Source organism: Sulfuritalea sp. (assembly GCF_017302275.1).
Classification (GTDB): domain Bacteria; phylum Pseudomonadota; class Gammaproteobacteria; order Burkholderiales; family Rhodocyclaceae; genus Sulfuritalea.
The window spans coordinates 1-45577 of sequence record NZ_JAFLDR010000034.1; the positions used below are offsets into that span (position 1 = coordinate 1).

Below are 45577 nucleotides of genomic sequence, written 5' to 3' on the forward strand. Positions count from 1 at the left end.
ATCTGAGCGAACTGCACACGACCGCACGCAACAAACTCAAGAGCGCTCAAAAGCGCCCCTCGATCATCGCCGCTTGCTGGATGCAGGCTACCTTGTGGTGATGTCATGAATTACGGAAGTCTCAATAGGTTCGTTTGCAGCAGCGCCAAACCGGCGCGCCCGGCCACCGCGATGTTCCGGACCGGCAGCGGCGGCCGCCAGGCCGAGGTGGCCAGCACCCGCGCCTGCGCCAGGGCGACGTGCAGAATCTCGTCAGCATGCGGCACGACAATGTCGGCAGCGTCGAGATAGCCGCGCTGTTGTGCGTCGATGGCACTTTTGCCGATGGTCGCCATGAAGACGGTCTGAAAGGCGCTCTGGATGAACGGCAGAATATCCTTGTGCATCGCCGCTTCGGCTTGGCGGCTGGCGCGCACGGCGAACTCCTTGCAACCCCCGCCGGCCGGGATCAGTCCGACGCCGACTTCGACCAAACCCGGTTGGGTTTCCATCGCCGCGACGACACGGGCGCAATGCATCACCAGTTCGCACCCGCCACCCAGTGCCATGCCGCGAATCGCCGCGACGACCGGAACCTGGGCGTACTTGATTGCCTTGGTCAGTTCCTGGAAGCGGCGTAATACAGCATCGAGCGCTGCCCAGTCCTGCGCTTGCAGGGTCGGCTGAAGCGACTTGAGGTCGGCGCCATACGAGAACGGGGCCTTCGGCTGCCAAATGACCAGTCCGCGATGTTCCCGTTCGGCGATGCGAAGCGCCTCCAGCGCGCCATCGACGACCTCGGGACCGAGCGTCCCGCCCTTGCTCTTCAGCGAGAGGATGGGTATATCGCGGGCGTCGTCATGACACCACAGACGCACACCGGCATTCTCGAACAGCGTCGTTCCGGGCGCCTCGGCGGCTTCGCCCAGCAAACGCTGCGGATAAAGCTGCCGCTGGTAGACCCCGAGCTTGCTGGTTGCCAGAGGGGACCCGCTCGCCGCCGAGTAGGAACCACTAGCGCCATGTACCCCCGTACGACCGTCGAATACCCAAGCCGGCAGGGCGACGTCGGACAATGTCCGTCCCGCCGCGATATCTTCGGCGATCGCCCCGGCCACTGCCTGCCAGCCAGCTTCCTGCCAGCTTTCGAACGGACCTTGCTGCCACCCGTAGCCCCAGCGCATCGCCAGATCTATGTCGCGGGCGCTACTCGCAACTTTCTCCAGATGCACAGCGCAATAATGGAAGAGATCGCGCTGGATCGCCCACAGGAAAGCGGCCTGCGGATGCGCGGAAGCTCGCAGCCAAAGCATTCGCTCGGCGGGATCCTTCAGCTTGAGAATGGCTTCGACTTCGGGATCAACACTCGTTGCCGCAACTGATCGATGGCTCTGCGCGGCGAGGTCGAGGACAAGAATCTCCTTGCCTTCCTTGCGGTAAATGCCGCCGCGGCTTTTCTGCCCGAACGCCCCCTTTTCGACCAGAACTTCAAGCCAGGCAGGTACCTTGAAGCAGTTCCGCCACGGATCGTCGGCTAGCAGTTCGGGCAGCTTGCGCAAGACGCTGGCAAAGGTGTCAAGTCCAATCACGTCGAGCAGGCGGTAGGTGGCGCTCTTCGGCCGCCCGATCAGCGGACCGGTCAACGCATCGACCTCGTCAAAACTCAGGCCAAGACGCTCCGTATGCTGCATGACAGCAACAAAAGCAAAGGTACCCACCCGGTTGGCGACAAAGTTTGGCGTATCGAATGCCCGGATGACCGATTTGCCGAGGCCGGTAGTCAAGAAGGCTTCCAGGTCATCGACGAGCGTCGGGCTCGTCGCCTGTGCCGGAATCAGTTCCACCAGGTGCATGTACCGCGGCGGGTTGAAGAAATGTACGCCGCAAAATCGCGAGCGCACCGCTTCCGGCAGTTCGCCAGCGAGCAGATTGATCGACAGACCCGAAGTGTTGCTGGCGAGAATCGCGTCGACACGCAAGTGCGGTGCGATCCGTGCATAGAGTTCGCGTTTCCAGTCGATGCGCTCGGCAATCGCTTCGATGATCAAGTCACATTCGGCTAGGCGAGAAACGTCCGCGTCATAGTTCGCCGGCTCGATCCAGCCGGTAAGGTCACGCGCCGCGAGTGGCGAAGGATCGAGCTTTTTCAGCATGTCCACGGCCTTTTTGGCGGTACTGCTGGGGTCGCCCTGCTTGGCCGCCAGATCAAAAAGAATGACCGGAATGCCGCAGCCAACCAGATGCGCCGCGATCTGCGCCCCCATGACGCCGGCCCCGAGGACTGCGGCCTTGCGGATAAGAAGATTACTCATGCCTGCTCCTGGTGATGAAGGAAGTCGCGCAAGGTTCACTGCGCGGGAATTTCGCGTTTGCAGCCACCGGCATCGATCGCGACGTAGGTCAGCACCGCTTCGGTCACCTTGACCGTGAGGACGTCATGCGCCCGGCGTTGGGCAAAGACCTCGACCGACAGCGTGATCGACGTCCTGCCGACCTTGACGATCTCGGCGTAGAAGCTGACGACATCGCCGACCGAGATCGGCTGCTTGAAAAGAAAGGAATTGACGGCCACAGTCGCTACGGCGCCGCCGGTTCTCAGCTGCGCGGCGATGCTGCCGGCGATATCGACCTGCGACATGACCCAGCCACCGAAGATGTCGCCGTTGGGATTGACGTCAGATGGCATCGGCATGACGCGCAGTTGCGGCTGCCGGCCCGCCGGAAGCTTCGCAGGTTGATTCACCATCAGCGATCGATCCGGCGCGAACGGTATCTGGCCACGGACGATCGCCTTCACGCGTGGATCGGCCTCCCGTCTAGACCACGCGCCGCTTCCATCACCGCCTCTGACAAGGTCGGATGGGCGTGGATCATGGACTGAACGTCTTCGGCCAGCAGTTCGCCATGCTTAGCCAGCAGCAGTTCGTGAATTAGTTCTGTCGCGTCGGCACCGACGATATGGGCGCCAAGCAATTCGCCAGTCTGCGGATCGGCCAAGACCTTCACCAAGCCCTCGGTGCGCCCGACGGCGACGCTCTTGCCGGCGCCGCGATAGGGAAAGACCGATTTCTTGAACTTTATCCCTTCCTTCACGGCGTGCGCCTCGCGCAGCCCGAATCCGGCCAGCTGTGGCTCGCAATAGACCGCCGAGGGCACAAGCTCCGGATCGACCCGTGGCTCGCGCGGCGAGTGACCGGCAATATGCTCGACGGCGATCTCGCCCTCCTTCGACGCGACGTGTGCCAGTTGCGGGCTACGGGTGATATCGCCGATCGCATAGATCGACTTGACGCTGGTTTCACCGTAATCGCCGGTAACGATATAGCCCTGATCGTCGATTTTGACGGTGAGCTTTTCCAGACCCAAATCCCGCGTATTCGGAACGCGTCCGAAGGCAGCCAGCACCTTGTCCGAAACGATTGTTTCCGACTTGCCGTTGGCGCTGACGACGACCGCGACGCCGGCAGCAGTCTTTTTGAGCGAAGCGGCGCGGCTGCCGGTACGGACATCGATTCCCGAGCGTCGGAAAGAGGCCTCGAGAACCTGCGCCGGTTCGTGATCTTCGCTCGGTAAAATATGCGCTGCCATTTCGACCAGCGTCACCTTAACCCCGAACGCATTCATGACGTAGGCAAATTCGCAGCCAATTGCGCCGGCGCCGAGGATTGTCATGCTTTTCGGCAATTCGGTCATCGCCAGCAGGCCCGATGAGGAAACGACCGACTGTTCGTCGAACTCGAAACCGGGAACGACCATCGGCCGTGAGCCGGTGGCGACGATGATGGTTTTCGCACTGAGAATTTTTCCGTCGAACTCACCGCCATGCAGGGCGATGCGGCCCGGGGCACTGATCGACGCCGTCGCCTTGAAAACCGACAACTTGTTCTTCTTCAACAGCCCGGCTACGCCGGAGGTCAAGGTTTTTGCCGCATCCCGTGACTTGGTCTGGACGGCGGCGTAACGAAAGCCAGACCGATCGATGCGGACCCCAACCGCTTCCATGTCCTTCAGCGCAAGAAACTCATTGGCATGGTGAATCAGACTCTTTGACGGAATGCATCCCCAGTTCAGGCAGACGCCGCCGAGTTCAGCTTTCTCGACGACGGCAACCGACAAACCAAGCTGGGCAGCGCGAATGGCCGCGACGTAGCCGCCCGGGCCGCCACCAACGATAACGATGTCGTAGTTTGTGTTCACGATCGGCTCACAGAACCATCAGCTCAGGATGGCTGAGGAGGTCAGCGATCTTGCGGTTGAAGCTGGCCACCGGCACGCCATCCATCGCCCGATGATCAAAGCTCAGCCCGCAAGGAAGCATCGTTCGGATAACTATCGCGCCATCGATCACCACCGGTTTTTCAATCGGTGTTCCCGGCTGGAAATTGAAGACCTGCGGCTGATTGAGCAGCGGTGTTGACACGCACCATTCGCCGCCCATGAAACCGGCCGTGCTCGACAGGGTGACGGTGCCGTCGGCGGTATCCCGGGCGGTCAGGCTACCATCCCTCGCTGCCGCGACCAGCCGCCGGATTTCGCGATCGATCTCAAGCACGCCCTTGCTCCCGACGTCGCGCAGCACCGGCACCACCAGCCCCGATTCATATTCGCTCTTGCCCGGCAGAGCCGTCGCAATGCCTATGTTGACGTTCTCCCAGACGATGATTTCGTCGCCGACCAGCGTCGAGTTGATGATCGGAACCTGGCGACAGGCCAGCGCCATCGCTCGCGCATAGAATGCCGTCATCGAAACGCGGGTGCCAAGTTCCTCTTCGCGGGCCAGGATCGTCTTTCTTGCGGCGACAAGCTTGGTGACGTCGATTTCAAAGAAGACATAGGTATGGGCCGCCGTCGTCTTCGACTTGAGCATCCGCTCGGCAATCGCCTTGCGCATGCCGGCCAGTGGAACCCGGGCTTTTTCCCTCATCCCGGCCGCTTTGGCAGGCGTCCTCGGTGCCGCAACGCTCGCCGGACTGGCCAACGCTGCCAGCACGTCGCGCTTGACGATTCTGCCGCCCGGACCGGACCCGGCCAGAGAGGCCAACTCAAGTCCGTTCTGCGCCGCGATCTTCTTCGCTAATCCCGAGACCGGCTGGCGCCGGCCCGGAGCCGAAACTGCAGGCGCCGCCACCGCTGCCGGCGCCGTCACCGCCGGCGCCATCCCGGCCACCGGGGAACCCGACGCCGCGAGGGCTTTCGCCGACGCCAGCAGCTGACGGTATTCCTCCTCGGTTTCAGCAATCTGTGCGATTGGCTGCTCGACCGGAACGGTCGTCCCCACGACTGCGCAAATGTGGAGATAGCCACGATAAGGAGACGGCAGGTCCGTCACCACCTTCTCGGTCTCGATCGACAGCAGAATAACGTCTTTCTCGACGCGCCCACCTTCCGCCACCGCCCATTCGGCGATGGTCCCTTCTGACATACCCATGGCCAGCTGGGGCATTACCATTTCGCGGATCATCGTGGCTCCTCAGCGGCAGACTTCGCGGATCGCGGCTTCGATCCGATCGGGCGTTGGCATTGAATAGGCGTCGATGTAGCCCCCGGGAATCGGCATGTTCGGATGGCATACCCGCTTGACCGGCGCGTCGAGCAGGTCGTAGCCCTTTTCCATCATCAGGGCGCAGACTTCGGCGGCGAATCCGGCGCGCTCGTAGTCTTCGTCCACGATCACCAGGCGCGAGGTCTTTTCGACCGACCTGAGCAGACAATCGAGATCGAAGGGCTCGAAACTGCGCGGATCGATGACTTCAACACTGATCTCGTCCTTCAGCGCCTCCGCCGCCTTCAGGCTGTGATGAAGTTGCAGGCCGCTGGCCAGAACCGTCACGTCGGAGCCCGCGCGCTTGACGTCGGCAACGCCGAGCGGCACGACATAGTCCTCCAAGGGAACATGTCCTTTGGTCGCCATCAGGCTGGTATGCCAGAGGAAGAACACCGGGTTGTTGTCGCGGATGGCGGACTTGAGCAGGCCCTTCGCGTCGTACGGTGTCGACGGCAAGCACACCTTGAGGCCGGGGTGATGGATCAGCGCCCCGTAGGGCAAGGTCGCATGCTCGTTGCCGACTCGCCGGCCTACCCCGCATGTACCGATCATCGTCAGCGGCAAGGGGTGCTGACTGCCGTGGAGGAAGTGGTACTGGCCGGACTGGAGAAAGACCTCCGACCCGGCAAAATAGGAAAATCCTGCGTACATCCAGTCCAGTACCGGCCGCAGTCCTTCCTGCGCGGCGCCGTAGGCGACCCCGAAATTGCCGGGTTCGGCCAACGGCGCATCGATGACGCGTTTGCCGCCGAACTCGTCGACCAAGCCCTTGGTATAAAGGAAAGTGCCGGCACGAATGCTGATGCCAAGGAGAAAGACATCCTCGTCGCGGCGCATTTCCTCGGCGAGCGCCTCTTTCATCGCGTCGCCCAGCGTTATTTCCCGTGTAGTGCTCATCTTGTCCTGTCCCTTCGCGTTCACTGTGCGTAAACGCCGTTCATGAGTTCGTCGATACTCGGGGTCGCCTTCGGGCTGGCCTCGCAGAAGAGTTCGATCTCGTCGGCCTCGCGTTCGGCGTCGGCCTTGATCTGCTCGATCTCGTCGGCCGTGTACAGCCGCTGCTTTATCAGCTTGGCCGCCGCCAGCGCGACCGGATCGAGAGTCTCCCGCCACTCCTGCATGAGCTTCGGATCGCGGGTCACGGCGCCTTCGTTGTTGAGGCCGCCGACGTTGTGTTCCTGGCTGCGATAGGTCTTCAGTTCGACAAAGAACGGGCCTTTGCCGGCGCGGGCATGGGCGATCGCCTTGAGGGCCGCTTCTCCGCACGCGAACAGGTCCTGGCCATCGACGATGAGCGCGGGAATTTCGAAGGTGGCCGCGAGGCGGGAGACGTCTTGGACCGGAAAGGTTTCGCTCGCCGCAGTGCTCTGCGATATTCCATTATTCTCGCACCAGAAAATGTGCGGCAGCTTCCAGTTCGCCGACATCAGCATTGCTTCGTGCGCCCGCCCTTCCTGATAGGAGCCGTCACCCGAGCAGTTCATGACGACCTGATCGGTGCCGCGATAGCGCGCCGCAAACCCGTAGCCGATGCACGGCGGAAAGTTGGCGCCGATGTTTCCCGACCAGCCAAAGATATGGTGGTCAGGAAATGACACATGGAAACTCGAGCGACCCTTGCAGCAGCCGTCGACGCGCCCCATGTGCTCGGCGACATAGGTCCGCAGATCGACGCCCTTGCCGATCATGTGGGCGAGACCGTGCGCCCGGTAGTGCGGATTCATCGCGTCGTCCTGACGCAGGAAGCTCCCGGCGGCAACCCCCGGGGCAAGCGCGATGCCGCCCTCGTGATAGAACCCGACCATCTTTCCCGCCCGGATGATGCGCATCATCATGCGGTCGAGAGCATGCGCACGAACGAGATTCGTGAATAGCAGCTTCTTCTGTTTGCCATTAAGTGCCATTGCTTTCCCCTTTTTCGGTCGCGAGTCAGCTCGCCGTCGTGACCTTGCCTTTTTTCAGATAGATCGACTTCTCTTCCTGGAAGAACTGGATACCGGTACTCCCCGCCTCGGGCAGCCCGAAGCCAGATTCCTTGACGCCGCCAAAGCACTGCTGCGGCTCCTTGTAGGCCGAATGAACGTTGACGTGGGTCAGCCCGACTTCCGTGTGCTCGACGAAGTGCAAGGCCTTGTCGAGATCGCGCGTGTAGATCGACGACGACAGGCCGTAGGGAACGGCATTGGCGAGTTCGAGCGCCGCACGATAATCGACGACACGGAAAACCGACAGGACGGGACCGAATATCTCGGTTCGCGCCGCATCGAGCTGCTCGGTGGCGTGATCGATCAGCGTCGGTTCGATGAAGCAGCCATGGTCCAGCGCTTCGCCGCGACAACGATTGCCGCCGGCGACGATTCGCGCCCCCTGTTCCCTGGCGCGCGCCAGGTGGTTCATAACCGACTCCAACTGCTGAGCACCGGCCACCGGGCCCATCGAGCTCGCCGTGTCATCCCACGGACCGACGCGAAGGAGCCCGATCCGCTCGATGACTCGGGCGACCAGCTCGTCGGCAACGCTCGCCTCGACGATCAGGCGACTGGTTGCCGTGCACCACTGGCCGGCACACGAGTAGGCGCCGATGACGGCGTCCTGGGCTGCGAGCTCGAGGTCGGCATCGGCGAGAACGACCATCGGGTTCTTGCCGCCCATCTCGAGCTGCGTCCGGGTGAAGTTGTCGGCGGCGCGACGGGCAATCCGGCGTCCGACCTCGGTCGAGCCGGTAAAGGTCACGGCGCGAATCCGCTGGTCGGTCACCAGGGCGTCGGAGAGTTCGCTCCCGGAACCGGTGACGAACTGGACGACGCCGTCGGGAATCCCGGCCTCAACCAGCAATTGCACGACCAGCTCGCCGACTCCGGGCGTCTGGCTGGCCGGCTTGAAGATCGCGGTGTTGCCGGCCATCAGCGCGGGGCCGATCTTGCGCCAGGGCACGTTGAAAGGAAAGTTCCACGGCACGATCACCGAAACGACGCCGAGCGGCTCCTTGCGCGAGTAGCCGAGCAGACCATCACGGTAGCAGTCGCTGGCGCGTCCGAACTGCCGCTCGCCTTCGCCGATCTGGTATTCGAGTTCGAGCGCGGCGGCATCGATCTCAGTCAGCGACTCCGCCAGGAGCTTGCCATTCTCCAGCGAAATGCACCGGGCGATTACATCGCGGCGCTCGCGCATCAGTCTCGCGGCAGCACGGAGAATTCGCGTTTTCTCGCCGAGTCCGATCTTGCGCCAGGTAGCGAAGGCCTGCTGCGCCCCGCTGATCGCCCTAGCGACGTCGGAAGCGCTGCTAAGCGGGTAATCATGGCAGCGCCGTCGCAAGTCGGCCGGATCGAAGACGGAATACGTCCGGCCCGATTCCGAATCGCACCACTGTCCGTCAATGTAATTCTTGTACTTGAGTTGCATAGTTACAATTTCCAGGAAATTTCATCGATAAGGCTTGCGCAGATACACTCCGGCAAGCACGTGCTACGAAAATGCTCTGCCAAGACCGATCGCCGTCGTCGCAATTGCTACGAGAAAGCCGACGTCAGCCAGACCCATCATCGGGCGAAACCGCGCCAGCGCCGCGCTTGTCCAGATGACGGTGGACACCATCAGCCCAATCCCCACCGCATTGACGACCATGGGCGCCAGCGCAAGACGGGGCAGGACCACCGAGACGAGCACGCAGACCACGGAAAATAGGAAGCCGTGCGCATGCACCGTCACCGTCCAGCGAAATGCCGTGTGCAGGTGGTGGTACTCGGCCAGTTGGCCGGTGTTGGCCAACGCTTCCAGTCTTTCCGCGACGCCGAGGTGCTTGACTCCGAGATAGAGACCGATCAATGCAGAAACTAACATCCAGGTAAAACCGAATATTTGAAGCAGGTCGCTCATCGCCATTCCTAACCGAGCCCGGATTCGATCCGGGTGATTTCCGAGAAGGCGCTCCAGTCGGCCTGTTCCATTCCGGCGTCGATCGCCCGCAGCATCTTGCGTTCGACAACTCGGCCGATGTCGAAGGTAACGCCGGCGCCTTGCGATGCCGCGAGCATCATGCGGACATCCTTAAGGCCACCTTTCATGCCAAACCCGCCTTCGCTGTCGAATTTACGATCGACGAGCTTGGCGGCGTAGGTTTTGAGTGCAGGGTGAGCAAAGGCGTCGTTGAAGAAGTCATTGATGTGCTGCGCCGCGATTCCGGATTTTTCGGCGAAGGCGTAAATCTCGCTCATCAACTCGATGCATGACACCGCCGTGTAATTGACGCAGAGTTTCATGCAGTAGGCGACGCCCGGTCGATCGCCGAGCGGCACGACCTTGCGCGCGTAGGCGGCACAAAGCTCGGTTACCGCATCCACCGCCGAGGCGTCGCCGGCAAGAAAGGTGATCAGCTTGCCGGCGGCGGCGGTGTCCGGTCGTCCGGCAACCGGGCCGGCGACGAAACGGGTTCCGTGTTGGCGATGAATTTCACCGAGGCGATCAGCGCATTCGGGAGAGATCGTCGTGAGGCAGAGATGAACAGCTCCGGGTTTCATCGCCGTCAGAAAGCCGGCTTCGCCCTGAAGGTTTTCGAGGATAGAGGCATCGTCCATCAAGCTGGTCAGCACGATGTCGGCGTCGGCCACCGCAGTACGCGCAAAATCCGCCCCACTCGCCCCGGCCGCAATCAGCGGCTGCATTTTTGCTGCCGTCCGGTTCCAGACGCTCATTGCAAAACCCGCCCGCAAAATACAGCCGGCGATCGCTGACCCCATGTTACCAAGACCAATGAATGCAACTTTCATTCCTGTTCCTTCCGTGGCGGCCGACGCGTCGACCGTGAATCTTATTGATTGTCCCGGCGTCGCAGCGCCGCTGCGCGAGTCCTACAAATCTGGCTGGCGCTGGCCCGGGTTGGCTCGTTTTGTTGGTTCGAGCTGCAAGCGTCCAAGATAGGTGCTCTTGCTCAGCGTAACGTCCCGGGACTGTCCATCGAAGCCATCCTTGCTGATTTGCAAGGCATACTTCGCGCCGTCCGGCGACAAGCCATCGAACTTGAATTCGCCGAAGAGGTCAGAGGTGGTCCGCGCCTGCTCCTTGCCGCCCTTCGAGAGGACGATCTGCGCTCCGTGCAGGCATTCGACGACACCGGAAACCTCGCCGATGACTGTGCCACCGACAAAATCCTGATCAAAGCGATACAAGTTCTTGTAGTACACGCGGGGCGCAGTTTGCAGTTCAGGAAGCAGGACGCTGAGTTTTTCAGCGTCGGCGATCAGTTTCATGGCCTCGCCGTCAATGTTCAGCGCCCGCATGGCGCGTGTCGGGCAAACCTGGACGCATCGGGGCTCCGTCCAGCCCTGATCGAGAAGATGCGCATCAAAAGTCCAAATCTGAGGTAGCTGCCGCTCCTCGTTCCACCAGATGGCTCCGTAGGGACAGGCCTCAACAAGGTCGCGACGCCCCTTGGCGCGTTCCGGGTCGATGATCACAATGCCGTCTTGGCGCTTGCGCACAACCCCTTCACCTCCAGCCTTGATGCAAGGAGCGTTGTCGCAGTGGTTACAGGACGTCGGTAGATACGCAGCATCAACCATAGGGCCATCACCACGCACACGGCGTGAGATCTTGATCCAATGATGTCCATGCTTCGGCTGTGCCGCAGAATATCCGGGGAAATCGTTCTCGATGTACTCATCGCGTACGGCAAGTGTGCAGTTATTGCAGTTCTCGCACTTGGCAACGTCGACTATCAAGTTCCATCCTTTTGCTCCATGTCTAGTTGTCATTTCGTTTTCCGCCTCGCTCAATGTCGTATCGACCATTACTAGCCACATTTGATCGCCTCGCACTCCACCAACTAAGTGGGCAACAACTGCAACGCTTATCTACAAATCACTGGCAATTTACCTGTTGCCATTAATGTCATTTTGACATTCTAGTATAACTCTACAATCTCATCAACACGGCACCGTGTCACTGAGATACGCACGTATTTTTAGAATTTCAGATTACTCAAGACGCACTACGTCTTCGTATGGCAAACGCGGGCCGCGGGGATAATTGTGGGCATCGTCTCCGTAACCGAGATTGACGAGAAAGTTACTTGCCCATTCACCATCCGGAAAGAACGCCGCATCCACTACACTTCGATCGAATCCGCTCATCGGGCCGCAGTCCAGTCCGAGTGCGCGGGCCGCAAGCATGAGGTAGGCCCCTTGCATTGAACCGTTACGAAGACCAGTCTCCTGAGCGAGATCCGAACTAGCCTCGTAAATCGGCTTCGCGTTGAAGGCGCGGAACTGATCGGGCAATTTGTCAAAAAATCGCCTGTCGATCGCCAAGAGGACAGTCACTGGTGCCAGTTTGGTTTTCTCGACGTTCCCGGCAATCAATGCCGGCATCAACTTCTTCTTACCTTCCTGGGATCGGATAAAGACGTACCTCGCAGGTTGCGAATTCACGGCGGTCGGCCCCCACTTAAGTAGCTCATACAATTCGCGTAACGTATCCTCCGATACTGGGCGATCTGTAAATCTATTGAATGTGCGCGCGTCAATGAACAGTTGTTCGAGCGCACTGATGTCAAGCTTATGTTTCATTGCAAATTCTTCCTTTGATGAATTAAGAGGGACGCGACATTCTCAGAACTGCGACTCGGCCAGTTCCATGACTCGTCCGGCACCCTTGGCAACTGTGTGAGCGAATCCAGGCGCCTGCGCTAGAACGTGATCGGAAAAGAAACGCGCACAGCCAATTTTGGCTTCAAGAAAACTCCTGTCTCCTTCGTCGCGGTCAATGCATTCAGCCGCCGCGAGCGCGCTCCTAGCCAATAGCCAGCCACCCGTAACTATTCCTGTCAGTTTGAGAAAGGGTACAGCCCCGACTGCGGTTGCCCGAATGTCGACTGAGTACATCTCAAGAACGTGCGCGACGGCGCTGTCCAATGCGTCAATGCCTGCGCGCAGCGCGCAGCAAATTGCCTCAAAGTCCTCACCACCCCGAATCGTGAGCGTCGGCAAAAGCAAGCGCATTTCGCGCATCACGCTTCTGATCGTCTTTCCGTCCTCTCGAGCAATCTTGCGGCCAATAAGATCATTCGCCTGTATCCCGGTCGTTCCTTCATAGATCGCGGTAATGCGAACGTCGCGAAGGTATTGAGCTGCTCCCGTTTCCTCGATATAGCCCATCCCGCCGTGAACCTGGATTCCGATCGTGGCTACCTCGATTCCGGTCTCTGTACACCAACCCTTTAAAACAGGAGTCATCAAATCAACGAAAGCCCGGTTATGGGCTTGTACCGCCTTATCCGGATGAGTATCGGCGAGGTCGTAAGCTCCTGCTACCGTGTACGCCAGTGCACGCATTGCCTCGGTTAGCGATTTCATCAACATCAACATGCGCCGCACGTCAGGGTGTGCAATGATTGGCACAGACCTGCTGCCGCCAGCTATATCACGTCCCTGTACACGTTCCTTTGCAAAAGCCGCCGCCTTTTGGTAGGCGCGCTCTGCAACTGCTAGTCCCTGCACACCACTGACCAGACGTGCGTCGTTCATCATGATGAACATGTACTCAAGACCCCGATTCTGCTCGCCGACTAAGTAGCCAATCGCCCCTTCGCTGTCACCAAAGGACATCACACAGGTCGGACTGGCATGGATGCCAAGCTTGTGTTCGATCGACACACAGCGCGCGTCGTTGCGCTCACCAAGACTGCCGTCTGGGTTTACAAGAAACTTCGGCGCGAGAAAAAGCGATATTCCCTTGACCCCTGCAGGCGCATCCGGCAGACGCGCCAGAACCAGATGGACAATGTTTTCCGCCATGTCGTGGTCACCGTAGGTGATGAATATCTTCTGTCCGACGATGCGAAACGTACCATCTGCCTGAGGCGTGGCTCGGGCACGCACGGCCGCAAGATCTGACCCGGCCTGTGGCTCGGTCAAATTCATTGTTCCCGTCCATTTGCCCGAAACCATCTTTTCCAAATAGATATGTTTTAGGGTATCGGTGGCGCTGAGTTCAAGCGCTTCAATCGCTCCAGCGTTCAACGCAGGACAGAGAGCGAACGCCATGTTGGCGCTGTTCCACATTTCACGTGCCGCAGTTGTGACAAGTTTCGGCATGCCATGGCCGCCATAATTCTCATCGCAACCAATACCATTCCAACCATTGGCGACGAAGGCGGCATAGGCTTCCTTGAACCCCCTGGGCATGCTTACTTCGCCATTACGCCAGACCGCACCTTCACGATCGCCGCTCTTGTTGAGCGGCGCAAGAACTTCTGCAGCGAACTTTCCAGCCTCGTCAAGGATGACCGCAACGGTCACCGCGTCAGCCCCTTCGTTGCCGGCCAACCGACCTATTTCATCCATTTGCGCCAGATGCTTCATGACAAAGCGAATGTCATCAAGAGGCGCCGTGTAATGGCCCATCATCATTTCCTTTGTGCGTTAATAGTTGCGCTTCGCCCATCAAGGCACGAGTGCGATTTTTCCGTAGGAGTGACGCTCTTCGATCCAGCGGTGCGCATCCTCCACAGCCTCAAGCGGAAAGCTGCGCGTGCAACTATCAAGCCTTTCGGTGCTTAGCCACTCTTCAAGAAAGGTAGTGGCTTTACGAAACTCCTCGTCGTTCCGAACCGTATAAACGGAAAAGATCGAAAGCGTTAGGGACTTGGGCATGATCGCGTTCGGATCGATGAGACTTCTGCCACCGGCATAACCGTTGATTAGCCAGCGGCCGCGAGGTCGGATTGCCAAAGGATCTGTTTGCAATGTCGCTCCAGCTACGCTGTTCATTGACACGTCAACTCCCTTACCGCCAGTGATCCGTAAAACCTCAGCGACGTAATCGGTGGTCAGAGTGTTAATGCAGTGATCAGCTCCAGCAGCGCGGCAGTACTCAAGCTTCTCGTCGGAGCTGGCGAGGGCGATCACCACGTTATTGGTACCGCGACGCTTGGCTATTTGCGTAACCAGAGTCCCGATCCCACCAGCGGCAGCATGCAAGAGAATGACCTCGCCCGCCTGCACCTTGCCGAACGTGTAGTAGTACAAGTAGGCTATCCGCAGATTGACCAGATAAACGATACCTTGTAAGCAGCTTGCGGAATCCGGCAAACGAACCAGATCGCGAACTGCTGCCTTGGCATATTCTGCGTAGCCACCGGTATGCATGTCGGCCATAACCCTGCAACCTGGCTGGACTGTCGTGACCCCGGGACCAATCTTTTCGACGATGCCGGCAACCTCTCTTCCGGGCGTAAACGGAAGCGCCGGTAGATTGACGTAGTCTCCCCGTCGCATCTGCGTGTCCGCAAAAACAATTCCTGCCGCACCGACCCGAATCAAGACCTCGCCCTCGCCCGGATCCGGTAATGGCAGGTCGACAACATTAAAATTTTCGGTAGAGCCAAATGAATTGATCTGAACGGCTCTCATGTTCATGCTTCCACCATTGCGTTCCAACGATCGATTTCGATTAAGCAGGAATTAGGGGCGCTGCCCTCAGTACCCTGCATCTGCCGCCGATCAGGGGTCAGCCCGTTAACGCATCCACCACGGTCAGCGACTCTTCCTTGCGAATCCTTGACCAGGTCATACTCGGCACTAGCCTGGAACGAGACAACCACGCCTGCAACCACCATCGGTGAAATATCGGCGGCACATAGAACCGCCCCGCGGTCGTTGAATAGCCGCACCAGATCATGTTGGTGGATACCACGTCGTCCTGCATCTTCAGGATTGATGCGCACCAACCAGTAGTAGTGTCCATCTACAGCAATACGATGGTCTTCAATATCATTGGTGACGCTGTCCTTGCCGTCGTTATAGGTGTGGAAGCTGAAACGCGAGTGCGGCGAAATCATCTGCAACGGATATTTTTTCATCAATTCGCCGCTGTGAAGTCCTTCCCATGCCGGTATGTATCGATTGAGTGCTGGACGTTCCGGATTGTCGGGGTCGCAGCGCTTCAGCGTTTCGGACACGAACTCGATTTTCCCAGACGGAGTCTGCAATCCCTTACCGAACTCTTCCGCATATTGCGACGGCAGGGGCATAGGTTCAGGAACGTCCTTACGCCGGTCTTCGGCATACCAGCGAAAGTTAACAGGATCGCGAGTTTTTTCAGGCTCTGCAGGAACAACGTAATACCCCTTCTTCACAAACTCAGCCCATCCGATACGCTCGGGTAAGTCCGACGAGTCGAACACACGCTTACACCAGTCGAGCTCGCTGCCCCCTTCCGAAAACAGCGCGCCGAGTCCGAGTCGGGTGAGAATATCGAGAAAGATCTGGTAATCGGATTTCGACTCGCCAAGTGGTTCAATGCATTTGTGCTGCATGACCGCAACCCGGTGGTTGAGTTGGCCCTGAAGGTGGTGCACATAGCCAGCGCAATTTGACCATTCGCCGATATCCCAGCGCTCCAACGCAGTACAGGCTGGCAAAATTACGTCCGCGAACTTGGCCTCGCCTTCGAACCAGATCGACTGGTTGACTACGCACTCAAGGGATGAATGCCGGTACATCTCTGCAAAACGACCAGAATTGGCCACCGTACCGAAGGATGAACCGCCATAACGGTACATCATATGAATTGGCGAATAACCTGGCATCGGATACTCAAAGGGCGCAAACTGCGCTTCCAGCGAAGATCCGTCCCAAGCGTACCCGGTCGCTCGCCCATTAATGATCGCCTCTGGAAGACGTTGGCGCGGCACCATCTGCTTAACCGGATTCATCGTCAGCACATGCGGCATACGTTGGTAGTTATTGACTGCGCATGCTGAGAACTGAAGCTCCCCCGACATGCCTCCCTCCGCATAACCGGGAAAATAGAACGCAAAATCCAGAGGAGTCCCTATCTGGAGATTGCCGAAGTTCACGCCCGGTTTGCCCCAGCCCTGCATTGCCATCATCAATATCATGCAACGAGCCCACTGCCCTCCCGTTGCGTTTCGGCAAGCACCTCCAAAGCCGGTCCCGCCGCTGCCCGGTGCTAGGTAGGTTTTTTTGTTTCCCCACGCCCGCGCCAACGCACGTACATCAGCCGCCGGAATACCGGTCTCAACCTCCTGCCACTCGGGAGTTTTAGGCACGCCGTCGCTGGTGCCAAGCAGATAATCCTGCCACTCGTCAAAGCCGGTAGTTCGCTTCGACACATAGTCCATGTCGTAAAGCCCTTCCACCGCCCACACATACATTACAGCAATAGCTAGCGCCGGATCGGTTCCGGGTCGTATCGGTAGCCATTTGCCACCGTACACCTGTGCCGTCGCCGTGTAGTTGGGAGTTATATGGACAAATTCGATGCCCAATTCACGCGCCCAGAAGCGGCGTTCGGTTCCTTCAGCACCACCGTATGCCCCAGGCACCGACTGTGGATCGCCAGACCAGAAGACGATCATTTCACATTCCTTGAGGCAATCCTCAACCGTGCCGTACGAGGCGGCAACACCGATGCGCATGCTGTTTCCGAAATGGTGCTGGGCGCCCCAGTACCAGCCCTCCCAACTATCGGGGTTCAAGTGAACCCGCGTGTAACCGATCAGATTGCCGAATCGCTGCATCGCGCTCAAGTAGTAGCCGACGTTGCCCCATTGATGATGCGAACTGTGGTAGAGCGTGATCGCACCAGGACCGTGCTCCCGTTTCATTCGTTTGATCTCTCCGACAACGATATCCAGCGCCTCGTCCCAACTGATGCGCACGTAACCGGAAACTCCGCGATTTTGAGGATTGCGTTCCCCGGCCGGATCAAAGTCAACCCGCTTCATCGGATACAACACTCGCTTTTCCGAGTAAACCAGCGACTTCAGTGACAGCGCATGCGGAGCCACCGTTGCCTGCCGCCGTGGCGAAAATGCTTTGCCCCGCGCAAGGATCGTCCAACTCGGTGCGTCGGTATCTTCAAAATCAATGGGGGTCGTGCGGATGATCCGGCCACCCTTGACCCAAACGAATAGCGGCCCTCCATTGGTAGTGGTCGTAAAACGCGTTGTGCCGTCGGGCATCGCCGTGCCAAATGTAAGGCTTGTCATCTGAATGCGATTCAATAGCTGCATGAACCAAACTGCAAGGTCATCGGGTCCGGCGACAACAACCTTGAAATTTTTCGCCGCATGAACGATATCGAGCGGCTTTTGCATCGGTGGTGGCTTTAGAAAAACGAATGCGGTAGGCAAATCCTTGAAGACCATGGCTACATCTGGGTTCGGGTGAATGCCGGCGACCGACCGCACTACGCCATGATTAAAAGTAAAGTAGCGCCCGATGCTATCGTCTTTGAGCTTGATCTGAACGACGCAATTGTGGCGACGCATAAACTCGAGAAACGACGAATTTTTACGTGCTGTTTTGGTTAGAACCCGAGGCAATATCGCGAGCACCGTTTTCAATAGAAATCGTTTCATTCAGGCTTCCTCATTTCTTGTTTGACGCATTGCAGGACAATTCAATCCGGACGGATGACGTTCCAATCGGCCCCCTCGGAAGAACGGTTCGACGCAAGCGACTGCCGGAAAACAATCCACCCACGATCGGAGAAATGCGACGAGATCCCTGCGGCGCCAGTCCAGCCTCTATGGCTGGAGCCAATTCAACGTCAAGACTAAACAGGGGGGGGGTAAGATTTTGCATTTATGCTTAATCCATTCAGCGGACACCTTCGCCGACCATGCCGTCTGGGGTAAAGATCAAGTCGGAGAAGGGAGCTGTGATCTTGATTTGAGACGGACTCTCATTGAAGAGGACGTTCATGAACATGGATCCGGAGATCAGATCGTAGACACCCCAACCGGCATCGATAGTGGCGGGGCCGTCAGGCAGGACGACGGGGATATTGAAGGGCATCCGGGACAGTTGGCCATTGGCATCCCATCGGTCAGCAAGTACGGCCAGCCACGTATCCTCGTCGAGGTAGTAACGGCTTTTTGGCGAAGTGTGACGTTGACCTGGTTTGAGAGTGGCCTCGACAATCCAGACCCGATGCAGCTCCCAGCGCACGTGATCGGGGTTGAGGAAATGATCGCCCACCACGTCCGCATCCTTGGTCGGCACCAGGGTACGGTTGCTGTTGTAGGGGATGTAAATCTCTTTCTTACCCACGAGTTTCCAGTCGAAACGATCCTTGCGCGCGGTGAACACCGTCACCTCGTCGAAGCTGACGATGCCTGCAGAGAAGGGCGTCGGCGTATCACAGCACGAGTTGGGCAGCTTGCGCACACGGCGCTGGCCAGTGAGATACACCCAAGCGCCAGTCTTGCTCTCATCGAGAGTGAGCCGGGCAGCGATCCCTTCGCCGGCGCGTACCGGCGGTCCTGAGTTGAAGGAACGCACCAGCCAGTATTCGCCCTGAAATTTGCTTTCGCCGTCCTTGATGTAATACGGCATCTGCTGTTCGTTGGTCGATTCAAGCACCGGCACGCGACGACCATCGGCGGTAACCATGTAGCCGTGAAATTTCTCCCACTTCTGCGACGGCGGGCGCCAACGCAACTCATGGTTCCAGAGAGCCTCGATGCCCGTCTTGGGGATCGGAAACGGAATGCCGCCGTAGGCACCGTCAGGTTGCGGGCCAGCCCCCCCCTCAGCGATCTTGGCGCGGGTCGCGTTCTTGAAGGTGTTGTCATATACCCACTGCGGTGCGGCGGCAGTGCGGTGAGTCGGATAGACGTCGATCCGGTAATTCGGATACTTCTTCATCAGGGCCTTGACACCCTCGGTAAGCTTGTCGGCGTGCTGATCCATGTTCTTGGCACTGATGGAGAACAGCGGCTTCTCGTTGGCAAAGGGATCAGGGCGGCGATCACCGCTCTTGTAGCCGGGACTCGGCTTGGTATAACCGCCGTCCCACGCTGGAATGGTGCGATCTTTGTTACCCGCCTTCTCGGCGCCGAACGGGGTTAGGTCAGATTTCAGGCGGGCGGCTTCCTCGGCAGTAACGGCGGCACCAACTGGCATGGCAACAGCGAACGTCATCACCAAGGCTACACAGCGCAATGAAGTATGCAAATGGAAAGTCATGTTCTTGTCTCCTCAGAACGTGCGGCGCAGCGAGAACGCGACAAAGTCGCGATCCTTCATGGTCTGGCCATAGGTATAGTTGTTTAGGGCATTGGCAAACGTCTTCTCCGGACCGAAGTAATGGGTGTAAGCCAGACTGAAGCGCCAAGCATCGAGATAGGTGCCATTGACTCCGATGCTGACGTCGCCCCCCCCGTCGGCAGGCATCGCTCCCGGGCCAAGAACCATTGAGCGCGAACCACGCGTTCCGTATCCGAGGCCAATAGGCACGGAGAGATCGAGACCGGAGACTACCTGCCTATACATCGGCTCGAAGATGAAGCGCAGAGCCGTGGCATCACGGGTTGCATTCGGGTCAATCGCAGCACCATTCGCCGTGATATGCAGCACCCGGTTCCAGGCAACCTCGCCTAGAAAGGTGGCCTCGTTAAACAATCCTGACGGCGGTAAAGACCAGAGTGTCGACAGATTGATGTGGGCCGTGTTGCCCAGTGGATACGCCGGGTTGTTGCTGTTGTTGGTGGCCACTCCACCAAGAATGCTGGTATCGACCGGCGTGCTGCTGGCCAAGTCCTGGTCGCGGCGGAATGAGACTTCGCCGGCCAAGTTTACGTCGCCGAAGGTGTGACTGAAGCTGCCACCGAAGGCGGTGATGCCTTCCTGATAAACAAAGCGATAAGACACCGGCACGCCGGGCATTGCACAACTGGCCGGTCCCGTCGGAACTGATCCAGGAACCACACAACCCGGACCGGGAAATATTCCGATTACCGGTTGCAAGCCAATGTTGACTACCTGCTGGGGGCTCTTGCCGTGGAAGCGGATCAGATAGAGTCCGTAATCGGTACTACCGTCTCGAATACGCAACTGCAAACCTCCCTGACCTGAATTTTTGGCCGACTGGTCGTCGACGTGGGGAATCGCATTGCCTTGGAGGAAGGGCGGATTGGGCAACCCAAGCAGCAATTGTTCGGCGCCACCCGGGCCGGTATCGGTCGCCGAGAAATAGCTGCCGGCGACCGGCAGACGGTTAGCCTTCCAGCGCAGCTGGTAGTAGCCGCCCAAGGTGACATCCGAAGTCAGTTGTATCTGGCCCGATAGCATCTGCACCGGACGAATCGCCTCCTTGAACTGCGTGTTGGGCACCGATAACAACTTGACGACGTCAACGGGCATCATGCCGCCAGCAATACCGTTGGCGCCAAAAAACAGTGACTCACCCCAGACCAGCGAATGCTTGCCCGCGCGCACTGTCGCTGCGCGCTCGCCTAAATCGAACTTGCCGAAGACGAATGCGTCGAGCAGTTCGCCACCATTGCCGTGGATCTTCCTGGCCTCACTGGTGAACTGGTTATAGGGCACCGACGCCTGGTTGGCCGTGCCGTCGTTGGGGTGATCATTATTGCGGTTGTATTGAGCGTCATACCATGCCGCACCGCTTAACCTCAGGCCGACGTTCTTGTAGCTCACATCGAACTCCGACAGGAGATCAACCCGATTTGAGATCAGTCCCTTCTTGAAGTTGGCGTCGCCATCGTTAAAGTTGGGGTTCGCTGTCAGGGTGGTACTCGGATCTTTAACACGCCACGCCGAGCTGTACTTGACGGTGTTGTCCCAGCGCATCTGTACATCGGAATTGCCGCTATCAATCTCAAAGGCCCACGCACCCGCACAAGCCCCGATCGTTCCCAGTAATACCAACGCGAAATTCGCCAAAAAAACGCTAGCCGCCAGCTTGCCGCCGACGCGGATCCGCTTTGCCATTTTGTCTCCTCCTAATAAATTTATCGGCTCGAAGCCATGGCCCAACACCCCCTAGCGCTCTTCATATCGTGGCGCCATTGTGACATTAGTGTCATTGCCGAATTGAATCTTAAATAAACAGTATTGTCAAGTTGACTTGTCTTGTCATTTCTTAAAGTGGCAAGAAAATAGCTCGAACCTCGCGTCTTAAAAATGACCAGCCTGACGAGTGATCACACGTTGGAGACTACGGAATGCAAGCACCATCGGTACAGCAACGCGAAAAGCACGGCATACCACACCTTTTTTGCGGCTCGATCACCGTCAATAGTTGCCAACTAAAACCTGATTGATTGTTAAAGATCAACCTTCAGAACGTCAGATTTCGCCCTTGATACACAGGGCAAGAATTGCCGGTTTTCTTTTTGTTCTGCCGGCGTCAAATAGTGGTCACGATGGTCTGGTTCTCCCTCCAGCACCCGAGTAAGACAGGTTCCGCATACCCCTTGCTCACACGATGCTGGAACTGTTATCCCCGCGGTCGCTAGTGCTGCAATTGCGGTTTGCCCTGGCGCCACCAGCACGAAGCTACCGTTACTGTTCAGATGTAGGGAGAAGGCCTTGTCAGCAGCCCCTGCTACCGCAGTCGCACCAAAGTATTCGTAATGGACATTGCTGGCGAGCCATCCATGCACTTGTGCTGAACTTTTCACGGCCTCAATAAATCCCTGAGGACCGCAGACGTAAAGGTGCGTGTCTGGCGAAGGAAACGCGAGCACCTTAGATAGGTTCAGCCTCTGTTCTGGCACCCCATCATCATAATAATACTTGACGTGATCCGAGTAACGGGCGCAGCGAAGCAGGTCCGTGAAGGCCATTCGTGACGCGTTGCGACCACAATAATGCAGATCAAAGTCCTCTTCATGCATTGACAGCGACTCAGCCATGGCAAGGATGGGAGTGATACCGATTCCCCCGGCTAATAGCAGCGATTTCCGGGATGACGCAACCAGTGGAAAGTGATTGCGCGGTTGGCTTATAGTCAGGTCGTCCCCTTCCTGTACCTGATCATGCAAAGCGACCGAGCCGCCACGAGAGGAAGTGTCGCGCAACACGCCCAAGACATAACGATGGGTCTCCTCAGGCGAGTTGCAAAGGGAATACTGACGCACCATCCCGTTTGGCAAGTGGACATCGATATGTGCCCCGGCAGCAAAAGGCGGCAATGACTTACCTCCCCGTGCAACGAGCTCAAATCGCGCAATGTTTTGCGCAACAATTTCTTTGCGCATTATGCGGACCAGGATGTTCTTTTCTTCTGAGGTATCACCCTCATGCTGCCTGTGCATGTGCACACTCCCGCTGTCGCAATTGTTGCAATACACGCCTTACTCGCACAGCAGCCGCATCTCCGGCCAGAAGAACCGGGTTCAAGGAAAGGAGATCAGGAGTTCCCATGTAATCGGCCACGGCCTCGATCATGGGTTCATCCTCGGTTTCGAAAGCCTGCTTGACCTGACCTTCCATAAATTCACTCACCGCTTCGTCACCGATTGCAAAATTGCGCGCTGAGACCCAGAAGTAATGAGTCTCGGAGTCCGAGGCAGGCGTAAGAAGGTGTGCAAAGTGCAAATCCACTCCACCTCCCGAAGAATTCCCAATTCCCGTGTAGCCGACATCCAATTGAAGATTCGAAGGCGGATTCCAGCGCATATTGGCTCGGCCATCAGCATCAAGTGTTGGAAATTTCCAGAATGGCCTGAACTGAGGGGAAACCAAAACGTTTTTGAGCCAATGGTTAGCAATGACGACATCACCTTCTTGCAGCATTTCGAAACGCAGGCCCTTGACGTCATCTCGGTTCGCAAGCGTGGTCGGATGAAGAAAAGGCGCGTGGCTCAGATCCATTAGATTGTCGAGAACCACTTCGACGTGGGCCTTGAGCTTGTAGTATCCAGCAATCAAAGACCGGTTTTCAGCATCGAAGAACGAGGTGAGATCCAACACCTTCTCGGCAGCGGCCAGTGCTGGGTTCCCGGGCCAGATCCAGATTAGGCCATCTCTTTCGACCAGAGGATAACGACGCACCTTTGCAGTACTGGGAATCTTTCCGTCTCCATGCGGACTAAGAACGCACAAGCCGCTTCGGCCATCGAATTGCAGTCCGTGGTAGGGACACTCGATATTGCTGCCTACAACCTGCCCCTTGTGCAAGGGTGCAAAGCGGTGGGGACAACGATCGTCCAAGGCGCAGGGATATCCTTCCTCGGTTCGGTATAGAACCACGGACTGCCCAGCGATCATCTGCTTAATTGGTTTAGTGGTTACATCCTTGGCGAAGGCCGCCACATACCACTGATTCATCAGGAATTCCATTTTTTTCTCCACATTTGAGGATGGTCGCCGACCCGGAGACCTAAAAAACTAGAGTTTGCTTTTAGTTATTTAAAGCAGAGTAGGCCTTAACCTTTCACCTCTCAATCGTTCAAATGCACCACATAATTGATGCGGCACAGCAGACTAAGCAAGGTGAGCCTCATCTTTCGTCTTCTAAGAGACGAGGAATAACGCCCCGGAAAACTCGAATGAGAACGTCGTCGGAATTCTCCGCTGAGTTTCTTTGTAACTGCAATCTCCCAGCCCTGTAGACCATTGCCCCGTTTGAGCGCCACGGTGCCCCCCCTTTCGTCAGATGAAAGGGTGGCAATGTGACAAATGACGTTGTTTTGTTAGCTGAATGGCATCGAAATAGATATATCTATTTGGCCTAGGGCATGGTCGCCGACAGTTTTGAAGGCAATTACGTATTCATGAAGGGCGGGCGACGTAAGGCTCCCGTACAGGCATGGTTTGAACGCAATTTGCAGCCAGCCACCTCCGCCTCAGATGGAAAGGAACTCAGCAAATGCTCAACAGGAATTTCGGAATGGTCCGGACACCTATCGTGAAAGAGCTATTTCCTGCCATGCATAGCTCTATTTCCGTTGCCATGCGTGGTAACGAAGGCCGTCGATGCAGCGCTTCGTTGGGCATTCGTTTGCCGAGTCAATGCGCTGAAATTCACAAGTACGCGCGCCGGGGGATCGCGCACAGTTGCTGTTGCGGTGACGTGAACGGAATGGAAACGTGGAAGTCGTCTATGTCGAAACGAGGGACACGGCGAAGTGGGCTTGCTGATTGGAGGGACTCGAATGCACCAACTACCTGAGACCGGCTATTTGCGCCTGCCGCAGATCATTGGCAATCCCAAGGCCGTTCCACCAATGCCGGCACTGATTCCTGTCGGCAAGTCGACATGGTGGGCTGGCGTGAAATCGGGGCGCTACCCGCAACCGGTGAGAACGCTTGGAGTGCGCATTACGGCGTGGCGGGTTGAGGACATTCGCGACTTGATCCAGCGCTGCAACCTGACCGGAGAATGTGGAGCTGAATCTGACGCGTAGTCTCGGATATCCCTGAAGGGGAAAGTACCTCGCGATCCGGGTTTGATTCTGAGCGAGGAGCTTTTGACCTTGAACCCCACAAAAAAAGGATCTTGCTCTTGGGGGTCTGTGGATCTGTGGTCAGAGGGCAGTGCGGTGGATAACAGCGTTATCGTTACCCACGGCAAGCTGCCCGTTTCGCCGCCAGGCGGACTGTCCACATATCCATGGACCCTGCGCTTGTGGCTGTTGCACTAGGCGCAGTTGTCGATCATCAAACTGGCTCCGACATCTAACAAGAATATCCTCAATACCACCAAGCAAGCCCGGCCTATAGCCGGACCCGCTCCACAGCTGCCTGCCAGGTGCCTTTAACCGGCGTGCAGATACCAGTTGCTCGTGCTGATGGTTGTCCGTTTCCATTAGAGCCTGCACTTTGCAATTGGTACCGTCCATCGCGGTACTGCGAAGTTACACGCCCGGTCCTTCACTCGCAAAACAGTTTAGCTTCCCTGCAAATCCACGGAAGGTGTGGCAACAGCCTGGGACCCGCTCCTGCCGACGTCACCAGGCAAGAGCTCCTGTTGATCGATTGGCCGTAGGAAACGAGCCCGATGAGCCGCCGCGTCTCGTCGATGCAGCCCACGGCCGGTTGGTCAGATGCGGGCGCCGAGTCTTTGACCGGCACATAGATTGGGGCACCGGAGTCGCCAGGGCAGCTCGCGTTCGCTGCGGCACCAGTGTCGCCAGGCTGCGCCGACGCCTGCCAACTGATCAACGTGTCACCCACCGTGAGATTTAGCCAGCCCACGTCGAGCCCGGGATTCACACGGTCCGATGCAGGCCGGTCCAGCGTGGCCCCGTATCCCGCTAGAGTTCCCAACAGCGCACCGGGTGCGGCGGGTCCATCCTTGTCGGGGACCCTGGGTATGCCCAGTGGTTTCGCTAGTTCAAGCAACGCAACATCCACCTCGCCACGTTCTTGCGGCGAGCGTCCCTCGCGCAATGCAGCAGTGTAGGCGTCGGGCACACGCGCGGGGCCGGCAAGTGTTGCCCGGGTGTCCATACCTGTTCCATCTCGCAACCGTGCCACCTTCTCGTTCAGCATGACCACGGTCTTCGAGAAGTCACTCACGCGTACGCCATCGTCGACGCAGTGTGCCGCCGTTAACGCCCACTTTGGATCGATAAGCACACCTGAACAGATCCAAGTTACCGACAGAGTAGAGTTGGCAAACGCAATCGCAACGACCTCAGGAAAGCCGAGCGAGCTGTACTTGCCTGCAAGGCGCCCATTGGGCTGTAGTTTGAAGAACTCTGGAGGCTTAGGCACAGGGCTGCAGCCTTGCCCAGGTGCAGTGAACACCGAGCCATCTGCTTCAGTACCCGGATGAACTTGCAGGAGCATTCCATTCTGGCGAAATTGGGCAAGCCACGTCGGCACGAACTCGAGCCGTTCGTCTTGCCTGATGAGATAGTTGCGGAATAACAGCGAGCAATCCTTTACTGGCTTTGTCGCTCTCAGCGCTGCCCCCATGTACAACCTAGACCCTTGGTCACCACCCTGCAACGCTTGATGTAGGCTGCTAGAAAGCTGTACGGACTTGAATTCGCGCTTGAGTTCGGCAAGCTCCTTGTCGAGCGCGGCGTAGTCGACATGCCCACCGGACACGGATTCCCGGAGAAAGATTCGCTGCGTGCTTGCCGTCAGACTTCTGGATGAGGAGTTGGCGTACTCGCGCGCTTCTTTACTGACTACCGGGTCCTTGATTGCCGCTCGCGACTCCGATGGCAATGCTTGCAGCCACACGCCCAAGATTTTGAGCGACTCGTCGTCGCTGCAACTTCGCCTTAGTTCCGCCTGTGCCGCCATCCATGTAACATCGTTCCCTTGCGCCCGAGGTTCGTTGGCGGCACAGAATGCACCTAGCGCGAAGCAGGCCGCCCGCATCGTCAACTGGCAGTCACCTCGTGCTCCGTGCATTGGCCAAGGCTCAGATATCGAAGGGCACAGGCTGGCCTGCGGCGCGGGCCGCCGAGTTGGCCACCACCTTCGCGCGCAAAACCTCTGCCTGCAGCACCAACTGCGCGGAGCGTGGCTCGCCTGCCGCTTCAACCACCTTCGCCTCGGCCTCATCGACCTTGAGCATGGCCAGCCTGAAGGTCACAAGTGCATCGCGCTTCGCATTCTCCGCAGCCTGCCGGCCTTCCTCCTTCTTCGAGGGGAGCAATTCGTTCTGCAATTCGTTCTTGAATTTGTCTTTGTTCGACGCGAAGGCGCTCGCGACGGCTGTAGCGAACGCCGTAGGCTCGCGCGTTTCAACCACGGTCGCTTCCCATGCAAATGCGCCGAACTCTTTCTGCCTCGGCCCTGGCGGAGTGCATTTGATTTTGCCCTGAGGAGTCGTCTCGCATTTCTCCGCGGCAACCTTCACGAAATCCTCGGCCCATTTTTTTTCCAACTCAGCTTTCAATTCCGCCTTAGCGTACTCGAGGTCATTTAAGGTCTTTAGGTGGGCAATGGGACATCTCGAATCCTTAGGTAGGTTTCCTCCGTTTTCGATGAGCTTATAGAGTGAGTCGCAGTACGCCCCTAGCTTGTCCACGAAATTCTTTCTCTTGTCCGTTGTGTCCTTTCGGATGCTCTGCACGGTCCACTCTGGTTCAAGCAACACCGGCTCCGGCGAAGTGTTGTTCTTGAGTCGCGCTGCCTTGACATATGGAGCAGCTACGATCCTCTGGGCACTTGCGGCCGCCTCAATGTCTGGCGTGATGGGGAAGAAGGCGACCCGCTGTGAGCTAGCGACTGAATTCATACTTGCCTCGATTGTCGGGTCGACTTCCGACAGGCCAACTGCATTCTTTCTGATCTCTTGTGAATCACCTCTTGTACCTGGCCGCACAGCACTGTAGTCGAAGCTGAGTGAGCCAAACGGCTGGCCGTCCTCACGGCTACGCAAGGTAATCGCCACGGAATAATTGCGGTCATCGCGGTAGGACCAGCCGGTTTCCTGGAACTTGGTGATGTGTAGAAACTGGCTGCGGACCGTCAGCGTCTGTGCCGTACTAGCCGAACGCTCAAAGGCAGCCTCAAAGTAGAACTGTGGAAGGCTGACGAGGCGCGTGAGCGCTGGGGACTTGGACCGCTGCCGCGCGGCGTCAAACCATGGTCTGCTGGCCTCGTTGCCGGGAACGAACAGAACTACACAGCCACTGCCACCCCGCGCTAGGGACAGATCGCCCGTCGGCTCCATCGAATAAAAAGTGTCGTTGGCGCTACCTCTGAAGCCGACCGACTTCGTCGTCGCGACGCCGGCAAAATACGCGCCCGCCACGTCGACTACCGTACCAATCAGGCTGGAGGCTAAGCCCTCGAGAGCCATTACCCCAAGTGCAGACTGTGAATCCATCGGTGGCACAACACTAGGGCAAGCGTCCTCGATGACTACGGTCAGGGCAAGCGGTGAATCCACCGCATGCGATGTGCAGGCAACCGATAACCCCAAAAGGCATGCAACGCCGCGACTGATCCGCATGGTGTTCTCCCAGTCACTAATCAAGTGAATGATGCGTCATAAGGGAATGTTCGCGCAAGTCCCCTAACTATTCGGTGGGGTTGACAGAATATGTCATACGGAATTAATAATACAACCTCATGCTAAGCATGGAGGTGCGCAATGCGAGTCAAGGAGAGAGGTACGGAACTGAAAGCCGCCGCCTACGGCGGAACCTACGTCGTGGTCCTGGCATGGGACACCTTGAACGGCAAGATGCCGACTCGCAAGGATTTGCTGGGTTATGCCATCGAGCGCGCTGAGCTCGACACGGACGGCAACGAAGTCGAGCGCTACTGGATGCGCGGCATCAAGCGCTTCAAAGACAAGGATAAGGGCCTTCCGCCCGGTACCCCAGTCTCGACCGCTGAGCACCCGATACAGGGCTTTCTCTGGGCCGACTACACCGCCAAGTCAGGGACGAAATACCAATACCGGATAGTGCCCTTGTTCGGAAAGGTCAAGCAGCCCAAGCTAGACGATGCGGCGGGGGTGACGCTCGACGTTACTACCGAAATCGAGGGAGACAGGCCGGAGCCTAACATCGACAGCCCTCGCCACGATGTCTTCTTCAACCGGGGCGTAATAGGATCACAAGCCTACGCCCGCGAGTTCGGCAACCGCGACCCGGATGCCGAGAATCCCCGATCGAAGGAAATGAAATGGCTGTCGCGCGGTTTGTTTGAAGCGCTGGTGCGCTTCATCGGACTTGCGGGGGATGGCATGGGACTTCGCGCCGCGCTGTATGAGTTTCACTATCAACCGGTAGCGAATGCCTTCGCCAAGGCCATCGAGGCCGGGGCGGACGTGAAGATCGTCTATGACGCGGAGAGCAGCTACAAGACCGAGAACGAGGCGACAATTGCTGCCGCTGGCCTAGATGACTACGACGCGGCCATACCCCGGACGGTCAGCGAGGGCATACGGCACAACAAGTTCATCGTCTTGCTCAAGGACGATACGCCCATCGCAGTATGGACAGGATCGACCAATATCTCTGCGGGAGGTATCTTCGGCCATTCCAATGTCGGCCACGTAGTCTGGGATAAGAAGATTGCGGCCAAATACATGGACTATTGGCAACGGCTGGCCGACAACCTGACGCCGACCAAGCTGCGCGCTCCGAACAGGGCTGCTACGCCCATTCCCTCGGGGAAGCTGCCAAAGAACTCAGTCATACCGCTTTTCTCGGCGCGGGACGACAAGGACGGCAGCGAGACTCTGGATTGGTATGCCGCCAGATTCGCCGAAGCCAAGGAAGTCTCCTGCATGACCTTTGCCTTCAACATCGATACAGTGTTCCAGAACGTCCTTAACCAGGAAAACAACGTTCTCCGGTATGTCCTGAAAGATGATCCGCTGGGCGAGGAGGAGTCTATCGGCCATGATCGCGACGTGATATTCGCCTCAGGTGGCTATCTGGGAAAAGATGCGCTGGCCAATTTCCTGGCGGAACGCTCCAATCCTCTCAACCGCAACCGCTATATCCACAACAAGTTCATGCTCGTTGATCCGCTGAGCGACGACCCGTTGATCGTCACGGGCTCGGCGAACTTCAGCAAGCCGTCTCAGCGAATCAACGATGAGAACATGCTCGTCATCCGCGGAGAAAAGCGCGTGGCAGACATCTATTTCGGCGAATTCATGCGGGTGTTTGATCACCACTACGCCAGGTACATCGTTCGGTTGCTGCGCGATGAGGGACGCTCAGATCAAGACGCTGGGTATCTCAAGGAGGAAACGGCAAAGTGGCTGAAGCCCCACTTTGATTCGACCAGCTACAAGTCGAAGCGGAGAAAGTATTTCGCATCGCCGAAGAAGTGACTGCGCACCGAGAACTTCACGCCGCTATGGTAGATGCCGGCCCGCTGTGGTGGCACATTGTTTGTCCCGAGCGGCATATCCAATGGCCGGGTGCCGCCATTCCGAGGAGCGAACGGGTCCGCTCCAGCCAACCGGCTGTCGGTGAGTAATGCTGAGCGACTCATCCACTTGGATTCCTGCCGTCGAACCTTGATGGAGATGAATCACAGCAGTGGACACCTTGCGCTCAGTGCCCAAGTCAAGTTCGCCGCCGAAAAGTAGTCGCCGAGACTTGAATCGTGCGGTCCGGCGAAGACTTTCGACGAGGAGGGAATTGATTCGTTGATTGGCTCTACCTAGGTCTCGCCAGTTTTATCATTCACGCTACGTTACAAGGCGACAACTTCCTCAGCGCCGGGTTGCGCCACGAATCGGCTTGACCACCGCATCGGTCTGCACCGTGGCGCAATACACGGACCACTCCGCCATCAATGCAGCACGTTTGGCAAACTGCGAACCTCGCTGGTAGGCGCGTTCGACGGCATCCGGCAAACGGTGCGCCAGCGCGTGTTCGGCAACCTCACGCGGGTAATTGGTAGTCTCAGCCGCCCACATACGGAAGCTACTGCGGAAACCATGAACCGTGACTCCCTCACCGTTGGCATCCGCCCAGACAGGCTTGTCGTCGCCATTCATGCGTCGGATCACGGCGGTCAGCGACATATCGGACAAAAGCTGATTTTTCGTACCGGCGAACACAATCTCGCCAACCTTCGGCATGGATTCCAGCAAGGCCAACGCCGCATCGCTCAGTGGAACCTCATGTTCACGTTTGGCCTTCATACGCTCGGCGGGTATCGTCCAGACCTTGCCAGCTGTATCGAACTCAGTCCATTTGGCGCCGCGCACCTCGCCTGACCGACAGGCTGTCAGGATAGCGAACTCCACTGCGCGGGCGGATACACCCTCACGCGCTCTCAGGGCCGACATGAACGCGCCAATACGCTGCCACGGTAGCGATGGATGGTGCTTCGTCCTGCTGGACTTGCTGATGGTCGCCAGCAGGTTGTCCAGGTGGCCCTTCCAGCGCGCAGGATTCTCGCCGGTGCGATAACCGCTTGTCGTGGCCCACCCCAGCACTGACTCGATACGACCGCGCAGGCGACTGGCTGTTTCGGTCTTGCTCTCCCATATCGGTGAAAGACATTTCACGACCAAGCCGGTGTCGATCTCGGCCACCGGCAAGTGGCCGAACACCGGACTGGCGTAAGTGTTGAGTGTGTTTGTCCATTGGTCGGCATGCTTGGCGTTCTTCCAGCCTGCCTTGTGCGCCAGGATATACGCCTCGGCGCACTGGTCGAACGTCATCATCTTGGCACTGGCCAGTGCGCCGGCGATACGGTCCTGCCTCTTGACCACCAAAGGGTTGATGCCATCGATAAGCAGCTTCCGCGCGTCCAGAGCCTTCTGGCGCGCCTCGGCCAGGCTCACGGTATGCGTCGGCCCCAGGCCCATGCCGAACGGCTTGCCGGCCATCATGTATCGAAGCAGCCAGGACTTTGCACCAGTAGTGGTAATCTGAAGAGTCAAACCGCCACCGTCGCCGTACAGCCCGGGCTTGCTCAGCTTGGCGACCTGAAGTGCCGAAAGACGCTGTTGTCGACGTACCATGAAATTTGCTCCGCCAAATAAATTGACTATCAAAATGACTATCAAATCATAGCTGGATTTGGCCGGATTGTCCAGGACGGCCTTGGACAACGATTCAGCGTATCTTATTGTTATGTATGTAACTTCTGAACCGCGTTGGATTGCGTCGGACTACCCCGGAGCGGACTGCGTCTCCGCCAAAAACCAAGCAAAGACGCCCCTTTCCGGGGCGTCTTGCTTTTCTGCCCATGGTTTGCTCTGATGGCGGCGACACTTCGCAGCGATGGGTTCGTTCCGGGAGTTCGTCGATGCACGACATGCCGATTGACATAAAAAGTCGGCGCTGGTGGAACGGCGCGTTGATTCCGCGCACCGCGCAGCCGGGCGCCCTGGCGCCCGTCCGGTTGCCGCCGTGAGCCGACGCGAGATTCTCGCGCATCTGCTGGCGCTGTGGCTGCTGCTGGTCGCGGCGGGCGGGTTTTATGCCTACCAGAAGAGCGCCGCGATGGTGCCGGCACTGATCGCTTATCTCGACAGCCCGAAGAAGCCCGAAGTCCGCGCGGCGCTTGGGCGCTTGCAGGAACTCGGGCCGGCAGCCGCCGCGGCAGCGCCACGCTTGCTGTCCATGGTCCGCGCGGAGGCTGCGGACGCCGAGGGAGCGATCACCGCGCTGAGTCGCATCGACCTGGCGGCCACACTGGCCGCCCGCGATCACGTCCGCGCGGCGCTGCGCGATCGCGGCATGAACACCCGCCGCCGTGCCGCCGAACGCCTTGGCAGCCTGGGCTTGCTGGCGCGGGCGGCGAGCGGCGACCTGGCACTTGCCGCGCACGATCCCGACGCCGTGTTGCGCGACCGCGCCGTCGCATCGCTGGGGCGGATCGGCGTACCGGCCGGCACCGTGGTGCCGGCCCTGATCGCGGCTCTCGACGATCCGGCGGATCATGTGCGCCACACCGCGATCGTGGCGCTGGAATCCCTTCCTGCCGACCAGGCACGGGCGGCGCTGCCCGCCCTGCGAAGGCTCGCGGAACGAGGCAGCGGGCTGGACCGGCGCGCGCGCCATGCGCTTGCCCGCCTTGATGGGCCGCTGCCGCCGGCGGGCGAGTTGGGCGCTCTGCGCTACATGCTCGGCGGGGGGAAGCGCTTCGGTTCGCTGGATTACACCCTGCAGCAGATCGCGCGCCACGGGCCTGGCGCCGCGTCGGTGGTACCCGAACTCCTGGCGCTCCTGGCTGGCGACGATGAACTGATACGTTACACCGCCATCGAAACCCTGATTGCCATCGGCCCTGGTGCAGCCGCCGCGAGGCCGGCGCTGGAAGGCATCGCCGCGACAGGCGCGGCCCCGCTGCGCCAGGTCGCGCAGGAAGCGCTAGCCACGTTGGCGGGAGCACCACGATGAGCGGGAACACGCGGCGGCGCACGCTGCAGCTTTACTGGGGCAGCATGGCCACTGGCGCGCTGCTGCCCCTTGCCGTGGACCTCGTCGTCGCGGCGACACGGCGCGCGCAGACGCCGGCGCAGTACTTCGAAGGCTTCTACCTGCGCCTGTTCGCGCCGCAGGAGAGCGTCTTGATGCTTACGCTGTTGGGCGGTGCGCCCTTCCTGCTGTTTGGCGTTTTCGCCCTGATCCACCTGGGGATGGCGGATCGTCGCGGCGAAGCGCTTGCCTCGCGCCGCCAGTTCGCGCTGCAGTTGGCGTTTGCCACCATGGTCGCGCTGTCCGCCTGGGGCCATTACGGCATCATGACGGCGCGCGGCTCGACGGCTGCGCTGGGTTTTCTGTTTCTGCCGTTCCATGTGCTTGCCATGGGAGTCGTGACCTATGCGTCTGGCCGCTGGTTCAAGCGCTTTCGGCACGGCCCGGCAGGCTGAGGGGGCCGGCTGTCGTCGCTGGCGGCTTGCGTCAGCGATGACCGACGACAATTTCGAGAAGACCCCGAAAGCGCGTCATGCCCCTTATGGCATCATCGGCGCGAACTGGATTCCTTCGTTACGCAAGTGGCTCCGATGAAAATAGCCTCCGGCCTCATCGCCTTGTTCGCTCACGCTACCCTCCTGCACGCCGCGGAGGACTTTCCGCGATACACGCTGGAGACGGAAAACCACGTGGTCGAAATCACCACGCGCTGCCGCGTGGGCTCCGTGGCATGCGACCGGGTGAGCTACCGGGGCGTCAACAAGAAGACCGGCGCCACCATCGCCCTGCGCGGAAAATCCTTGCATACCACCTGCGCCGACGGCGTGACGCCCTGCCGATTCCTGGGCTACCGTTTCCGCAATGGCAAGCACTACTACTACGTGTGGGAGGACGCGGATGGCGAAAAAGGCACGCTGGAAGTGATAGCGGCGGACAGCAAGGTCCTGCTGCAGGAGCGCGGCACATGGCAGTGAATCCGGATGCCGAGTTGACCGCGTCGCCGCCGCCGTCGGCGGATGCGCGGAAAAGCCTGGTCTGGCCGCTGAGAATCAGCGTCGCATGGCTGCTGGCGTGGGTCGGCCTTGTGCTGTGGGCGGCCCAGAGCCTTGCCACCCGCTGGCCCTATGAGCTGCATCCGCTTTTGGTCGTGTTGACCTTGGCCATACCCGGTATCGTGTTTCGGACCGCGGATCTGCTGTTCATGCGCTGGCGCCGATGCCGCCTCGCGGGCTGGCAGCGCACGGGCGGTCGTCTTGCAGCGTTACCCTTGGGCGTGTTTCTGGCCGTCAGTTTGTTTTCGGCCGTGGAACCGATGAGCATGGCCCGCTTCGAGCGCGAGATCGCTTCCCTGGTGGCCCAGGTCCAGGCCAGTACCCCGGTGACCTGTCCCGCTGACGGCAGGTATCCGGTCGATGCCGCGCTGAACGCCTATCTCGAGCAGTCAGGCGGCCTGCGCCAGGGCACGCTGCATCAGGGCAGCGGGCGCTTCATCATCGAACTCGCCGGACGCTCGATCGACATCGACGGCAGCACCCTTTATTACGACTCGGCGACACGCAAGTGGAACCGCTTCCACAATGACAATCGCGAGCGGGCAAAGGCGTTCGAAACCCTGGTCAAACCCCTGGCCCCGTGCCGGCTTACCCTGTCCTAGCGCCAATCCCCGGCAAAGCGCCCGGCGTCCGCCAGCCATTCTCGGAAGTCGGCGCGAAAGCCCTCGGCGTCGGCCAGGAACTCCTCCTCGCCACCCGTCAGGGGATTGGGTCTGCGTGCACGGCGCGACATGCGCTGGAGGACGTCGGCAATGCCCTCGATCCGAGCATAGCTGTGGAACCAGTCCTGCGTCGCCATGAGTTCCAGGCCGACGTGCGCTTGCTCCGGCAAATCGGTCAAACGCGCAGAGATTGCGCGGTAAACCTCGTATCGAAACTCGGCGAAGGGCCGCTGCTGCAGCGCCTCCCAGTCGCTCGCCAGCAGGTGGTCGTAGAAGATGTCCACCAGTACGCCGGCATAGCGCCGGCGCGGGGCCGAGACGCGGGCGCGACTGCGGCGGAAGGCGGGGTGCGTCTCGGCATGGCTGTCGATGGCGCGATGCAGCGCGACGCCGCGCGCGAGATCGGCGGGCAGGCCCGCCGGCAGCGGGCCCTTGATCCAGTCGCCGACGACACCGCCGACCACCAGGGCAGGGGCGTCGCCGGCCAGCAGGGCGTGGGCGAGGAAATTCATGGGCGGGTATTATCGGGCCATGGATGAACTGCTCAGCGCGATCGAACTGCAATCCGGCGAAACGCCGCGGTTTTCCGTGATCTGGATGCACGGCCTCGGCGCCGACGGTTCGGATTTCGTGCCGGTGGTGCCGGAACTGGGCCTCGACGATGGGCCGGCCATGCGCTTCGTCTTCCCCAATGCGCCGCAGATCCCGGTGACCTGCAACGGCGGCTATGTGATGCCGGCCTGGTACGACATCATCACCCTGGACAGCAACACGCGCACCGTGGACGAAGCCGGCATCCTGCGCAGCCGGGAGGCGATCCGGCGCCTGATCGAACGCGAAAACCAGCGCGGCGTGCCCTGCGAGCGCATCTTCCTCGCCGGCTTCTCGCAGGGCGGGGCGATCGCCTACGCCACCGCGCTGACCCATCCGCAACGCCTGGCCGGCATCATCGTCCTGTCGACCTACATCCCGAACCCGGCCCTGCTCGAAGCCGAAGCCACGGCCACCAATGCCGGGCTGCCGATCTTCGCCGCCCACGGCACGGAGGACGAGGTGGTCGCGCCGGCGCTTGGCATCCTCGCGCGAGGCCTGGTACAGCGCCTGGGCCATGCGCTGGAATGGCGCGAGTACCCAATGCCGCATTCGGTGTGCATCGAGGAGATCATCGACATCGGCGCCTGGCTGCGCGGCCGCATGGACGGCATCGGCACCGCGAAATCGCCGTAGTGCCAGCGCCGACTTCCCGGGTAGGCGCAAAAAATCGCCGGTTTGACCCTCGTCGGGCGCAATATTAGCGATTACCGTTGATCGCGATCAAACCATCGCATCTCATTCCAATGCAGGATGGTGGCCGAATTTGCCGTGAAGCCTGCCGCTTCGCAATTTACCCCCCTATTGGAGGAAGACGTGGCCATCAACCAAAAGCCCTGCGCCGGCGCCGCCCAGGACCGACCATCCGACTGCCCGGTGCAGCCCGCATCCGCCGATCCCGCGGCGAACCAACTGAAGACCACGCGTCGCGACTTCCTCCGCGCCGGCGGCATGCTCAGCCTGTCCTCGCTGATGGGCACGGCGGCGCTGATGACCCAGTCGGACAACGCCAACGCGGCGGTCGAGTGGGGCGAGCATTTCCAGAAGAACTACCGGCTGATGACCACCGAAGAGAAGAACGAGGCGCGCCTGCGGCTGGAAAGGCGCTATTCGGACGAATACGGCAAGAAAGTCAGCGTCGACACCACCGAGGCGCAGCCCGGCATGCTGATGGGTTACGCGCTGAACATCCGCAAATGCATCGGCTGCCGCCGCTGCGTGCATGCCTGCGTGGCCGAGAACAACCAGTCGCGCGGCCCGCGCCCCGGCGAAAAGATCGAATGGATCCAGGTGCTGCGCATGGAGCGCGGCAAGTTCGAGCAGGAGAAGATGAACCACGGCTACCCGGAGGGCCTCGGCATCCAGGTCGGCGGCAACGCCTACACGCCGGCCGGCCAGGTGCTCGAAGGCCAGTACCACTACAACCCCAAGGCGGTGCCCGAAGCCGACGCCACCTACATGCCGATCGCCTGCATGCAGTGCGAGAAGCCGCCCTGCGTCAAGGTCTGCCCGGTGCGCACCACCTACCGCGAGGGCGACGGCCCGGTGGTGATCGACTACAACTGGTGCATCGGCTGCAAGATGTGCATGAATGCCTGTCCGTACTGGGCACGCCGTTTCAACCTCACCACGCCGGTGCTGCCGAAGGAAGAGATGAACCCGGTGACCCACTATCTCGGCAACCGGCCGCGCATGCGCGGCGTGGTCGAGAAATGCCACTGGTGCCTGCAGCGCACCCGCCACAACCGCTACCCGGCCTGCGTCGAGGTCTGCCCGGTCGGCGCGCGCAAGTTCGGCAACCTGCTCGATCCGGAAAGCGAAGTGAGCAAAATCCTCGAGCGCAAGAACGTGTTCCGCCTCAAGGCCGAGCTCAACACCTTCCCGAAATTCTTCTACTTCTACGATTGAGGAGCGGACCGTGCTGACCAGCTTCCTGACCGATTACACGCGCTACGTCCTCAAGGGCGGCAAGCAGTTCTACACTTGGATGGGCGTGCTTTCCGCCTTCATCCTCGCCATGCTTTTTGTCTTCTACCTGCAGAACACCGACGGCCTGATCGTCACCGGCATGACCAGCCAGATCAGCGACGGTCTCTACCTCGCCAACCTGGTGTTCCTGGTCGGCGTGGCGGCCGGGGCGGTGACCATCGTCTTCCCGGCCTATGTCTATCACCACGAGGGCATGCACAAGGTGGCCGTGCTGGGCGAAATGCTGGCAATCACCGCCGTGATCATGGTGATGGTGTTCGTCTTCGCCCACATGGGCCGGCCCGACCGCCTGTGGCACATGATTCCGCCGCGCGGCATTTACAGCTTCTCGTCGATGCTGGGCTGGGACGTGATGGTGCTGAACGGCTACCTGATCCTCAACTTCGTCTGCGGCTTTTACTACCTGTGGTGCAAATACACCGGCAACCCGGTCAACCAGAAATGGTTCATCCCGCTGGTGTATGTCGCGATCGCCTGGGCGCTGTCGATCCATACCGTGACGGCCTTCCTGATGGCCAACAACCCGGCGCGTCCGATGTGGTTCCACAGCATGATGCCGATCCGCTTCATCGCCACGGCCTTTGCCGCCGGCCCGGCGCTGATCATCCTGATCTTCCTGATCATCCGCAAGAACACGAAGTTCTGGGTCGATGACAGCGCGATCAAGCTGCTCACCACCATCGTCCAGTTCTGCCTGGGCATCGCCATCTTCCTCACCCTGTCGGAAGTCGTGATCGAGCTCTATGCCCGCACCGAGCATGCCAACGGGCTCTACTACCTGATGTTCGGCCTGCACGGCCTCACCGCCCTGGTACCGTGGTTCTGGAGTTCGGTGGTGCTGATGATCGGCGCCTTCGTGATGTTCTTCATGCCGTCGTTCCGCAATGACTTCGACAAGCTGCGGATCCCGTGCGCGATGGCCTTCGCCGGCATCTGGATCGAGAAGGGCATGGGCCTGATCGTCCCCGGCTACATCCCCTCGCCGATCGGCGAAGTCACCGAATACCACCCGAGCTTCGTCGAGTGGCTGATGGTGCTGGGCATCTGGGCCTTCGGCTTCTTCATCCTGACCATCCTGCTCAAGGGCGCCATCGGCATCCTGCTGGGCGAGATCAAACACGGCGGCCCGGCGGCCGCCGTCAAGTGAGGCTGCCATCATGAGAAAGCTCGCATCCCTGTCCGTGATCCTGGCCCTGTGCGGCGGCGCGTTCTATGCCGTCTCCGCCGCCGAAAAGGCGGCGGAACCCGCCAAGGAAGCGGCGGCGGCAAAAACGCCGCTCGAATGTTTCGAAAGCCGCAAGGGCGCCTCCGAGCTCACCCAGCGCGACGTCCAACCCGGCTGGCCCAACGTCAAGTGTTCGCCGACCACCGGCGCCGCGCTGTGGTACGGCGACCCCTATGACGGCACGGTGCCGATGGGCAAGATGCCGGGGCTGGACATCGCCGAGGGCAAGGCGGTGGTCAAGCCGCGCACGGAAAAGCTGGCGCTGATGCCGATGTGCGGCGTCTCTTGCCACAACGGCGTCGGCCCGGCCTTCAATCCGCCCAAGCTGCCGAAGGACAAGAAGCCGGCACCGGTACCGACCATGGAAGCAATGGTGCCCGACCTGGCGAACTTCCAGCACGGCCGCGGTCGCATCTGGTGCATGGACTGCCACCACACGACCCAGCGCAACATGCTGGTCGACCACTTCGGCGATCCGGTCAGCTTCGACCAGCCCCAGCTCCTGTGCGGCAAGTGCCACGGCGACAAGCTGCGCGACTGGCGTGACGGCATCCACGGCAAGCGCATCGGCGAATTCGTCAGCACCGGCAAGAAGCGCTGGTTCACCTGCACCGAGTGCCACAACCCGCACAACGTCCAGGACGGCGCGCGCAACAAGGGCTTCATCCAGGTGCAACCGGAGCCTTCGCCGCAGTTGCCGCGCGGCATGGCCAACGCCGACCACGAAAAGCTGCACCCCATCCCGCACTGATCCGGTGCCGATGTCCGATACACCGGAAAAGCCACTCCGCGGCGACCCGACCTGGGTCGCCCCGGCGCTGACGCGCGACGAAAAAACGCGCCACGTCGGCAAGACGCCGGTGTTCTTCGGGCCGCCGCTGGCCATTCACACCGACGGCCTGAAGAACGCGATGGAGATCAGCGGCCGTCTCAACCGCACCGCCGAGCGCTACATGGAGCTGATTGGCCGTCACGGCGTCGAGCTCACCGAGCCGGAACGCCGCTGCATCGCCCACATCTGCCACATCGGTTTCATGTCGCCGCTGGAAATCCGCGAGCTGCCCTTCGAGGTGAGCCTGACCCGCTTCGAGTGCGAGGGCCTGGACAAGGCCGCGCTGACCAAAAAGCTGGAAGCGGCGAGCTTCGCCGACCTGGTGGCGGTGGTCGAATCCCTGGGCTTCTGACCATGGCAAACCGTGTCGACTGGAACCCGCGCCACGCCGTGGGCAATGAAATCCTTGATGCCCAGCATCGGGATCTCCTGGCGCGCTGCAATGCGCTGGGCGACTGCCTCGCGGCGGACGGTCCCGACACCGACCCCGAGGCCGACCGCCGTTTCGATCTCGCCTTCGAGGAACTGATGGCGCTCGCCCGCGCGCACTTCGCCGCCGAAGAGGCGCTGTTGGCGGCCCGGGGATTTGCCGGGCTCGATTCGCTGCGCAACGAAGTCGAGGAGTTCAACTTTCTCGCCGCCGAAATCGTCACACCCGCGAACTTCGACCGGCAGGAACTGCAAACCTTCCTCAGCCTTTGGTGGGCGGGCCATGTCGCCGGCACCGCCGGCGAGCATCGTGCCAGTCTGGCCGGGCCACCGGCGGAATCGCCGTAGTCCCGGCGCCGTCCCGCGGGATACCGCTTCGCATAACTCTTACAAACGCCGCAGTGCCTCGCGCACCAGCGGCTTGAGCCGCGCCTCGTCGGCGGTGCCCAGGCTGGCGAGGATCTGCTGGCGCATGCGCGGATCCCAACTGCGCTTGAGGTGGCTGGCGACGTCGGCCACCGCCTGCTCACGATCCGGCATGGCTTCGAAGAAGGCGCCAATCTGGTTGGCCATGGCGATCAGCTTTTCCAGATTCATGCGAGCACCTCACGGCTCGGCTGCGGCGCCGTGTAGCCGACACAACGGTCGTCGCGCAGGAAGCCGAACAAGGCCAGATTGAATTTCTCCGCAAGCCGAACTGCCGTGGCGGTCGGTGCCGACACCGCCGCCAGCGTGCCGACGCGCAGCGCGACGGCCTTCTGCACCATCTCGACGCTGGCGCGGCTGGTGATGATCAGCGCATCGCCGGAGGCATCGATGCCCTCGCGCGCCAAGGCGCCCAGGGTCTTGTCCAGCGCGTTGTGGCGGCCGACATCCTCGCGCACGTGGCTGATCGCGCCGTCGCGGCCAACGCGGCAGGCGGCGTGGGTGGCGCCGGTCGCCTGCTGCAGCCGCTGCTGCTCCGGCAGCGCGCGCATCCCGGCGTAAAGCGCGTCCAGCGGAAACGCCTCGCCGGCAGGCAGCGGCGTCAGTTCGCGCAGCACCTGGTCCAGGCTCTCGGTGCCGCACAGGCCGCAGCCGGTGCGCCCGGCGAGGCTGCGGCGACGCTCCTTGAGGCGCATGAAGTCGCCGGCGGCAATTTCGACTTTCAAGGTGATGCCGGCCACGGATTCCTCGACCTCGATGCCGAAGATGTCGCCGCGCCGCGCCACGATGCCCTCCGACAGGCTGAAGCCGACGGCGAAGTCTTCAAGGTCGGATGGAGTCGCCAGCATCACGGCATGGCTGATGCCGTTGTATTCGAAGGCGACCGGTGTCTCGACCGCCAACTGGTCGGAACGCGCAACGCCCTCGCGCCAGACGCGGCCTTGTTCGACCGGCTTCATGCGCCGCCGGACCGCGATACCTGCACCGCCGTGACTTTGTACTCGGGGCAGTTGGTGGCCCAGTCGGAGTTCTCGGTGGTGATCACGTTGGCGCCGGATTCGGGAAAGTGGAAGGTGGTGTAGACCACGCCCGGCGCCACGCGCTCGGTGACGGTGGCCGGCAACAGGGTGCGGCCGACGCGCGATTCCACGGCGACGCGGTCGCCTTCGCGGATGCCGCGCTCCTCGGCGTCATGCGGGTGGATCTCCAGCAGGTCGGCGGCATAGAAGTCGGTGTTGGCGGTACGCCGTGTCTGTGCGCCGACGTTGTACTGCGAGAGCACGCGGCCGGTGGTCAACAGCAGGGGGAAGCGGCGCGTGACCTTCTCGTCGGTCGGCACGTACTGCGTGACCAGGAAGCGGCCCTTGCCGCGCACGAACGCATCCACGTGCATGGTCGGCGTGCCTTCCGGCGCCGCATCATTGCAGGGCCACTGGATCGAACCCATCTGCTCCAGCCTGGCGTAGCTGACGCCGGCGAAACTCGGCGTCAGGCGCGCGATCTCGTCCATGATCTGGCTCGGGTGTGCGTAGTGCATCTCGTAACCCAGGGCCTTGGCCAGCGCCAGCGTGGTTTCCCAGTCAGCCTTGCCGGCCAGCGGCGGCATGACGCGGCGCACGCGCGAGATGCGGCGCTCGGCGTTGGTGAAGGTTCCATCCTTTTCGAGGAAGGAAGCGCCGGGCAGGAAGACATGGGCGTACTTCGCGGTTTCGTTCACGAACAGGTCCTGCACCACCACGCACTCCATCGCGGCCAGCGCCGCCGTGACGTGCTGCGTGTTCGGGTCGGACTGCGCCGGGTCCTCGCCCTGGCAGTAGAGGCCCATGAAGGAACCGTCGAGGGCGGCATCGAGCATGTTGGGAATGCGCAGGCCGGGCTCGGACTGGATTTGTACGCCCCAGTCGCGCTCGAAGAGTTGGCGCGTCGCCGTGTCCGACACATGGCGGTAGCCGGGCAGCTCGTGCGGGAAGCTGCCCATGTCGCAGGAACCCTGCACGTTGTTCTGTCCGCGCAGCGGATTGACGCCGACGCCCTCGCGGCCGACATTGCCGGTGGCCATGGCCAGGTTGGCGATGGCGATCACCGCCGTCGAGCCCTGCGAATGTTCGGTGACGCCCAGGCCGTAGTAGATCGCCGCGTTTTTGCGTCCATTCACGCCGGTGGCGTACAGGCGTGCCGCGGCGCGTACTGAGGCAGCCGGCACGCCGCTGGCGGCCTCCAGCGCCTCAGGCGAATTTTCCGGCCGCGCGGCGAACTCGCGCCAGTCGGCAAACGCCTTCGCTTCGCAACGCGCGGCGACGAAAGCCTCATCGACCAGACCCTCGCTGACGATGACGTGGGCCATGGCCGAGAGCACGGCGACGTTGGTGCCGGGCCGCAGTTGCAGGTGATGGGCGGCGCGCACATGGGGCGAACTCACCAGGTCGATGGCGCGAGGATCGATCACGATCAGTTGCGCGCCCTCGCGCACGCGGCGCTTGAGGCGCGAGGCGAACACCGGATGGGCGTCACTCGGGTTGGCGCCGATCACGACGATGACATCGGCCTGCTCGACGGACTTGAAGGTCTGCGTGCCGGCCGACTCGCCCAGGGTCTGCTTGAGGCCGTAGCCGGTCGGCGAATGGCAGACGCGGGCGCAGGTGTCGACGTTGTTGTTGCCGAAGGCGGTGCGCACCAGCTTCTGTACCAGGTAGTCCTCTTCGTTGGTGCAGCGGCTGGAGACGATGGCGCCGATCGAGTTGGTACCGTGCTTGGCCTGGATGCGGCGGAATTCCTTCGCGGTATGGCTCAGCGCTTCCTCCCACGACACCTCGCGCCAGGGATCGCTGATCTTCTCGCGGATCATGGGTTTGGTGACGCGGTCGGGGTGGGTGGCGTAGCCCCAGGCGAAGCGGCCCTTGACGCAGGCGTGGCCTTCGTTGGCACGCCCCTCGTCGGCGGGCACCATGCGCACGACCTGCGTCCCTTTGACCTCGGCACGGAAGCCGCAGCCGACGCCGCAGTAGGCGCAGGTGGTGGCGACGCTGCGCTCGGCCTGGCCCAGGTCGATCACCGTCTTCTCAACGAGCGTCGCCGTCGGGCAGGCCTTGACGCAGGCGCCGCAGGAAACGCAGTCGGAGGCCATGAAGGACTCGCCCTGCCCCGCCGTGACGCGCGAGCCGAAGCCGCGCCCGGTGATGGTCAACGCAAACGTGCCCTGGGTTTCCTCGCAGGCGCGCACGCAGCGGTTGCAGACGATGCACTTGGCCGGGTCGTAGCTGAAGTAGGGGTTGGATTCGTCTTTCGCCGTTTCGGTGAAATGGTTCTCTCCCGGGTTTGCGTCACTGGTGCCGTAGCGCACTTCGCGCAGCCCGACCACGCCGGCCATATCCTGCAACTCGCAGTCGCCGTTGGCGGCGCAGGTCAGGCAATCCAGCGGATGGTCGGAGATATAAAGCTCCATGACATTGCGCCGCAGCTTGGCCAGTTGCGGCGACTGGGTGCGCACCTTCATGCCGGCTTCGGCCGGCGTGGTGCAGGAGGACGGATAGCCTTTGCGTCCCTCGATTTCGACCAGGCACAGGCGGCAGGAGCCGAAGGGCTTGAGGCCCTCGCTGTCGCACAGTTTGGGGATCATCACGCCGGCGGCAACACCGGCGCGCAAGAGCGGGGTACCGGCCGGAACGCTGACGGCGATGCCGTCGATTTCCAGAGTCACCGTATCGCCAGCGCCGACTCTTGCGCCAGCCATGTTGAGTTCCTGCGGAGCATTCATGCGAAATCCTCCGGAAAGTGATTCAGGGCCGACATCACTGGAATCGGCGTCATGCTGCCCATGGCACAGGCCGAGCCCTGCACCATGGTTTCGCAGAGGTCTTCCAGCAATTCAATTTGCGCGGCATCGCCGGCGCGGATGCGGTCGATGACTTCAACGCCGCGCGTGGAGCCGATGCGGCAGGGCGTGCATTTGCCGCAGGATTCGATGGCGCAGAACTTCATCGCGTAACGCGCCTGTTTCGCCATGTCCACCGTGTCGTCGAAGGCGACGATGCCGCCGTGACCGAGGCCGGCACCGATGGATGCAAAGGCCTCGTAGTCCAGCGGCGTGTCGAATTGCGGCTCGGCAAGATAGGCGCCCAGCGGCCCGCCCACCTGCACCGCGCGCAGCGGCCGGCCCGAACGCGAACCGCCGCCGAAGTCGTAAAGCAGTTCGCGCAAGGTCACGCCGAATGGCACTTCGACCAGGCCGCCATGGCGGATGTTGCCGGCGAGCTGGAAGGGCAAGGTGCCACGCGAGCGCCCGATGCCCAGGTCGCGATAGGCCGCCGCGCCACCGGCGAGGATGTCGGGCACGCTGGCCAGGGTGATCACGTTGTGGATCAGCGTCGGCCGCCCGAACAGGCCTTCGATCGCCGGCAGCGGCGGCTTGGAGCGAACGATGCCGCGCTTGCCCTCGATGCTTTCCAGGAGCGCGGTTTCCTCGCCGCAAACGTAGGAGCCGGCGCCCTTGCGCACCTCGATCTTGAATTGACCGAGGAAATCGCCGGCCGCCGTCAGGGCCGCCTGCAGCGCGGCGATGGCATGCGGGTATTCCGAACGCACATAGATATAGCCGCGATTCGCGCCCACCGCGAGTCCGGCGATGGCCATGCCTTCGAGCAGGCAGAAGGGGTCGCCCTCCATCAGCATGCGATCCGAGAAAGTGCCGGAATCGCCCTCGTCGGCATTGCACACCACGTACTTCTGCGTCCCTGCCGTGTCATGCACGGTGCGCCACTTGATGCCGGCGGGAAAGGCCGCGCCGCCGCGCCCGCGCAGGCCGGAATCGGCGATGGCCTGCACGATCGCGGCCGGCGCAACGGCAGGCGCCCGGCGCAGGCCTTCGCCGCCGCCACGCGCGACGTAATCGGTCAGCGAGCGCGGATCGACCACGCCCAGGCGCTGGGTTACCCGCCGTTCCTGCCGCGCCAGCCAGGGAATCTGCTCGGTGGGCCCGAGCCGCAGCGGGTGGTCTCCGCCAGCGAGAAAATTCGCGGCGAACAAGCTGCCGACCATATCGACCGTCACCGGACCATAGGCGATGCGCCCCTGCGGCGTGACCACCTCGACCAGCGGCTCCAGCCAGACCATGCCGCGTGTGCCGTTGCGCACCAGGCGCAGTTCGATGCCGCGCGCGGCGGCCGTGGCGGCGATCGCGTCGGCCACGGCATCGGCACCCAGGGCCAGGGCGGCGGCATCGCCGGGAAGGTAGATGGTGGCCCTCATCGCTCCGACTCCAG

The 45577-nt window shown here is 60.6% G+C and carries 39 protein-coding genes; 12 read left to right on the forward strand and 27 right to left on the reverse strand.

Features of this window, described 5'->3' with window-relative positions; translation table 11 throughout:
- Positions 1-110: 110 nt before the first annotated feature.
- The 19 genes from J0M27_RS16135 to J0M27_RS16220 all read right to left on the reverse strand — a co-directional run bounded on the left by J0M27_RS16135 (position 111) and on the right by J0M27_RS16220 (position 23637).
- A complete protein-coding gene (locus tag J0M27_RS16135; protein ID WP_294994005.1) occupies positions 111-2291 on the reverse strand; it encodes a 3-hydroxyacyl-CoA dehydrogenase/enoyl-CoA hydratase family protein in 2181 nt (726 codons plus the stop codon).
- A 35-nt stretch (positions 2292-2326) separates the two neighbouring features.
- Positions 2327-2725 (reverse strand): acyl-CoA thioesterase, encoded by a 399-nt coding sequence (locus J0M27_RS16140; protein WP_294994008.1) that lies wholly within the window; start codon positions 2723-2725, stop codon positions 2327-2329.
- A 47-nt stretch (positions 2726-2772) separates the two neighbouring features.
- The gene (lpdA, locus tag J0M27_RS16145; protein WP_294993911.1) at positions 2773-4176 is read right to left on the reverse strand and encodes a dihydrolipoyl dehydrogenase; all 1404 of its coding nucleotides are present in this window, start codon (positions 4174-4176) and stop codon (positions 2773-2775) included.
- Positions 4177-4183: 7 nt separating this feature from the next.
- Positions 4184-5440, reverse strand: coding sequence for a dihydrolipoamide acetyltransferase family protein (locus J0M27_RS16150; RefSeq protein WP_294993914.1), 1257 nt, complete (start codon positions 5438-5440; stop codon positions 4184-4186).
- 9 nt (positions 5441-5449) lie between these two features.
- Positions 5450-6421: a transketolase C-terminal domain-containing protein gene (locus tag J0M27_RS16155; protein ID WP_294993916.1), complete on the reverse strand. Its 972-nt coding sequence runs from the start codon at positions 6419-6421 to the stop codon at positions 5450-5452.
- A gap of 20 nt (positions 6422-6441) precedes the next feature.
- A complete protein-coding gene (locus tag J0M27_RS16160) occupies positions 6442-7428 on the reverse strand; it encodes a thiamine pyrophosphate-dependent dehydrogenase E1 component subunit alpha (protein ID WP_294993919.1) in 987 nt (328 codons plus the stop codon).
- A 25-nt stretch (positions 7429-7453) separates the two neighbouring features.
- On the reverse strand, positions 7454-8926 hold the full coding sequence (locus tag J0M27_RS16165; RefSeq protein ID WP_294993922.1) for an aldehyde dehydrogenase family protein: 1473 nt from the start codon (positions 8924-8926) through the stop codon (positions 7454-7456).
- A 63-nt stretch (positions 8927-8989) separates the two neighbouring features.
- Entirely contained in the window at positions 8990-9400 is a 411-nt protein-coding gene (locus tag J0M27_RS16170) for a hypothetical protein (RefSeq protein WP_294993926.1), read from the reverse strand.
- A gap of 8 nt (positions 9401-9408) precedes the next feature.
- Complete coding sequence (locus J0M27_RS16175; protein WP_294993929.1) at positions 9409-10290, reverse strand: NAD(P)-dependent oxidoreductase; 882 nt, start codon at positions 10288-10290, stop codon at positions 9409-9411.
- 81 nt (positions 10291-10371) lie between these two features.
- Positions 10372-11322 (reverse strand): 4Fe-4S dicluster domain-containing protein, encoded by a 951-nt coding sequence (locus J0M27_RS16180; protein ID WP_294993932.1) that lies wholly within the window; start codon positions 11320-11322, stop codon positions 10372-10374.
- A 174-nt stretch (positions 11323-11496) separates the two neighbouring features.
- Positions 11497-12087 (reverse strand): malonic semialdehyde reductase, encoded by a 591-nt coding sequence (locus J0M27_RS16185; protein WP_294993935.1) that lies wholly within the window; start codon positions 12085-12087, stop codon positions 11497-11499.
- Positions 12088-12129: 42 nt separating this feature from the next.
- Positions 12130-13923: an acyl-CoA dehydrogenase gene (locus tag J0M27_RS16190; protein WP_294993938.1), complete on the reverse strand. Its 1794-nt coding sequence runs from the start codon at positions 13921-13923 to the stop codon at positions 12130-12132.
- 39 nt (positions 13924-13962) lie between these two features.
- On the reverse strand, positions 13963-14931 hold the full coding sequence (locus J0M27_RS16195; protein ID WP_294993940.1) for a zinc-binding dehydrogenase: 969 nt from the start codon (positions 14929-14931) through the stop codon (positions 13963-13965).
- 2 nt (positions 14932-14933) lie between these two features.
- Complete coding sequence (locus tag J0M27_RS16200) at positions 14934-17906, reverse strand: molybdopterin-dependent oxidoreductase (protein WP_294993942.1); 2973 nt, start codon at positions 17904-17906, stop codon at positions 14934-14936.
- Positions 17907-17916: 10 nt separating this feature from the next.
- The gene (locus J0M27_RS21405) at positions 17917-18132 is read right to left on the reverse strand and encodes a DUF3237 family protein (RefSeq protein WP_365962974.1); all 216 of its coding nucleotides are present in this window, start codon (positions 18130-18132) and stop codon (positions 17917-17919) included.
- Positions 18133-18147: 15 nt separating this feature from the next.
- Positions 18148-19518, reverse strand: coding sequence for a DUF1329 domain-containing protein (locus tag J0M27_RS16205; RefSeq protein WP_294993945.1), 1371 nt, complete (start codon positions 19516-19518; stop codon positions 18148-18150).
- A 12-nt stretch (positions 19519-19530) separates the two neighbouring features.
- Entirely contained in the window at positions 19531-21282 is a 1752-nt protein-coding gene (locus J0M27_RS16210) for a DUF1302 domain-containing protein (protein ID WP_294993948.1), read from the reverse strand.
- A 335-nt stretch (positions 21283-21617) separates the two neighbouring features.
- On the reverse strand, positions 21618-22610 hold the full coding sequence (locus J0M27_RS16215) for a PDR/VanB family oxidoreductase (protein WP_294993952.1): 993 nt from the start codon (positions 22608-22610) through the stop codon (positions 21618-21620).
- The gene (locus J0M27_RS16220) at positions 22594-23637 is read right to left on the reverse strand and encodes an aromatic ring-hydroxylating dioxygenase subunit alpha (RefSeq protein WP_294993955.1); all 1044 of its coding nucleotides are present in this window, start codon (positions 23635-23637) and stop codon (positions 22594-22596) included. Before J0M27_RS16220 ends, J0M27_RS16215 begins: the two co-directional genes overlap by 17 nt.
- Before the next feature lie 815 nt (positions 23638-24452).
- On the opposite strand from J0M27_RS16220, the gene J0M27_RS16225 reads away from it, so the two are divergent.
- Positions 24453-24704, forward strand: coding sequence for a hypothetical protein (locus J0M27_RS16225; protein WP_294993956.1), 252 nt, complete (start codon positions 24453-24455; stop codon positions 24702-24704).
- A 466-nt stretch (positions 24705-25170) separates the two neighbouring features.
- Here J0M27_RS16225 and J0M27_RS16230 read toward each other — a convergent pair whose 3' ends face one another.
- Together J0M27_RS16230 and J0M27_RS16235 are read right to left on the reverse strand one after the other, a co-directional pair.
- Positions 25171-26556: a trypsin-like serine protease gene (locus J0M27_RS16230; protein ID WP_294993959.1), complete on the reverse strand. Its 1386-nt coding sequence runs from the start codon at positions 26554-26556 to the stop codon at positions 25171-25173.
- 121 nt (positions 26557-26677) lie between these two features.
- Complete coding sequence (locus J0M27_RS16235; RefSeq protein ID WP_294993961.1) at positions 26678-28219, reverse strand: hypothetical protein; 1542 nt, start codon at positions 28217-28219, stop codon at positions 26678-26680.
- 141 nt (positions 28220-28360) lie between these two features.
- Here J0M27_RS16235 and J0M27_RS16240 point away from each other — a divergent pair, with 141 nt between their 5' ends.
- Positions 28361-30061, forward strand: coding sequence for a phospholipase D-like domain-containing protein (locus J0M27_RS16240; RefSeq protein WP_294993963.1), 1701 nt, complete (start codon positions 28361-28363; stop codon positions 30059-30061).
- 387 nt (positions 30062-30448) lie between these two features.
- Here the strand turns inward: J0M27_RS16240 and J0M27_RS16245 are convergent, their stop codons facing one another.
- Positions 30449-31801, reverse strand: coding sequence for a site-specific integrase (locus J0M27_RS16245; protein WP_294993966.1), 1353 nt, complete (start codon positions 31799-31801; stop codon positions 30449-30451).
- Between the two features lie 301 nt (positions 31802-32102).
- Here J0M27_RS16245 and J0M27_RS16250 point away from each other — a divergent pair, with 301 nt between their 5' ends.
- The 4 genes from J0M27_RS16250 (at position 32103) to J0M27_RS16265 (ending at position 34767) form a co-directional block, all read left to right on the forward strand.
- Positions 32103-33095 carry a HEAT repeat domain-containing protein gene (locus tag J0M27_RS16250; protein ID WP_294993969.1) on the forward strand — a complete coding sequence of 331 codons (993 nt, stop codon included), beginning with the start codon at positions 32103-32105 and terminating at the stop codon, positions 33093-33095.
- Complete coding sequence (locus tag J0M27_RS16255) at positions 33092-33568, forward strand: hypothetical protein (protein WP_294993973.1); 477 nt, start codon at positions 33092-33094, stop codon at positions 33566-33568. Before J0M27_RS16250 ends, J0M27_RS16255 begins: the two co-directional genes overlap by 4 nt.
- Before the next feature lie 135 nt (positions 33569-33703).
- Positions 33704-34087 carry a hypothetical protein gene (locus J0M27_RS16260; protein ID WP_294993976.1) on the forward strand — a complete coding sequence of 128 codons (384 nt, stop codon included), beginning with the start codon at positions 33704-33706 and terminating at the stop codon, positions 34085-34087.
- A complete protein-coding gene (locus tag J0M27_RS16265) occupies positions 34078-34767 on the forward strand; it encodes a hypothetical protein (protein ID WP_294993978.1) in 690 nt (229 codons plus the stop codon). Before J0M27_RS16260 ends, J0M27_RS16265 begins: the two co-directional genes overlap by 10 nt.
- Here the strand turns inward: J0M27_RS16265 and J0M27_RS16270 are convergent.
- Positions 34764-35339: an ACP phosphodiesterase gene (locus J0M27_RS16270; RefSeq protein WP_294993981.1), complete on the reverse strand. Its 576-nt coding sequence runs from the start codon at positions 35337-35339 to the stop codon at positions 34764-34766. The genes J0M27_RS16265 and J0M27_RS16270 overlap by 4 nt on opposite strands.
- Between J0M27_RS16270 and J0M27_RS16275 the strand changes: the two genes are divergently transcribed.
- The 6 genes from J0M27_RS16275 to J0M27_RS16300 all read left to right on the forward strand — a co-directional run bounded on the left by J0M27_RS16275 (position 35338) and on the right by J0M27_RS16300 (position 40241).
- A complete protein-coding gene (locus J0M27_RS16275) occupies positions 35338-36054 on the forward strand; it encodes a carboxylesterase (RefSeq protein WP_294993984.1) in 717 nt (238 codons plus the stop codon). The genes J0M27_RS16270 and J0M27_RS16275 overlap by 2 nt on opposite strands.
- Positions 36055-36234: 180 nt before the next feature.
- Positions 36235-37326, forward strand: a complete 1092-nt coding sequence (locus J0M27_RS16280; protein WP_294993986.1) for a 4Fe-4S dicluster domain-containing protein — start codon at positions 36235-36237, stop codon at positions 37324-37326.
- 10 nt (positions 37327-37336) lie between these two features.
- Positions 37337-38554 carry a sulfate reduction electron transfer complex DsrMKJOP subunit DsrP gene (gene dsrP / locus J0M27_RS16285; protein ID WP_294993988.1) on the forward strand — a complete coding sequence of 406 codons (1218 nt, stop codon included), beginning with the start codon at positions 37337-37339 and terminating at the stop codon, positions 38552-38554.
- A gap of 10 nt (positions 38555-38564) precedes the next feature.
- Entirely contained in the window at positions 38565-39383 is an 819-nt protein-coding gene (locus J0M27_RS16290; protein WP_294993990.1) for a hypothetical protein, read from the forward strand.
- Between the two features lie 10 nt (positions 39384-39393).
- Positions 39394-39816, forward strand: coding sequence for a hypothetical protein (locus J0M27_RS16295; protein ID WP_294993993.1), 423 nt, complete (start codon positions 39394-39396; stop codon positions 39814-39816).
- Between the two features lie 2 nt (positions 39817-39818).
- Positions 39819-40241, forward strand: a complete 423-nt coding sequence (locus J0M27_RS16300) for a hemerythrin domain-containing protein (RefSeq protein ID WP_294993996.1) — start codon at positions 39819-39821, stop codon at positions 40239-40241.
- A 39-nt stretch (positions 40242-40280) separates the two neighbouring features.
- Here the strand turns inward: J0M27_RS16300 and J0M27_RS16305 are convergent, their stop codons facing one another.
- The 4 genes from J0M27_RS16305 to J0M27_RS16320 are packed head-to-tail and all read right to left on the reverse strand — an operon-like array spanning position 40281 to position 45563.
- Positions 40281-40490, reverse strand: a complete 210-nt coding sequence (locus J0M27_RS16305; protein WP_294993999.1) for a formate dehydrogenase subunit delta — start codon at positions 40488-40490, stop codon at positions 40281-40283.
- On the reverse strand, positions 40487-41278 hold the full coding sequence (gene fdhD / locus J0M27_RS16310; RefSeq protein ID WP_294994001.1) for a formate dehydrogenase accessory sulfurtransferase FdhD: 792 nt from the start codon (positions 41276-41278) through the stop codon (positions 40487-40489). Before fdhD ends, J0M27_RS16305 begins: the two co-directional genes overlap by 4 nt.
- Positions 41275-44073: a formate dehydrogenase subunit alpha gene (fdhF, locus tag J0M27_RS16315; protein WP_294994003.1), complete on the reverse strand. Its 2799-nt coding sequence runs from the start codon at positions 44071-44073 to the stop codon at positions 41275-41277. Before fdhF ends, fdhD begins: the two co-directional genes overlap by 4 nt.
- Complete coding sequence (locus J0M27_RS16320; protein WP_294994011.1) at positions 44070-45563, reverse strand: formate dehydrogenase beta subunit; 1494 nt, start codon at positions 45561-45563, stop codon at positions 44070-44072. The genes fdhF and J0M27_RS16320 overlap by 4 nt, the downstream gene beginning before the upstream one ends.
- Positions 45564-45577 lie beyond the last annotated feature (14 nt).

Excerpts from the sequence above, each read along its gene's own strand:
- J0M27_RS16135 (WP_294994005.1), bottom strand. The coding sequence starts at position 2,291 with ATGAGTAATCTTCTTATCCGCAAGGCCGCAGTCCTCGGGGCCGGCGTC.
- J0M27_RS16140 (WP_294994008.1), bottom strand. The coding sequence starts at position 2,725 with ATGGTGAATCAACCTGCGAAGCTTCCGGCGGGCCGGCAGCCGCAACTG.
- J0M27_RS16150 (WP_294993914.1), bottom strand. The coding sequence starts at position 5,440 with ATGATCCGCGAAATGGTAATGCCCCAGCTGGCCATGGGTATGTCAGAA.
- J0M27_RS16155 (WP_294993916.1), bottom strand. The coding sequence starts at position 6,421 with ATGAGCACTACACGGGAAATAACGCTGGGCGACGCGATGAAAGAGGCG.
- J0M27_RS16160 (WP_294993919.1), bottom strand. The coding sequence starts at position 7,428 with ATGGCACTTAATGGCAAACAGAAGAAGCTGCTATTCACGAATCTCGTT.
- J0M27_RS16165 (WP_294993922.1), bottom strand. The coding sequence starts at position 8,926 with ATGCAACTCAAGTACAAGAATTACATTGACGGACAGTGGTGCGATTCG.
- J0M27_RS16170 (WP_294993926.1), bottom strand. The coding sequence starts at position 9,400 with ATGAGCGACCTGCTTCAAATATTCGGTTTTACCTGGATGTTAGTTTCT.
- J0M27_RS16175 (WP_294993929.1), bottom strand. The coding sequence starts at position 10,290 with ATGAAAGTTGCATTCATTGGTCTTGGTAACATGGGGTCAGCGATCGCC.
- J0M27_RS16180 (WP_294993932.1), bottom strand. The coding sequence starts at position 11,322 with ATGTGGCTAGTAATGGTCGATACGACATTGAGCGAGGCGGAAAACGAA.
- J0M27_RS16185 (WP_294993935.1), bottom strand. The coding sequence starts at position 12,087 with ATGAAACATAAGCTTGACATCAGTGCGCTCGAACAACTGTTCATTGAC.
- J0M27_RS16190 (WP_294993938.1), bottom strand. The coding sequence starts at position 13,923 with ATGGGCCATTACACGGCGCCTCTTGATGACATTCGCTTTGTCATGAAG.
- J0M27_RS16195 (WP_294993940.1), bottom strand. The coding sequence starts at position 14,931 with ATGAGAGCCGTTCAGATCAATTCATTTGGCTCTACCGAAAATTTTAAT.
- J0M27_RS16200 (WP_294993942.1), bottom strand. The coding sequence starts at position 17,906 with ATGAAACGATTTCTATTGAAAACGGTGCTCGCGATATTGCCTCGGGTT.
- J0M27_RS21405 (WP_365962974.1), bottom strand. The coding sequence starts at position 18,132 with ATGCAAAATCTTACCCCCCCCCTGTTTAGTCTTGACGTTGAATTGGCT.
- J0M27_RS16205 (WP_294993945.1), bottom strand. The coding sequence starts at position 19,518 with ATGACTTTCCATTTGCATACTTCATTGCGCTGTGTAGCCTTGGTGATG.
- J0M27_RS16210 (WP_294993948.1), bottom strand. The coding sequence starts at position 21,282 with ATGGCAAAGCGGATCCGCGTCGGCGGCAAGCTGGCGGCTAGCGTTTTT.
- J0M27_RS16215 (WP_294993952.1), bottom strand. The coding sequence starts at position 22,610 with ATGCACAGGCAGCATGAGGGTGATACCTCAGAAGAAAAGAACATCCTG.
- J0M27_RS16220 (WP_294993955.1), bottom strand. The coding sequence starts at position 23,637 with ATGGAATTCCTGATGAATCAGTGGTATGTGGCGGCCTTCGCCAAGGAT.
- J0M27_RS16225 (WP_294993956.1), top strand. The coding sequence starts at position 24,453 with ATGCACCAACTACCTGAGACCGGCTATTTGCGCCTGCCGCAGATCATT.
- J0M27_RS16230 (WP_294993959.1), bottom strand. The coding sequence starts at position 26,556 with ATGGCGGCACAGGCGGAACTAAGGCGAAGTTGCAGCGACGACGAGTCG.
- J0M27_RS16235 (WP_294993961.1), bottom strand. The coding sequence starts at position 28,219 with ATGCGGATCAGTCGCGGCGTTGCATGCCTTTTGGGGTTATCGGTTGCC.
- J0M27_RS16240 (WP_294993963.1), top strand. The coding sequence starts at position 28,361 with ATGCGAGTCAAGGAGAGAGGTACGGAACTGAAAGCCGCCGCCTACGGC.
- J0M27_RS16255 (WP_294993973.1), top strand. The coding sequence starts at position 33,092 with ATGAGCGGGAACACGCGGCGGCGCACGCTGCAGCTTTACTGGGGCAGC.
- J0M27_RS16260 (WP_294993976.1), top strand. The coding sequence starts at position 33,704 with ATGAAAATAGCCTCCGGCCTCATCGCCTTGTTCGCTCACGCTACCCTC.
- J0M27_RS16265 (WP_294993978.1), top strand. The coding sequence starts at position 34,078 with ATGGCAGTGAATCCGGATGCCGAGTTGACCGCGTCGCCGCCGCCGTCG.
- J0M27_RS16275 (WP_294993984.1), top strand. The coding sequence starts at position 35,338 with ATGGGCGGGTATTATCGGGCCATGGATGAACTGCTCAGCGCGATCGAA.
- J0M27_RS16270 (WP_294993981.1), bottom strand. The coding sequence starts at position 35,339 with ATGAATTTCCTCGCCCACGCCCTGCTGGCCGGCGACGCCCCTGCCCTG.
- J0M27_RS16290 (WP_294993990.1), top strand. The coding sequence starts at position 38,565 with ATGAGAAAGCTCGCATCCCTGTCCGTGATCCTGGCCCTGTGCGGCGGC.
- J0M27_RS16295 (WP_294993993.1), top strand. The coding sequence starts at position 39,394 with ATGTCCGATACACCGGAAAAGCCACTCCGCGGCGACCCGACCTGGGTC.
- J0M27_RS16300 (WP_294993996.1), top strand. The coding sequence starts at position 39,819 with ATGGCAAACCGTGTCGACTGGAACCCGCGCCACGCCGTGGGCAATGAA.
- J0M27_RS16305 (WP_294993999.1), bottom strand. The coding sequence starts at position 40,490 with ATGAATCTGGAAAAGCTGATCGCCATGGCCAACCAGATTGGCGCCTTC.
- fdhD (WP_294994001.1), bottom strand. The coding sequence starts at position 41,278 with ATGAAGCCGGTCGAACAAGGCCGCGTCTGGCGCGAGGGCGTTGCGCGT.
- fdhF (WP_294994003.1), bottom strand. The coding sequence starts at position 44,073 with ATGAATGCTCCGCAGGAACTCAACATGGCTGGCGCAAGAGTCGGCGCT.
- J0M27_RS16320 (WP_294994011.1), bottom strand. The coding sequence starts at position 45,563 with ATGAGGGCCACCATCTACCTTCCCGGCGATGCCGCCGCCCTGGCCCTG.